The organism is Verrucosispora sp. WMMA2121, assembly GCF_027460185.1.
GTDB lineage: Bacteria > Actinomycetota > Actinomycetes > Mycobacteriales > Micromonosporaceae > Micromonospora > Micromonospora palythoicola.
Map to the genome: position 1 here is coordinate 1,495,515 of NZ_JAPZBH010000006.1, position 57,671 is coordinate 1,553,185.

52 protein-coding genes and 2 tRNA genes (2 of these 54 cut by a window edge) are annotated in these 57,671 nt (G+C 71.0%); 12 read left to right on the forward strand and 42 right to left on the reverse strand.

Annotation, left to right across the window (positions count from 1 at the left end; translation table 11 throughout):
* The 8 genes from O7605_RS15720 to O7605_RS15755 all read right to left on the reverse strand — a co-directional run.
* On the reverse strand, positions 1–1,193 hold the 5' portion of the coding sequence (locus tag O7605_RS15720) for a thymidine phosphorylase (protein ID WP_269739883.1). Its footprint begins 88 nt before the window's first position; the window shows 1,193 of its 1,281 coding nt (coding positions 1–1,193); it begins with the start codon at positions 1,191–1,193; its stop codon lies beyond the left edge, outside the window.
* 210 nt (positions 1,194–1,403) lie between these two features.
* On the reverse strand, positions 1,404–2,108 hold the full coding sequence (locus O7605_RS15725) for a cytidine deaminase (RefSeq protein WP_269739884.1): 705 nt from the start codon (positions 2,106–2,108) through the stop codon (positions 1,404–1,406).
* A 15-nt stretch (positions 2,109–2,123) separates the two neighbouring features.
* Positions 2,124–3,404, reverse strand: coding sequence for an ABC transporter permease (locus tag O7605_RS15730; protein ID WP_269739885.1), 1,281 nt, complete (start codon positions 3,402–3,404; stop codon positions 2,124–2,126).
* 3 nt (positions 3,405–3,407) lie between these two features.
* Complete coding sequence (locus O7605_RS15735; RefSeq protein WP_269739886.1) at positions 3,408–4,733, reverse strand: ABC transporter permease; 1,326 nt, start codon at positions 4,731–4,733, stop codon at positions 3,408–3,410.
* Between the two features lie 61 nt (positions 4,734–4,794).
* Positions 4,795–6,540: an ABC transporter ATP-binding protein gene (locus O7605_RS15740; protein WP_332317177.1), complete on the reverse strand. Its 1,746-nt coding sequence runs from the start codon at positions 6,538–6,540 to the stop codon at positions 4,795–4,797.
* A gap of 160 nt (positions 6,541–6,700) precedes the next feature.
* The gene (locus tag O7605_RS15745; RefSeq protein ID WP_269742649.1) at positions 6,701–7,765 is read right to left on the reverse strand and encodes a BMP family lipoprotein; all 1,065 of its coding nucleotides are present in this window, start codon (positions 7,763–7,765) and stop codon (positions 6,701–6,703) included.
* A 278-nt stretch (positions 7,766–8,043) separates the two neighbouring features.
* A complete protein-coding gene (locus tag O7605_RS15750; RefSeq protein ID WP_269739887.1) occupies positions 8,044–8,385 on the reverse strand; it encodes a hypothetical protein in 342 nt (113 codons plus the stop codon).
* Between the two features lie 18 nt (positions 8,386–8,403).
* Positions 8,404–9,375 carry a hypothetical protein gene (locus O7605_RS15755; protein ID WP_269739888.1) on the reverse strand — a complete coding sequence of 324 codons (972 nt, stop codon included), beginning with the start codon at positions 9,373–9,375 and terminating at the stop codon, positions 8,404–8,406.
* A 102-nt stretch (positions 9,376–9,477) separates the two neighbouring features.
* On the opposite strand from O7605_RS15755, the gene O7605_RS15760 reads away from it, so the two are divergent.
* The gene (locus O7605_RS15760) at positions 9,478–10,074 is read left to right on the forward strand and encodes a TetR/AcrR family transcriptional regulator (protein ID WP_269739889.1); all 597 of its coding nucleotides are present in this window, start codon (positions 9,478–9,480) and stop codon (positions 10,072–10,074) included.
* Between the two features lie 73 nt (positions 10,075–10,147).
* Here the strand turns inward: O7605_RS15760 and O7605_RS15765 are convergent, their stop codons facing one another.
* From O7605_RS15765 to O7605_RS15775, 3 genes are all read right to left on the reverse strand, one after another.
* A complete protein-coding gene (locus O7605_RS15765) occupies positions 10,148–11,002 on the reverse strand; it encodes a sugar ABC transporter permease (RefSeq protein ID WP_332317130.1) in 855 nt (284 codons plus the stop codon).
* Complete coding sequence (locus O7605_RS15770) at positions 11,002–12,018, reverse strand: carbohydrate ABC transporter permease (RefSeq protein ID WP_269739890.1); 1,017 nt, start codon at positions 12,016–12,018, stop codon at positions 11,002–11,004. Before O7605_RS15770 ends, O7605_RS15765 begins: the two co-directional genes overlap by 1 nt.
* Before the next feature lie 105 nt (positions 12,019–12,123).
* On the reverse strand, positions 12,124–13,428 hold the full coding sequence (locus tag O7605_RS15775) for an extracellular solute-binding protein (protein WP_269739891.1): 1,305 nt from the start codon (positions 13,426–13,428) through the stop codon (positions 12,124–12,126).
* A 329-nt stretch (positions 13,429–13,757) separates the two neighbouring features.
* On the opposite strand from O7605_RS15775, the gene O7605_RS15780 reads away from it, so the two are divergent.
* Together O7605_RS15780 and O7605_RS15785 are read left to right on the forward strand one after the other, a co-directional pair.
* Entirely contained in the window at positions 13,758–14,840 is a 1,083-nt protein-coding gene (locus O7605_RS15780) for a LacI family DNA-binding transcriptional regulator (RefSeq protein ID WP_269739892.1), read from the forward strand.
* Positions 14,841–15,008: 168 nt separating this feature from the next.
* Positions 15,009–16,649, forward strand: coding sequence for a glycoside hydrolase family 13 protein (locus O7605_RS15785; RefSeq protein ID WP_269739893.1), 1,641 nt, complete (start codon positions 15,009–15,011; stop codon positions 16,647–16,649).
* A gap of 150 nt (positions 16,650–16,799) precedes the next feature.
* Here the strand turns inward: O7605_RS15785 and O7605_RS15790 are convergent, their stop codons facing one another.
* From O7605_RS15790 to O7605_RS15810, 5 genes are all read right to left on the reverse strand, one after another.
* Positions 16,800–17,237, reverse strand: coding sequence for a hypothetical protein (locus tag O7605_RS15790; protein ID WP_164446178.1), 438 nt, complete (start codon positions 17,235–17,237; stop codon positions 16,800–16,802).
* A gap of 73 nt (positions 17,238–17,310) precedes the next feature.
* Complete coding sequence (locus O7605_RS15795; protein ID WP_164446179.1) at positions 17,311–18,234, reverse strand: YihY/virulence factor BrkB family protein; 924 nt, start codon at positions 18,232–18,234, stop codon at positions 17,311–17,313.
* Between the two features lie 63 nt (positions 18,235–18,297).
* Positions 18,298–18,867, reverse strand: coding sequence for a 2'-5' RNA ligase family protein (locus tag O7605_RS15800; protein ID WP_269739894.1), 570 nt, complete (start codon positions 18,865–18,867; stop codon positions 18,298–18,300).
* Between the two features lie 36 nt (positions 18,868–18,903).
* Positions 18,904–19,929, reverse strand: coding sequence for a tryptophan--tRNA ligase (gene trpS / locus O7605_RS15805; RefSeq protein ID WP_269739895.1), 1,026 nt, complete (start codon positions 19,927–19,929; stop codon positions 18,904–18,906).
* Between the two features lie 32 nt (positions 19,930–19,961).
* The gene (locus tag O7605_RS15810) at positions 19,962–20,960 is read right to left on the reverse strand and encodes a hemolysin family protein (protein WP_269739896.1); all 999 of its coding nucleotides are present in this window, start codon (positions 20,958–20,960) and stop codon (positions 19,962–19,964) included.
* An 81-nt stretch (positions 20,961–21,041) separates the two neighbouring features.
* On the opposite strand from O7605_RS15810, the gene galE reads away from it, so the two are divergent.
* Positions 21,042–22,025, forward strand: coding sequence for a UDP-glucose 4-epimerase GalE (gene galE / locus O7605_RS15815; protein WP_269739897.1), 984 nt, complete (start codon positions 21,042–21,044; stop codon positions 22,023–22,025).
* A complete protein-coding gene (gene galK / locus O7605_RS15820) occupies positions 22,022–23,191 on the forward strand; it encodes a galactokinase (RefSeq protein ID WP_269739898.1) in 1,170 nt (389 codons plus the stop codon). The genes galE and galK overlap by 4 nt, the downstream gene beginning before the upstream one ends.
* Positions 23,192–23,277: 86 nt before the next feature.
* On the opposite strand, the gene cysN is transcribed toward galK, so the two are convergent.
* From cysN to O7605_RS15865, 9 genes are all read right to left on the reverse strand, one after another.
* Positions 23,278–24,579, reverse strand: coding sequence for a sulfate adenylyltransferase subunit CysN (gene cysN / locus O7605_RS15825; protein ID WP_269739899.1), 1,302 nt, complete (start codon positions 24,577–24,579; stop codon positions 23,278–23,280).
* On the reverse strand, positions 24,579–25,487 hold the full coding sequence (gene cysD / locus O7605_RS15830; RefSeq protein WP_269739900.1) for a sulfate adenylyltransferase subunit CysD: 909 nt from the start codon (positions 25,485–25,487) through the stop codon (positions 24,579–24,581). The genes cysN and cysD overlap by 1 nt, the downstream gene beginning before the upstream one ends.
* 74 nt (positions 25,488–25,561) lie before the next feature.
* Entirely contained in the window at positions 25,562–26,395 is an 834-nt protein-coding gene (locus tag O7605_RS15835) for an inositol monophosphatase family protein (protein ID WP_269739901.1), read from the reverse strand.
* 180 nt (positions 26,396–26,575) lie between these two features.
* On the reverse strand, positions 26,576–27,166 hold the full coding sequence (gene pth / locus O7605_RS15840; RefSeq protein ID WP_269742650.1) for an aminoacyl-tRNA hydrolase: 591 nt from the start codon (positions 27,164–27,166) through the stop codon (positions 26,576–26,578).
* A 116-nt stretch (positions 27,167–27,282) separates the two neighbouring features.
* Positions 27,283–27,972 (reverse strand): 50S ribosomal protein L25/general stress protein Ctc, encoded by a 690-nt coding sequence (locus O7605_RS15845; protein WP_269739902.1) that lies wholly within the window; start codon positions 27,970–27,972, stop codon positions 27,283–27,285.
* Positions 27,973–28,229: 257 nt separating this feature from the next.
* A complete protein-coding gene (locus O7605_RS15850) occupies positions 28,230–29,210 on the reverse strand; it encodes a ribose-phosphate diphosphokinase (RefSeq protein WP_164446188.1) in 981 nt (326 codons plus the stop codon).
* A gap of 62 nt (positions 29,211–29,272) precedes the next feature.
* Positions 29,273–30,808 (reverse strand): bifunctional UDP-N-acetylglucosamine diphosphorylase/glucosamine-1-phosphate N-acetyltransferase GlmU, encoded by a 1,536-nt coding sequence (gene glmU / locus O7605_RS15855; protein ID WP_332317131.1) that lies wholly within the window; start codon positions 30,806–30,808, stop codon positions 29,273–29,275.
* Positions 30,809–30,881: 73 nt separating this feature from the next.
* A tRNA-Gln gene (locus O7605_RS15860) sits at positions 30,882–30,952 on the reverse strand.
* Positions 30,953–30,999: 47 nt separating this feature from the next.
* The gene (locus tag O7605_RS15865) at positions 31,000–31,890 is read right to left on the reverse strand and encodes a helix-turn-helix domain-containing protein (RefSeq protein ID WP_269739903.1); all 891 of its coding nucleotides are present in this window, start codon (positions 31,888–31,890) and stop codon (positions 31,000–31,002) included.
* 94 nt (positions 31,891–31,984) lie between these two features.
* On the opposite strand from O7605_RS15865, the gene O7605_RS15870 reads away from it, so the two are divergent.
* The gene (locus tag O7605_RS15870) at positions 31,985–32,944 is read left to right on the forward strand and encodes an acyl-CoA desaturase (RefSeq protein ID WP_269739904.1); all 960 of its coding nucleotides are present in this window, start codon (positions 31,985–31,987) and stop codon (positions 32,942–32,944) included.
* A gap of 106 nt (positions 32,945–33,050) precedes the next feature.
* The gene (locus O7605_RS15875) at positions 33,051–33,734 is read left to right on the forward strand and encodes a TetR/AcrR family transcriptional regulator (protein ID WP_269739905.1); all 684 of its coding nucleotides are present in this window, start codon (positions 33,051–33,053) and stop codon (positions 33,732–33,734) included.
* A 5-nt stretch (positions 33,735–33,739) separates the two neighbouring features.
* Here O7605_RS15875 and O7605_RS15880 read toward each other — a convergent pair whose 3' ends face one another.
* From O7605_RS15880 to O7605_RS15905, 6 genes are all read right to left on the reverse strand, one after another.
* Entirely contained in the window at positions 33,740–34,216 is a 477-nt protein-coding gene (locus O7605_RS15880; protein WP_269739906.1) for a DUF4383 domain-containing protein, read from the reverse strand.
* A gap of 313 nt (positions 34,217–34,529) precedes the next feature.
* Positions 34,530–34,985 (reverse strand): DUF4383 domain-containing protein, encoded by a 456-nt coding sequence (locus tag O7605_RS15885; protein ID WP_269739907.1) that lies wholly within the window; start codon positions 34,983–34,985, stop codon positions 34,530–34,532.
* Between the two features lie 125 nt (positions 34,986–35,110).
* Complete coding sequence (locus tag O7605_RS15890; RefSeq protein ID WP_269739908.1) at positions 35,111–36,913, reverse strand: ABC-F family ATP-binding cassette domain-containing protein; 1,803 nt, start codon at positions 36,911–36,913, stop codon at positions 35,111–35,113.
* A gap of 257 nt (positions 36,914–37,170) precedes the next feature.
* Positions 37,171–38,118 carry a 4-(cytidine 5'-diphospho)-2-C-methyl-D-erythritol kinase gene (locus O7605_RS15895; RefSeq protein WP_269739909.1) on the reverse strand — a complete coding sequence of 316 codons (948 nt, stop codon included), beginning with the start codon at positions 38,116–38,118 and terminating at the stop codon, positions 37,171–37,173.
* A gap of 77 nt (positions 38,119–38,195) precedes the next feature.
* Positions 38,196–39,068, reverse strand: coding sequence for a 16S rRNA (adenine(1518)-N(6)/adenine(1519)-N(6))-dimethyltransferase RsmA (rsmA, locus tag O7605_RS15900; protein WP_269739910.1), 873 nt, complete (start codon positions 39,066–39,068; stop codon positions 38,196–38,198).
* Positions 39,069–39,086: 18 nt separating this feature from the next.
* Complete coding sequence (locus O7605_RS15905) at positions 39,087–39,995, reverse strand: TatD family hydrolase (RefSeq protein ID WP_269739911.1); 909 nt, start codon at positions 39,993–39,995, stop codon at positions 39,087–39,089.
* Positions 39,996–40,084: 89 nt separating this feature from the next.
* On the opposite strand from O7605_RS15905, the gene O7605_RS15910 reads away from it, so the two are divergent.
* Both O7605_RS15910 and O7605_RS15915 read left to right on the forward strand, forming a co-directional pair.
* Positions 40,085–41,341, forward strand: a complete 1,257-nt coding sequence (locus O7605_RS15910; RefSeq protein ID WP_269739912.1) for a hypothetical protein — start codon at positions 40,085–40,087, stop codon at positions 41,339–41,341.
* Positions 41,342–41,424: 83 nt separating this feature from the next.
* A complete protein-coding gene (locus O7605_RS15915) occupies positions 41,425–42,276 on the forward strand; it encodes an alpha/beta fold hydrolase (RefSeq protein ID WP_269739914.1) in 852 nt (283 codons plus the stop codon).
* Between the two features lie 100 nt (positions 42,277–42,376).
* Here the strand turns inward: O7605_RS15915 and metG are convergent, their stop codons facing one another.
* Positions 42,377–44,179 (reverse strand): methionine--tRNA ligase, encoded by a 1,803-nt coding sequence (gene metG / locus O7605_RS15920; RefSeq protein WP_269739915.1) that lies wholly within the window; start codon positions 44,177–44,179, stop codon positions 42,377–42,379.
* 159 nt (positions 44,180–44,338) lie between these two features.
* On the opposite strand from metG, the gene O7605_RS15925 reads away from it, so the two are divergent.
* Complete coding sequence (locus O7605_RS15925) at positions 44,339–45,265, forward strand: hypothetical protein (RefSeq protein ID WP_269739916.1); 927 nt, start codon at positions 44,339–44,341, stop codon at positions 45,263–45,265.
* A gap of 9 nt (positions 45,266–45,274) precedes the next feature.
* Here the strand turns inward: O7605_RS15925 and rsmI are convergent, their stop codons facing one another.
* The gene (gene rsmI, locus O7605_RS15930; protein ID WP_443083931.1) at positions 45,275–46,141 is read right to left on the reverse strand and encodes a 16S rRNA (cytidine(1402)-2'-O)-methyltransferase; all 867 of its coding nucleotides are present in this window, start codon (positions 46,139–46,141) and stop codon (positions 45,275–45,277) included.
* A 66-nt stretch (positions 46,142–46,207) separates the two neighbouring features.
* On the opposite strand from rsmI, the gene O7605_RS15935 reads away from it, so the two are divergent.
* Positions 46,208–47,896 carry a dolichyl-phosphate-mannose--protein mannosyltransferase gene (locus O7605_RS15935; protein ID WP_443083932.1) on the forward strand — a complete coding sequence of 563 codons (1,689 nt, stop codon included), beginning with the start codon at positions 46,208–46,210 and terminating at the stop codon, positions 47,894–47,896.
* A gap of 267 nt (positions 47,897–48,163) precedes the next feature.
* Here O7605_RS15935 and O7605_RS15940 read toward each other — a convergent pair whose 3' ends face one another.
* Entirely contained in the window at positions 48,164–48,523 is a 360-nt protein-coding gene (locus tag O7605_RS15940; protein WP_443083933.1) for a hypothetical protein, read from the reverse strand.
* Between the two features lie 235 nt (positions 48,524–48,758).
* Here O7605_RS15940 and O7605_RS15945 point away from each other — a divergent pair, with 235 nt between their 5' ends.
* Positions 48,759–49,415 carry a 4'-phosphopantetheinyl transferase family protein gene (locus tag O7605_RS15945; RefSeq protein WP_269739918.1) on the forward strand — a complete coding sequence of 219 codons (657 nt, stop codon included), beginning with the start codon at positions 48,759–48,761 and terminating at the stop codon, positions 49,413–49,415.
* A 93-nt stretch (positions 49,416–49,508) separates the two neighbouring features.
* Here O7605_RS15945 and O7605_RS15950 read toward each other — a convergent pair whose 3' ends face one another.
* The 8 genes from O7605_RS15950 to O7605_RS15985 all read right to left on the reverse strand — a co-directional run.
* Positions 49,509–51,932, reverse strand: a complete 2,424-nt coding sequence (locus O7605_RS15950) for a DUF4132 domain-containing protein (protein ID WP_269739919.1) — start codon at positions 51,930–51,932, stop codon at positions 49,509–49,511.
* The gene (locus tag O7605_RS15955; protein ID WP_269739920.1) at positions 51,932–52,327 is read right to left on the reverse strand and encodes a hypothetical protein; all 396 of its coding nucleotides are present in this window, start codon (positions 52,325–52,327) and stop codon (positions 51,932–51,934) included. The genes O7605_RS15950 and O7605_RS15955 overlap by 1 nt, the downstream gene beginning before the upstream one ends.
* Positions 52,328–52,383: 56 nt before the next feature.
* Positions 52,384–53,832 (reverse strand): family 43 glycosylhydrolase, encoded by a 1,449-nt coding sequence (locus tag O7605_RS15960; RefSeq protein ID WP_269739921.1) that lies wholly within the window; start codon positions 53,830–53,832, stop codon positions 52,384–52,386.
* 230 nt (positions 53,833–54,062) lie between these two features.
* The gene (locus O7605_RS15965; RefSeq protein WP_269739922.1) at positions 54,063–54,770 is read right to left on the reverse strand and encodes a class I SAM-dependent methyltransferase; all 708 of its coding nucleotides are present in this window, start codon (positions 54,768–54,770) and stop codon (positions 54,063–54,065) included.
* 92 nt (positions 54,771–54,862) lie between these two features.
* A tRNA-Ala gene (locus tag O7605_RS15970) sits at positions 54,863–54,936 on the reverse strand.
* 240 nt (positions 54,937–55,176) lie between these two features.
* Positions 55,177–56,115: a hypothetical protein gene (locus tag O7605_RS15975; protein ID WP_443083934.1), complete on the reverse strand. Its 939-nt coding sequence runs from the start codon at positions 56,113–56,115 to the stop codon at positions 55,177–55,179.
* 178 nt (positions 56,116–56,293) lie between these two features.
* Positions 56,294–56,902, reverse strand: a complete 609-nt coding sequence (locus O7605_RS15980) for a GNAT family N-acetyltransferase (RefSeq protein WP_216592750.1) — start codon at positions 56,900–56,902, stop codon at positions 56,294–56,296.
* Positions 56,903–56,963: 61 nt separating this feature from the next.
* Positions 56,964–57,671, reverse strand: partial view of a molybdopterin molybdotransferase MoeA gene (locus tag O7605_RS15985; RefSeq protein ID WP_164446207.1) — the 3' portion only. 606 nt of this gene lie beyond the right edge of the window; the window shows 708 of its 1,314 coding nt (coding positions 607–1,314); its start codon lies beyond the right edge, outside the window — the gene reads right to left on this strand; its stop codon occupies positions 56,964–56,966.

Consider the following 57,671-nt stretch of genomic DNA (forward strand, 5'->3'; position numbering starts at 1 on the left):
GGGATCAGCTCCGACCGCTCGGCCCGCAGCTCGTAGAGGGGGTCACCGGCCCGCACCGGGTCGCCGGGGCGCTTGTGCAGCAGCACCCCGGCCGGCACGCTCACCGGGTCCTCCTTGCGCGCCCGACCCGCACCCAGCCGCCAGGCGGCCACCCCGATGGCGTACGCGTCGACCGCAGCGACGTGACCGTCCGTGTCGGCGCGGACCACCTCGACCTCGGTCGCCTCGGGCATCGGTGCGTCCGGGTCACCGCCCTGCGCCCGGATCATCGACCGCCAGACGTCCATCGCCCGCCCGTCGCGAAGCGCGGCGGCCGGGTCGGCATCGGGCAGCCCGGCCGCGTCGAGCATCTCCCGGGCCAGCGCCAGGGTCAGTTCCACCACGTCGGCCGGCCCGCCACCGGAGAGCACCTCCACCGACTCGGTCACCTCGATGCCGTTGCCGATCGCCCGGCCGAGCGGGGTGGACATGTCGGTGAGCAGGGCGACGGTCCGCACACCGTGCGCGCCGCCCAGCTCCACCATGGTCCGGGCCAGCTCCCGGGCGTCGTCGACCGACTTCATGAACGCACCGGAGCCCACCTTGACGTCGAGCACCAACGCCCCGGTTCCCTCGGCGATCTTCTTGCTCATGATCGAGCTGGCGATCAGCGGGATGGCCTCGACGGTGCCGGTCACGTCACGCAACGCGTACAGCTTGCGGTCGGCCGGAGCGAGCCCGGAGCCGGCCGCGCAGATCACCGCGCCGACGTCCCGCAGTTGGGCGGTGAACTCCTCGTTGCTCAGCGCCGCCCGCCAGCCCGGGATCGACTCCAGCTTGTCCAGCGTGCCGCCGGTGTGGCCGAGACCGCGCCCGGACAGTTGGGGAACCGCGGCTCCGCAGGCGGCCACCAGCGGGGTGAGCGGCAGAGTGATCTTGTCACCGACCCCACCCGTCGAGTGCTTGTCGACGGTCGGCCGCGCCACCGAGGAGAGGTCGAGCCGCTCGCCACTGGCGATCATCGCGGCCGTCCACCGGGCGATCTCCGGGCCGGTCATCCCGTTCAGCAGAATCGCCATGGCCAGCGCCGACATCTGCTCGTCGGCCACCACCCCCCGGGTGTACGCGTCCACCACCCAGTCGATCTGCCCGTCCGACAGCACCCCCCCGTCCCGCTTGACCCGAATAACGTCAACCGCCGCAAAACCACTCACCTTTGAGTCCAATCACTATTCACGCAGCCGGCAAGCCGCCCATCGATCGCAACGGACGCACGTAGCGCACGACGTGGAGGCGACACCCGCAGCAATGGACGCACGGACCGCACCACGCACGGGCCGGGGCCGACCGTGCCCGGCGGAGGGATCAAGCCTGACCGCCCGGAGCCGGGTACGGTCGGCCCCGGCCCCGGCCGCAACCAAAGATCAAGAAGACCACCGAACCGGAATCTCCGTAGGCGGCTCACCCTCACCGGCCCAGAAGATCGTGCCGGACGCGTCGACCACCACCACCCGAGGCGTACGCGCCAGCCCCCAGCCGATCGCCTCCGCCGGGTCGTCCCAGCTCGGGCCCTCCTCCAGCACCCCGGTCTCGGCGCCCGCGTCGTCACCGGCCGAGCGTTCCCAGTACGCCGTCCAGACCTGCTGGCCGGCGGAGAGGTCGGGGTGCACGAAGACGGTGCCCCGGCCGCGCCAGGCGGCCAGCCGGTCGGGTACCACCGGCACCGGCCGCTCCCCGGTGACCGCCTCGATGTCGGCCACGTCGAAGGCGTGCGGCAGCAGTTCGGCCATCCGCAGCGGCCCGCCGCTGGCCTCGATGAGACATTCCGGCCCGCCCTGTTCCCACAACAACTGCCGGCAGCGCCCGCACGGCATCAGTGGCTCGCCGGTCGCGTCGACGCAGGACAGCGCGACGATCCGGCCGCCGCCCGTGGCGTGCAGTGAGGAGACCACCCCGCACTCGGCACAGAGCACCACGCCGTACGCGGCGTTCTCGACGTTGCAGCCGACCACGACCCGGCCGTCGTCGACGAGCGCCGCGGCACCGACCGGAAACTTCGAGTACGGCACGTACGCGTGCCGCATCACCTCGGTCGCGGCGGCCCGCAGCCGCTCCCAGTCGATTTCCATGGTCCGCTCCCTGGGTCAGCCCTTGATGTACGGCTTGCCGTCGGCGGCCGGTGCCCGTACCCGGCCGACCAGCCCGGCCACGGCCAGGATCGTCGCGAGGTAGGGCAGCATGGCCAGGAACTGGCCCGGAATCACACTGTTGATCGCGCCGAGGTAGGTGGCCAACTGGTCGGCGAAGCCGAAGAAGAGCGCGGCGAGCAGCGCACCGGTCGGGCTCCACCGGCCGAAGATCAGTGCCGCCAGGGCGATGAAGCCCTTGCCACCGATCATGTTCTTGGTGAACGAGAAGAGGGCCAGTGTGTAGGAGGCGCCACCGATGCCGGCGACGGCGCCGGCCATGATCACGTTGCGGTAGCGCAGGCCGAGCACCCGCACACCCAGGGTGTCAGCCGCCGTCGGGTGCTCACCGACCGACCGGGTCCGCAGGCCCCACCGGGTCCGGAAGAGCGCGATGTGGATCACGAGCACCAGGAGCAGCGCCAGATAGAGGAAGATGTTGCCCCGGAACAGCGCCGGCCCGAGCAGCGGGATGTCCGACAGCAGCGGGATCTCCCAGTTGCTGAAGCGCGGTGCGCTGTTGTAGCGGGCGGCGTCGGTCTGCATCAGCCGCTCGTAGAGGAAGCCGGTGATGCCGACCGCCAGCAGGTTCAGCACGATGCCCATGACCACCTGGTCGACCAGGTAGCGGATGCTGAACACGGCGAGCAGCAGCGAGATGAGTGAGCCGCCGACGGCGGCGGCGAGCAGTCCCACCCAGACGCTGCCGGAGATGCTGCCGAAGAGTGCGCCGCTGAAGGCGCCCATCAGCAGCTGCCCCTCGATGGCGACGTTCACCACGCCGGAGCGCTCGCACAGCACACCGGCCAGCGATCCGAAGATCAGCGGCAGGGCGAGCAGGAAGGTGCCCCGCACGATGTTGACCAGCGGCATGAAGTTCTGCCCGGTCGGCGCGGCGGAGACCTGCCAGCACAGGAACGACAGCACGAACGCGACCAGGCCGACGGCGAGCACCGGCACGAACCAGCGTTTCGGCAGGCCGGCGAGCATCGAGCCGCCGGCGGCGAGGGCGATCAGGCCGAAGACGATCGCGCCGACGGTGCCGTTGACCTCCAGCGCGGCGCCTGCGGCGTCCTCGCTGAGCGTGAAGCGGGCCTGCTCGCCGGTGGCGAGCGCACCGAACAGCACGGTGGCCAGCAGACCGAGGGTCAGCAGCACCAGCCCGACCTTGCGGTTACGGGTCCAGAAGCCCTCGTCGACCGCCGCGACCGCGACGTCGGGAACAGCCGTGGTGGACATGCCTCACCAGCCCTTCGCGAGGCTCGTCTGCAACCGGGCGGTGCGCGCGGCCCGGAGCTGGAAGATCGCCTTCACCAGTGCCGGCGCGGCGATGAAGATGACGATCAGGGCCTGGAGCACGGTGACCAACTCCAGTGAGATCCCCGAGTACGACTGCATCCGGTTGCCGCCGGCCTGCAACGCACCGAACAGCAGCGCGGCCAGCGCCACCCCCCACGGTTTCACCCGGCCGAGCAGGGCGACCAGGATGCCGTCGAAGCCGATCTGGGCCACCACCAGTGGGGTCAGGGCCGCAGCGGTGGTGCCGAGCACCATCTGCGAGCCGCCGAGCCCGGCCAACGCCCCGGCGAAGACCATGACCAGGACGTACGTCCGGGTGACGCTGATACCGGCGGTACGGGCGGCGTCCGGGTTGGCGCCCACCGCCCGCAGCTCGAAGCCGAGCGTGGAGCGGTTGAGCAGCCAGGCGACCGCCCAGGTGGCCAGCACGGCCAGGATGATGCCGGCGTGGGCGCGTAGCCCGTCGCCGAAGAGTCGAGGCAGTTGGGCGGAGGCGTCCACCGGCCGGCTGATCGCGTCGGTGCGGCTCGGGTCCTGCACCCCGTTCTGCACGATCAGCCAGGTGAGGAAGTAGACCGCGATGTAGTTGAGCATGATCGTGTTGATCACCTCGTGGGCACCGGTACGCGCCTTCAGGATGCCCGGAATGAAGCCCCAGATCGCCCCGCCGAGCGCGCCGGCCAGGACGGCGACCAGCAGGTGCAGCCCGGGCGGCAGCGGCAGCAGGAAGCCGGCCAGCGCGGCCAGGATGACACCCATCGTCGCCTGCCCCTGCGCACCGATGTTGAACAGGCCGCCACGGAAGGCCAGCGCCACCGACAGACCGGTGAAGACCAGCGGTGCAGTGTAGGTGAGTGTCTCCGAGATCGGGCTCAACGCCGCGTTGACGGTGGTCGCGGCCGGATCGAAGACCGAACCCTTGAACAGGTTCGCGTACGCCTCACTGACCAGCGTCCAGCTGGCGTTCATCGCGTCCGACGGGCGGGCGGTGATGTAGCCGTAGGTGGCCAGCACCTCCGGATCGCTGATGATCATCAGGACGGCGCCCACGACCATCGCCAGGACCAGCGAGAGCAGGGTCACGGTGAAGGTGTTGGCGGCCCAGAGGTTCTCCAGGAACAGCCGCCCCAGCGTGGGGCGCGGCCCGGAATCGCCGGGGGTGGTGGCCGCCTCGGCGCGTTCGGTGTTGCCGACCGCGGTCCGCGCCGCCTGGTCCTCACTCGCCGGTTCCTTGTCCGGGGAACCCGGCTGGGCGTTGGGGTCACTCATGCCGGCAACTCCGCTCCGCTCCGTGCCGCCGCAGGGCCGCCGTGCCAGATGGTTCGCTCGCTCATCGGTCCTTCTCGTCTTCGCTGCCTGGCCCCTCGGCGGCCGGCGCCACGCCGTCGGTGGTGGCCGCGACGTCACGATCGGTGGTCGCCGGAGTGCCCGTACCGGAAACCGCGTCCGCGTCGGTGGTGGCGGGCGGGTCCGAATCGACGGTCGCCGTCGGTCCGGCCTCGGTGCCGGATCCGACGTCGGGGGAGCCACCCGTGGCGTCCGGGGTGATGCCGGCCATCAGCAGGCCGATCTCCTCGCGGGCAGTGTCCGGGCCGACCACGCCGATGATCCGGCCGCGGTACATCACCGCGATCCGGTCGGCCAGTCCGATCACCTCGTCGAGTTCGCTGGAGACCACCAGCACGGCGGTACCGGCGTCGCGCTCGTGGACGACCCGACTGTGGATGAACTCGATCGAGCCGACGTCCACCCCCCGGGTGGGCTGGGCGGCGATGAACAGCTTCAGCGGTCGGGACAGTTCCCGCGCCACGATCACTTTCTGTTGGTTACCGCCGGAAAGGGTGCCGACCGGCGCCTCCGCCGAGGAGGTGCGTACGTCGAACTGCTCGATCCGTTCCCGCGCGGCCCTGGCGATCTCGTCCGGCCGCAGCGACAGACCCCGACCGAAGGGTGGCCGGTCGTACACGTCCAGCACCAGGTTCTCCGCGACGGTGAACTCCTTGACCAGGCCGTCGACGCTGCGGTCCTCCGGCACGTAGCCGACGCCCGCCCGGAGCACCTTCTTGGTCGACCAGCCGTCGATCCGCTGCCCGTCAAGGGTGATCGTGCCGGCGAGCACCGGACGCAGACCCATGATCGCCTCGATCAGTTCGGTCTGTCCGTTGCCCTGCACACCCGCGACACCGAGCACCTCGCCCGCGCGTACGGTCAGGTCGACGCCGTCCACCGCACGGACCTGCCGGTCGTCGTCGACGATCAGGCCGGAGAGTTCCAGGACGGGCTCGCCCGGGGTGGCCGGGGCCTTGTCCACGGTGAGCCGGACGGTGCGGCCGACCATCAGCGCGGCCAGCTCGTCCCGGCTGGCCTCGGGCGAGGCGGTGCCCACGGTCTTCCCACGCCGGATCACCGTGATCCGGTCGGCGATCGCCTTGACCTCGCCGAGCTTGTGGGTGATGAAGACGATCGACTTGCCGGCGGCCTTGAGCGACCGCATCACCGTCAGCAGTTCCTCGGTCTCCTGTGGGGTGAGCACGGCGGTGGGCTCGTCCAGGATGAGCAGGTCGACGTCGCGGGTGAGCGCCTTGACGATCTCCACCCGCTGCTGGATGCCGACCGGCAGATCCTCGATCACCGCGTCCGGGTCGACCCGCAGGTTGTACCGCTCGGAGACCTCGGCGACCTCGCGCCGGGCGCGGCGCCGGTCCAGGAACCCGGCGATGCCGCCACGCACCTGCTCGGCGCCGAGCATGATGTTCTCGGTGACGCTGAAGACGGGCACCAGCATGAAGTGCTGGTGCACCATGCCGATGCCGGCGGCGATGGCGTCGGAGGGGCCGCGCAGCTTCAGTGGCTTGCCGTCGACCAGGATCTCACCCTCGTCGGGCTGGTAGAGCCCGTACAGCACGTTCATCAGGGTCGACTTGCCCGCGCCGTTCTCGCCGAGCAGGGCGTGGATCTCTCCAGGCTCCACCGTCAGGTCGATGTGGTCGTTGGCGACCAGATCACCGAACCGCTTGGTGATGCCGCGCAGTTCGAGTCTCAGCGCAACCTCCTGGAGTGTGAAGCGATGGTGCAGCGTAGCTGCTGGCGAGCGGGCGCGGCGTCGGCCGGACCGGTGGCGCGGACCGGCCGCTGCGGCACGGCGGGTCTCCCCCGCGCCGCAGCGGCCGGATCAGGTTTGCTCTGCTCGCCGGCCGCTCCTGGTGATCGTCTCACCGGGGGCGGCCGGCGACGGGTCACTTCGGCTGGGCGGCCGACTCGACCTTGACGGTGCCGGCGGCGATGTCCGCCTTCAGCTTCTCGACCTCGGCCTTGAGCTCGGCCGGGACCTTGTCGTCGAACTCGTGGTACGGGGCCAGCGAGACGCCGTCGTTGGCCAGGGTGCCGATGAAGCCCGGGTCCGCCTGGAGCTGCTCGCCACCGGCGGCCTTGAGTACGGCTTCCTTGACCGCGCCCGGGATGTTCTTCACCACGGTGGTGATGATCGCCGGGCAGTTCGGGGTGCTCTCGCAGCCGTCGACGTCCACCCAGATGGTGTTGTACTTGCCGCCGGAGGCCTGGGCCGCGCCGGTGGTGCCGAGGCCGGCGCCGCCGGCCACCGGCATGATGATGTCCGCGCCCTGGGCGACCAGCGCGTCGCTGACCTTCTTGCCCTCGTCCTGCTTGACGAAGTCGTTGGTGAAGGAGCCGTTCTGGGTCTCCTTGTTCCACCCGAGGACCTGGACGTCCTTGCCCTTGGCCTCGTTGTAGTAGGCGACCCCGTCGGCGTAGCCGTCCATGAAGATGGTCACCGGCGGGATCTTCAGGCCGCCGTAGGTGCCCACCTTGCCGCTCTCGCTCATGCCGGCGGCGACGTAGCCGGCGAGGAAGGCGGCCTGGGCGGTGTCGAACTGCATCGGGTAGACGTTGCCGACACCCGGGTCGGCGTCGACGATGCCGAACTGCTGGTCCGGGTTCGCCTCGGCGATCTTCTTGGTCGCGTCGCCCATCAGGCCACCGACGGCCAGGATGAAGTCGCAGTCCTGGTTGACGTACTGGGTCAGGTTCGGCTCGTAGTCCGCCTCGGCCTTGGACGCGACGTACTTGATCTCGATGTTGTCGTTCTCCGCCTTGGCGTTCTCCAGGCCCTGCCAGGCCGAGGCGTTGAACGACTTGTCGTCGATGCCGCCGACGTCGGTGACCATACAGGCGCTGTACGCCTCGCCGCCGGAGCCGGCGTTGTTGTCCTCATCCGGAGCCTCGCCACAGGCGGCGGCGCTCAGTACGAGCCCACCCGCCGCGATGATCGAGGCGATCCGCATCCCACGCACCGAGCGCAAGACGTCTCCTTCCCATTGCACACCGCGTGGTACGCGGTGGCAGCCCTTGAGCCGGCCTGCGCCTTGCCGCCGGCGTCCCACGTTACGGGAGCAGAGCGTACGCCCGCGCCCACCTGCCGACCGACAATCGTGCAGGACTGTTGGAGCCCTGTTACCCCTACGTAATGCTCGGGTGGGGGACATCACTCGTCAGTGCCGGCAGGCGGGCACCCACATGCCGAAAAAGTCCCTTTTCCCCGGCGCCGACCCGCCGGCTGCGACTATCGCCAGAAGACCGCCACGGCGGCGTTGACCAGGGTCAATCCCACGATGGCGAGGAAGTGCCCCCGGTTGACCTCGTCCCGCTTGCGGGAGAAGAAGACCATGACGAAGATCAGCAGGGCGAGCACCAGCTTCGTCACAAGCTTCGCGGGTGCCGGCTCGTCGCCGTCACGCAGCGGGGCGCTCAGGCCGATGCCGGTGAGTAGCTGGATCACCGAACCCCACAGCATGGCGGCGTTGACCCGGATCTTGCCGGTGAGGTATTGGGCGATCGCGCCACCGAGCAGCAGCGCGAACCCGATCAGGTGGACGTAGAGAAGGATGAGTCGAAGTGCTTCCACCCGACCCATCCTGCCCTATCAACGACCGTTTGTAGTAGAGGCATCCCGGTGCATCCGGGAGGCCACCAGCACCAGCGCCAGCCCGACCACCGAGTAGCCGGCCAGCACGGCAATCGGGCGACCGGCGCCGGCGCCGTCGAAGAACGCCACCGAGCGCAGCAGCGTGCCACCGGCACCTACCGGCAGCCACTGGCCGAGCGCACCCCACGGCTGCGGCAGCAGTTCCGGCGCGGCGCCGACCGCGGAGAGCGGATTGCCGAGCAGGAAGACCAGCAGCGCGCCCAGCCCGATGCCGGGTCGCCCGAGGAGGGCACCGAGTCCGGTCACGACGGCCGACGCGGCCAGGGCGAACAGGCCGATGGCGGCACCCTCGGCGAGCCAGTTCCCGGCGATGACGCCCAGCCAGCCGTGCAGGACGGTGACGCCGACCAGGCCCGCCAGCAGGCCGGTCGCCACCAGCCCGACCAGCCGTGCCAGGCCGCCGGCGACCAGCAGGACCAGCAGCGCACCGGCGAGCAGGCTGGTCATCGCCAGCGGCAGGAAGCCGGCGGCGAACCCGGCACCCCGGGGATCGTCGGTGGTGGTCGGCACCACCTCGACCACGGTGACCGGACGCCCTTCACCCACCTGGCCGACCGCCTCCGTCAGCAGCGCGGCAACCGTGGGACTGGCGGCCGACGCGGTGTGCAGGGCGAGGCCGTCGGTTCCGATCACGAACGCGCCGTAGACCTCCCGGTCCCGTAGCGCCCGGTCGGCCGCCGCCGCGTCCGGAAGCGTGGTCAGCGAGAAGGCGCCGGGACGCGCGGCCGCGAGCCGCCCGGCCAGCTCGGCCACGGCCGGCGCCGGGCCGGCGACGGCGACCGGCAGGTCGCGCGGGGCCAGGTTCGCCGCCGGAGCCGCGAACAGGGGTACGAGCAGCGCCTGCGCCATGACCGCGAGTGCGGCGACGAGGACGGCGAGCAGCAGGGGTGACCGGTTCCGGGTGGGCATGGCTCCACTCTCCTAAAACGAACACTCGTTCTTTTATGAAGCCAGACTCCGCTCGCTCATCGACTCCTGTCAAGAACGAACGCTCGTTCTACGATGTAACCCGTGCCACGTGTCTCGGAGGAACACCTCGCCGCCCGCCGCCGCCAGATCGTCGACGCGGCCCGCCGCTGCTTCCTGCGGGAGGGTTTCCACCGCACGACGATGCAGGACGTGATCGCCGAGGCAGGGCTCTCGGTCGGCGCGGTCTACCGTTACTTCCCCAGCAAGGCGTCCCTGATCAGCGCCATCGCCGAGGAGACCATCGGCGGCGCCGAGCAGGTCCTCGACGAGTTGGCCCGGCAGGATCCGCCGCTACCCCTGGACAAGGCGCTGGAGTACGCGCTGGCGTACATGGCGGAGCAGGCCGGCGACGAGGGGGTGCTGCGCATCGCGATCCAGGTGTGGGGAGAGGCGCAACGGGACCCGGCACTTGGCGAGTTCGCGGCGAGCAGGTACACCAAACTTCGCGGTTACTTCGAGGTGCTGGCCAGCAGGGCCCAGGAAGCCGGCGAGCTGCCCGCCGACGCCGACCCGGCGGCCGTGGCCGCTGCCCTGTTCGGCCTCTTGCCGGGCTGGTTCCTGCAACGCATCATCACCGGCGGCCCGGACGTGGCGACCTATCTCTCCGGCGTCCGCGTCCTGTTCGGCCGGCAGCGCTGACCACCACCGTCGGGGCGGGTGGGCGTGGTCGACACGCCCACCCGCTGACAGCGCCCACCCGCGCCCCGCCCGGTCAGCCCTTCGTGCCGCCGGCGGTCAGGCCGGAGACCAGATGCTTCTGGGCGAAGAAGAAGACCAGCCCGGCCGGCACGGTGACCAGCACGGCAGCGGCGGTCAGGTACTCCCACTGCGGGTTGAACTGCGGCACGAACTGCTGCAGCCCGTACGCGAGGGTGAACTTGTTGTCGGTCTGGATGAACGCCGACGCGTACGCCACCTCGCCCCACGCGGTGAGGAAGGTGTAGAAGGCGGTGACCGCCACGGCCGGGCGGGCCAGCGGCAGCACCACCCGCCAGAAGGTGGCGAACGGGCCGCACCCGTCCAGCGCCGCCGCCTCGTCCAGGGAGGTCGGGATGGAGTCGAAGTAGCCCTTCAACATCCAGGCGCAGAACGGCACCGCGATGGTCAGGTACGCGATGATCAGCGCGGGCATCGTGTTGATCAGCCCCACCCGGGCCATGATCGTGTAGATCGGCACGATCAGGATGGCCACCGGGAACATCTGGGTGACCAGGAAGACCATCATCAGCGGCCGGCGGCCCGGGAAGTTGAACCGGGACACCGCGTACCCGGTGGTGGCCGACAGGAAGATGCCGATACCCATGGTGAAGGCCGCGACGATCACCGAGTTCAGGAACCATCTGGGGAAGTTCGTCTCGGTCAACACGTAGCCGTAGTTGGCGAGCGTGGTGTCCCGGAACAGGGTCAGCTCGCTGCTCTGGATCGCGTACCCGGGCTTCAGCGAAGAGAGCAGCACCCAGACGATCGGGCCGATCGCGATCACCGAGGCCACCAGCAGCGTGCCGTGCAGCAGGACGGACCGCGCCGGGCTGCGCCGGCTACGCGCGGGCCGCTTCACCCGACTCATCACCACACCTCGCCTTGCTTGCGTAGCGCTCGGCGGTAGAACACCGAGAACACCAGCAGGATGGACAGGATCAGTACGCCGTAGGTCGAGGCCAGCGAGTAGTTGCGGATGCCCTCGAAGGCGGCCCGGTAGGCACCGGTCACCAGGATCTCGCTCTGCCCGGCCGGCTGTCCCTCGGTCACCAGGAAGATGATCGGGAACATGTTGAACGTCCAGATGGTGCCGAGCAGGATCACCGTCATGCTGACCGGCCGCAGGCCGGGCAGGGTGATGTTCCTGAACCGCTGCCAGGCGGAGGCACCGTCGATCTCGGCCGCCTCGTACAGCTCCGACGGGATGGTCTGCATGCCACCGAGCAGCGCCACCATCATGAACGGCACGCCGAGCCAGATGTTGGTGACGATGGCGGTGAGCAGCGCCGTCCACCGGTCGGCGAACCACGAGACCGGGTCGATGCCGACCGCGGAGAGCAGCGCGTTGGCCAGGCCGAAGCGCTCGTTGAAGATGAACTTCCAGGCGAACGCGCTGACGAAGGCGGGCACCGCCCAGGGCAGTACGAGCAGCACCCGGTAGAGGCTCCGGAACCGCATCGGGCGGTTGAGCATGGTGGCCAGGCCGAGGCCGAGGCCGAAGTGGAAGGCCACACAGACGAAGGTCCAGATCAGCGTGGTGCCGGTCCACTGCCAGAACTCACCGACCTCACCGGTGAGCACCCGGACGTAGTTGTCGAGGCCGACGAACTCCCACCGGTTGGGGTTCTCGGCACAGACCTCACTGCCGGTGATCGACTTGGTGCAGATCTCGGCGACCTGGTTCGCCTCGTTCAGGTTGGTGAAGGAGAGCCAGATCCCGCGGAACAGCGGGTAGAAGATCAGAACTGCCAGGACGATGACGACGGGCAGCACCATCGCCCAGGCGTACCAGTGCTTGTCCCAGCTGCGGCGCAGCCGGGACGGACGAGCGGATCGGCCGGACGGCGTCGCAGGAGGCGCCGGTTCGGCTGTCACGGTGGTCATCAGCTGCGCTCCATGATGGGAGGCCCGGCAGGGCCCCGCGACCGGGGACGGTCACGCGACCCTGCCGGGTGCCGAGAGGTCACCGGCTGAGCGCCGGCGGTGAGGTCAGTTCTCGTAGGAGGGGACGACCTCGGCCTTGTACTTCTTGGCGACGGTGTCCAGCGCGGCCTTCGGGTCCTTGTTCTGGATCAGAACCTCGGTGGCCATCTGGTCCAGCGGGCCGAAGAACTGACCGGCCTCGGGGATCCACGGGCGACCCACACCAGCCTCGACGACCGGCTGGAACGCGGCGACGACGGGGTTGTTCTTGACGGCGTCGAGCTCGTACGCCGAGGTGCGGGTCGGCAGCAGGCCAAGCTTCTCCGACAGGAACGCCTGCGACTCGGCGGAGCTCATGAACTTGACGAACGCGACGGCGGCGTCGACCTTCTCCTGCGGCATGCCGGACCAGATCACGTAGTTGTGGCCGCCGACCGGGCCACCGGCCTTCGCCGAGCCACCCGGCACCGGTGCGATGCCCAGGTTCTCCAGGCCGCCGAAGCCCGGCGCCTGCTGGACGTTGTTGACCTCCCACGGACCGTTGATGATCATGGCGACCTTCTTCTCCTTGAAGAGGGTCATCATGGTGCCGTAGGCGTCGTTGGCGGACGGCTTGACCGCCGCACCGCTGTCGATCAGGTCCTTGGCGATCGCCAGCCCGGCCGCGTTCTGCTCCGAGTCGATGACGATCTTCTTGCTCGCGGTGTCGACCAGATCGCCGCCCTCGCCGTACATGAAGGGCAGCAGGAAGTAGCCGGCCGGGTTGATGTAGACGCCCTCGGCGTCGGTCTTCTCCTGGACGGTCTGCGCCGCGGTCTTCAGCTCGGCCCAGGTCTTCGGGGGCGCGCTGATGCCGGCCTCGCTCAGCAGCTCCTTGTTGTACATCAGCGCGAGGCTGTCGGTGACCTGGGGAACGCCGTAGGTCTTGCCGTCGAACTTGTTGGACGCGAGCGGCGTCTCCAGGAAGTCCGACTCGTCGGCGAGCAGCTCGGAGCCGTCCAGCGCGTACAGGTAGCCCAGCGAGGCGAACTCGGGCACCCAGGCGACCTCGGCCCGCAGGATGTCCGGTGCGCCGGAATTCGCCTGTGCGGCGGTCTTGAACTTGTTCTGCGCCTCACCGAACGGAACCGACTGGTAGTTGACCTTGACGTTCGGGTAGGTCTGGTTGAACTTGGCGATCAGCTCCTGGAACGCCGGACCCTCGTTCTTCGGATCCGACGTGTCCCACCAGGTCAGTTCTGCGGTGAGGGAAGCGGGGTCGACCGCCGGCTGCTCCTCGGCCGCCTGGTCGTCCTCCCCGCCGCACGCGGCGACGGAAAGGGCGAGAGTGGCAGCGGCGAGTACGGCGATCCCCCTGGCTGTGCGGCGCATGTTCGCTCCTAAATTGCCTGCCGGGTAACGGCGGGGACAGTAGCAAGAACTTTCGAAACTAGAAACCCCTTGCGAACGCCCCGGCAACAACCGTGCTCCATCCGCAACGTCGACCGTCGACAAGTGGCGCTATCTGGGCGTTTTGCCCCCGACTGGGGTGACCGAACTCCTAACCAGCGTCACCGTACGCACATCTCAGGACCACTCATCGTCCCGACGAGGTCGGCTCTGGCCAGGCGTCGTGGGAACGCTCCCGACGACCGCTGCTCGATTCTGCAAGTTCTTGCCGGCTAATGCGCAAGAACTTGGCGGTGAGCTACAGTGCCGCCATGCGCGCTCGCCTGTCCGACATCGCCCAGCAGGCCGACGTCAGCGAGGCCACGGTGTCGCGGGTGCTCAACGACCGCCCCGGCGTGGCACCCGAGACTCGGCAGGCCGTCCTGACCGCTCTCGACGTGCTCGGGTACGAGCGCCCCGCGCGGCTGCGCAAGCGCAGCGCCGGACTGGTCGGCCTGGTGGTCCCGGAGCTGGACAATCCGATCTTCCCGGCGTTCGCCCAGATCATCGAGTCGGCCCTGGCTCCCACCGGCTACACCCCGGTGCTGTGCACCCAGACCCCCGGCGGCGTACGCGAGGACGAGTACGTCGAGATGCTGCTGGACCGGCAGGTCTCCGGCATCGTCTTCGTCTCCGGCCTGCACGCCGACACCGCCGCCGACCACGACCGGTACCGCACCCTGCTCGCCCGCCCGTTACCGATCGTGATGATCAACGGATACGCGCCGGGCATCCCGGCGCCCTTCGTCTCCTGTGACGATCGGGAGGCCGCCGAGCTGGCCGTGGCCCACCTGGTGGCCCTGGGTCACCGGCGGATCGGCCTGATCACCGGCCCGGACCGCTTCGTGCCGGTGCAGCGCAAGGTCAGTGGCTACAAGGCGGCGATGGAGCGCCTCGCCGGCGTCGACGCCGGCGAGTTGGCCGAGCTGACCGAGCTGTCGCTGTTCGGCGTCGAGGGCGGCGAGGCGGCGGCGGGTCGGCTGATCGAGCGCGGCGCCACCGGGATCGTCTGCGGCTCGGACCTGATGGCGCTCGGCGCCATCCGGGCCGCCCGGCAGCGGGGCATGTCCGTACCCGAGGACCTCTCGGTGGTCGGCTACGACGACTCGCCGCTGATGGCCTTCACCGATCCGCCGCTCACCACCATGCGCCAACCGGTGGCCGCGATGGCGGTCGCGGCGGTCCGGGCACTGGTCGACGAGATCAACGGACACGGCGCCCCGCACTCGGAGTACCTGTTCCGGCCGGAGTTGGTGGTGCGCGGGTCGACCGCCGTGGCGCGGCAGGACGACACGTCCGCACCGAGCGGCCCGCGGCAGCGACCGGCACCCTCCGCGCTCGCGGTTCCGGCGTGAGCGGTCCGGCGTGACGTAGCTCGCGCCTGAGGTGCGACCAGCCCTTCTTGCGCAAGAAATGCTTGACTCTTGCAGAGTCGGCGCGGCATTCTGCTCTGACACCCGTGCGCCCCCACCTAGCCAACGCCGGGTAGCCGCCGTACCGCGCCACAGAACGGGGAACACCCGATGACCGTCAGCATCCCGTCGCCGCTGACCTCCGACCTCGACTGGTGGCGATCAGCCGTCGTCTACCAGGTCTACGTCCGCAGCTTCGCCGACTCCGACGGCGACGGCGTCGGTGACCTCCAGGGCATCCGGGAGCGCCTGCCCTACCTGCGCGAGCTGGGGGTCGACGCGCTCTGGCTGACCCCGTTCTACACCTCGCCCATGGTCGACGGCGGCTACGACGTCGCCGACTACCGCGACGTCGACCCGATGTTCGGCAACCTCGCCGACTTCGAGGCGATGATCACCGACGCCCACGCGCTCGGCCTGCGGATCATCGTCGACATCGTGCCGAACCACACCTCCGACAAGCACCCCTGGTTCACCGCGGCGCTGGCCGCCGCCCCCGGCTCACCCGAACGGGCGCGCTACCTCTTCGCCGACGGCAAGGGCGACGACGGCGCGCAGCCGCCGAACGACTGGGAGAGCATCTTCGGCGGCCCGGCCTGGACCCGGGTCCCCGACGGCCAGTGGTACCTGCACCTGTTCGACCCCGCCCAGCCCGACCTGAACTGGCGGCACCCCGAGGTACGCAGCGAGTTCGAGGACATCCTCCGCTTCTGGCTGGACCGTGGCGTCGACGGATTCCGGATCGACGTGGCCCACGGCATGATCAAGGCCGCCGGGCTGCCGGACGTCGGTTTCAACTCGATGACCACCGGCCGGCGCCAGTCCGAGCTGCTCGGCAAGGGCCGGCTGCCCTACTTCGACCAGGACGAGGTGCACGACATCTACCGCGCCTGGCGGCCCATCCTGGACAGCTACCCGGGCGGTCGGATGGCCGTCGCCGAGGCGTGGGCCGAGACACCGCAGCGGCTGGCCCGCTACATCGGCCCGGACGAACTGCACCAGGCGTTCAGCTTCGACTTCCTCGACGCCACCTGGTCGGCCGACTCGTTCCGCAAGGTGATCGACACCGCGCTGGCCGAGTCCACGATCGTCGGCGCGCCGACCACCTGGGTGCTGTCCAACCACGACCGGCAGCGGCACGTCACCCGCTACGGCGACGGCGAGGTGGGGCTGCGTCGGGCCCGGGCCGCCGCGCTGCTGATGCTCGCCCTGCCCGGCTGCGCCTACCTGTACCAGGGTGAGGAACTGGGCCTGCCCGAGGTGCTCGACCTGCCCGACGAGCTGCGTCAAGATCCGGCCTTCCTGCGCACCGGCGAGAGCCGGGACGGCTGCCGGGTGCCGATCCCGTGGAGCGGCGAGCTGGCGCCGTACGGCTTCGGACCGGCCGGCAGCGAGCTGAGCTGGTTGCCGGCCCCGACGACCTGGCGGGCCCTCTCGGTGGCCGCACAGACCGGCACCCCCGGCTCCACCCTGGAGCTGTACCGGGCGGCGCTGCGGATCCGCCACACCCATCCGGCGCTGGCCGGCCTCGGCGGCATCACCTGGCTGGAGACCGGCCCGGGAGTGCTCGCCTTCCAGCGCGAGGCCGGTGACACCGTGCTGACCTGCGTGGTGAACATCAGCGACGCACCGGTGGTGATCGACGGGTACGGCACGCCGCTGGTCGCCAGCAGCACCCTCACCGAACGCGACGGCGGCCACCTGCTGCCGGTCGACGCGGCGGTCTGGTTCGAGCGGCACCTGAACGGGTAGCCCGCCATCGACTCGGCCGTCCGGCGTGCGACGCGCCGCCGGGCGGCTGGGCACGACCCCTTGTGGTGGGGGGTGCGACGGTGCCGGCGCAGCCGGGGTGATCCCCCGGGGCGCCGGCACCCGGTCTTTCTCGGCCGTCGGCGGGTTCGGTCAACCGCCGGTGAGCTGCGCGGCGATCCGGGCGAACCCGGCACGCAGCTCGGCCACGTCCGGCGCCGGCAGCGGGCCCGCCGCCCGGTCGTGCTCGGCCGCCTCCAGTTCCTCCTCGTCGATGGTGTCCTCGTAGTCGCCGTAGAGGTCGGCCTGGTCCACCCGGGCCACCTCGTCCTGCGCGGCGAGCTGCGCGGCGGCGATCTCCCCCCGGATCTGCTCCACCGACACCGCTGGCACCAGCGGTTCCACCACCGCCATCAGCTGTTCCTCGGCCACCACCGCCTCGGCCAACGCCAACGCGTGCGGTCGCTCGTACGGGCCGCACACCACCGGCTCCCACTCGTCGGCGTCACCGAGCGGAGCGAACGTGATGATCCACGGCAGCTCCAGCATCGGCGAATCGGCCGGCAGGTCCAACGTCACGAGTGCCCCCACGCGCCCATCATCGTCGGTGTTCCGGCAGGTGGGGGTGAGTTCGGCGGAAGGTACGACCGCCGGGAGCAGCGACTCAACCCGCCCCGCCCGGTGTACCGGGATCGGAGTCCACGTCCAGGTCGACAGGTGGGCGCCGGCCGGCCAGGTCCACCGTCCGTCCGCGCCGGCTCGTCGCCGCCAGCGCCGCGCCGAAGAGCACCAGCTGGTTGAGCAGGTAGAGGTAGACCAGCAGCCCGACGGCGGTGGCGACCACCGTGTACGCCGGGTTGTGTTCGACCCGCCCCACCCAGAACCGGCCGACGGTGTTGAGCAGGGTGATGCCGACCGCGACGATCAGCACCACCGGCCGCAACCGGGACCGACTCATCCGCACCCGAGGCACGGCGACCAGCAGCAGCGTGGCCAGTACCGCGTTGACCAGCACGCTGAGCAGCGCGCTGACCGTGGTGAGCGCGAACGAGCCGGTGCTGCGCAGCAGGAACCGCAGCAGCGTCTCCAGCGCGTCCACGGCCGCCACCGAGAGGCCGAGGAGCACGAAGACGACCACCAGCACACCCAGGTCGACCAGGCGGCGCACCACCAGGTTGCCCGGATGCTGGTTGAGCCCGTGGATCAGCCGCTGCGAGGAACGGATCGCCTCCACCCACCCGATCCCGGTCAACACCAGGATCAGCAGACCGACCACTCCGGCGGTGCCGCTGCTGTCGGCCACCTGGGCGGGATCGAGAAACGGCAGGTTCTCGCCGAGGAACTCCTCCGCCGCCGCGCTCACCTCGTCGTTGTCCTCCAGGATCGCGCCGAAGATCGCGTACGCGACCAGGGCCAGCGCGAAGACCGCGAAGAAGCCGTAGTAGGCGATGGCGGCGGCCAGCCGGCCGCCCTGGAGATCGGTGTAGAGCACCCCGGCACGCCACAGGTGACCGAAGGCCGGGGAGCGGCGGCGCGCGGCGGTCAGCCGGCGGTCGACGGCCGCCTCGACCCGACCCAGAACGTTCACGTCGTCATCCTCACCGATCCGTCGTCGCCGTGTCAGAGGTACCCGACGTGCCGGCCGGGGCGGTCAGCCACCCAGTCGGAAGTCCCGGCGTGGCTGCCACCGCGCCTGCCCGCTGTGCGAGAAGAGCGTGAAGTGGTCCACCTCGAACATCGCGGAGAAGTCCGCCAGGTCCTCGTACGCCTTGTCCAGCGCCTCCGGCGCGACGTCCTGGGCGACCGTCACGTGCGGATGGTAGGGAAAACGAAGCTCCCGGCGTAGCTGCGGGGCGGCATTGATCGCGGCGGCGAGCAGTTCGCACTCGCTGATGCCGGCGGCGACCGCGACGAAGACCACCTGGGTCACCGGCCGGAAGGTGCCCGTACCGCGCAGGTGCAGACTGAACGGCAGGTGGGCGGCGGCGACCCGGGCCAGGTGCCGCTCCACCGCCGGCAACGCGGTCACCGGAATCTCCGTCGGCCCGAGCAGGGTGACGTGCGCCGGCACCGCGTTCGGGTCACCGGCCGCCAGCCGCCGCCTTGTCAGCAGGCCGCCCCACGGCTCCGGGATGTCGACCGCGATGCCGATCTGGACACTGTCGCCGACCGCCGGCGCTCCGGTCCCCTGATCCACGCTGCACGCCACCCCTCCGGCCATCGGCCCCTGCCCGCACCGCCGCCCTCGCCCGGGCGGTCACTCACCGCGTACCGGAGGGAAGAAACCCACCCGCTCGTACGCGGTACGCAACGTCGGCGCCGCCACCGCACGGGCCTTCTCCGCGCCGGCGGCGAGGAGCTTGTCCAACTGGGCGGGGTCGTCGAGATACGAACGGGTGCGCTCCTGGATGGGGCTGACGAACTCCCGGACCACCTCGGCGAGGTCCTTCTTCAAGTCCCCGTATCCCTTACCGTCGTAGGCCGCGACCAGGTCGTCGACGCTGCGACCACTCAACGCCGAGAAGATGGTGAGCAGGTTGGAGATCCCCGGTTTGGTCGTCTCGTCGAAGACGATCTCCCGGCCGGTGTCGGTCACCGCCGACCGGATCTTCTTCGCCGAACGCGCCGGATCCTCGAGCAGGTCGACGATGCCGCCCGGCGACGAGGACGACTTCGACATCTTGGCCGTCGGGTCCTGCAGGTCGGTGATCTTCGCGGTGGCCTTGACGATGTGCGGCGCCGGGACCGTGAAGGTCCGGCCGAACAGCGAGTTGAACCGCTGCGCCAGGTCCCGGGAGAGCTCCAGGTGCTGGCGCTGGTCCTCACCGACCGGTACGGCGTTGGCCTGGTAGAGCAGGATGTCGGCGGCCTGCAGGATCGGATAGGTGAACAGGCCGACGCTGGACCGCTCGTTGCCCTGCTTCTGCGACTTGTCCTTGAACTGGGTCATCCGGCTGGCCTCGCCGAACCCGGTGAGGCAACCGAGCACCCACGCCAACTGGGCGTGCTCGGGCACCTGGGACTGCACGAACAGGGTGCAGCGTTCCGGGTCCAGACCGACCGCGAGCAACTGCGCGGCGGCCACCCGGGAACGCTGGTGCAGCACCTTCGGGTCGTGCCCGGCGGTGATGGCGTGCAGGTCGACCACGCAGTAGAACGCGTCGTGCGACTCCTGCAACGCCACCCAGTGCCGCACCGCGCCGAGATAGTTGCCGAGGTGGAACGAGTCGGCGGTCGGCTGGATGCCGGAGAAGACGCGGGGGCGGACGGGAACGTCGGACATGCCGGCAATTCTGTCAGCTAGCCCGGCGTACGTCATGACGGGCCGGCGGGTCGGGCCGGGTCGGCGGCCGAGAGCACCTCGCGCCGCTGCTCGGGCAGGCGCGCGGCGGTGACCGCCAGCCGGGCCACCCGCCGACCTTCCAGGGTCAGCACCCGCAGCAGCCAACCACCGCCCGGCGTCCCCGGCGATTCGGCGGGGACCGGCACCTCGTCGCCCGGCCCCGGCAGCCGCCCCAGCGCGGCCATCACGAACCCGCCCACCGTCTCGTACGGACCCGGCGGCAGCGACACACCGGTGCGTTCGGCGAAGTCGGCCAGATTGAGTCGACCGTCCACCATCGCCGGCAGCCCGGTGCACCCGGCCTCGGGGGTGTCCGCGTACTCGTCGTGGATCTCCCCGACCAGTTCCTCGATCAGGTCCTCGCAGGTGACGATGCCGGCGGTGCCCCCGTACTCGTCGACCACCACCGCCAGGTGATGCCCCTCCCGTCGCATCTCCGTCAACGCGGCGAGCACCCGTTTACTGGCCGGCAGCCGCTTGACCTCCCGGGCCAGCTGACCGACCGTGGTCCCCGGTTCCCGGTCCGGGCCGAGCAGCAGGTCACGCAGGTGCACGACGCCGACCACGTCGTCATGGGTGCCGTCCACCACCGGATAGCGGGTGTGCGGACCGGCCCGTACCAGCGGTTCCGCCTCGACCACCGGCAGCGTCGCGGAGAGGAACACCACCTCGGTGCGGGGCATCATCACCTCACGCACCAGGCTGGCACCGGCCACCAGCACGTCGTCGATGATGCGCCGCTCCACGGGATCGAGGACCGTGTTGACCGCGACCAGATCCCGCAGTTCCGCCTCACTTATCCGCTCCCGGCCGGCGGTCGGGCCGGCACCCAGCAGATCGGTGACGAGCCGCAGGGCACCGTCGGCGGCCCGGACCACGACCCGGGCGACCGCGCGAGCCAACGGACCTGGCTGGCGGCGGTGCAGGTCGTGGCCACGCCGTCGGGGTATGCGCCGACGCGAGGCCCGCATGGGAGTGATGGTAACCAGCCCAGGGCCGTAGGGTGACCACCACGAGGCCGCGACCGTGCCGGCCAGGCGGGAGGAACCGACGTGAAACTGCTCGTCACCGGCGGGGCCGGCTTCATCGGCAGCGTGGTGACCCGGATGCTGCTCGACGCCGGACACGAGGTGGTCGTGCTCGACGATCTGCGCACCGGCCATCGGGGCGCCCTGGCTCCCGACGCCACCCACATCGAGGCCGGCATCCACGACGCGGGCAAGGTACTCACCCCGCAGGCCGGCTTCGACGGCGTACTGCACTTCGCCGCGCTGATCGCCGCCGGCGAGTCGATGGTCGCCCCCGAGCGGTACTGGCACAACAACACCGTCGGCACCCTGGCGCTCATCGACGCGGTGCGGACCGCCGGCGTACCACGGCTGGTGTTCTCCTCGACCGCCGCCGTCTACGGCAACCCCACCGAGCTGCCCATCCCGGAGACCGCCGTCAAGGCACCCACCAACACGTACGGGGCGACGAAGCTCGCCGCCGACATGATGCTCACCGCCGAGGCGATCGGGCACGGCCTGGCCGCCGTGTCGCTGCGCTACTTCAACGTCGCCGGTGCCCACCTCGACGGTGACGTCGTCCTCGGCGAACGGCACGACCCCGAGACCCACCTCATCCCGATCGCCCTGGAGGTGGCCGCCGGCCGGCGGGACAAGCTGCAACTCTTCGGCGACGACTACCCCACCGTCGACGGCACCTGCGTCCGCGACTACATCCACGTCTCCGACCTGGCCCGGGCCCACCTGCTCGCGCTGGACGCGGCCACCGGCGGCCAGCACCGCATCTACAACCTCGGCAACGGCAACGGCTTCACCAACCGGCAGGTGGTCGAGGTCGTCCGCGAGGTCACCGGGCACCCGGTGCCGGTCGAGGTGGCACCGCGCCGGGAGGGCGACCCGGCCGAGCTGGTCGCCTCCGCCGCCCTGGCCCGCGCCGAGCTGGGCTGGGAACCGCGCAAGCCCACCCTGCACGACATCGTGGCCGACGCCTGGGCCTTCTACCAGGCACAGGTCCTGGACCGCCGGTGAACAGTCGCTCCGACGCGGTGGCCGACCGCGCCACCAACTGCTTCCAGCACGCGTACGGCCAGGCGCCCGCCGGCCGCTGGGCGGCTCCCGGGCGGGTCAACCTGATCGGTGAGCACACCGACTACAACGACGGGTTCGTGCTGCCGTTCGCGCTGCCGCTGCGTACCGTCGTGGCGGCCACGCCGCAGCCGACCGGCAGCTGGACGGTCTGCTCCGAGCTGACCGGCGAAACGGTCAGCTTCGGCACCGACGAAGTGACCCACCCCGGTCGGGTGACCGGTTGGGCGGCGTACGTGGCCGGGGTGGTGTGGGCGCTGCGGGAGGCCGGCCACACCGTGCCCGGTGCCCGGCTGGCCGTCGCCTCGGACGTGCCGCTCGGCGCGGGACTCTCTTCCTCCGCCGCGCTGGAGGCCGCCGTGCTCACCGCCCTCGTCGACCTGGGCGGGCTGGACCTGCCGGCCGAAGGACAACCCCGGCTGGCCCAGCACGCCGAGAACCGGTACGTCGGCGCGCCCACCGGCATCATGGACCAGTCCGCGGTGATCCGCTGCCGCGCCGGACACGCCCTCTTCCTCGACTGCCGCACGGAGCGGGTCGAACACATCCCGTTCGACCTCGACGGCGCCGACCTCGCGGTGCTGGTGATCGACAGTCGCGCCCCGCACCGGCATGCCGACGGCGAGTACGCGGCTCGCCGCGCCAGCTGTGAGAAGGCGGCCGACCTGCTCGGCGTGCCCGCCCTGCGTGACGTGCCGTCCGCCGGTCTCGACGAGACGCTGGCCCGGCTGCCCGACGACGAGACCCGCCGCCGGGTCCGCCACGTGGTCACCGAGGACCAGCGGGTGCTCGACACCGTCGCGCTGCTGCGCGCCGGGCAGGTCCGGCGGATCGGGCCGCTGCTCACCGCCTCGCACGCCTCCATGCGTGACGACTTCGCCATCACCGTCCCCGAGGTGGATCTCGCGGTCGAGGCCGCGCTGACCGCCGGGGCGCTCGGTGCGCGGATGACCGGTGGCGGCTTCGGCGGCTGCGTGCTGGCCCTGGTCGAGGCGGACCAGTCCGACCGGGTGGGGGCGGCCGTCACCGCCGCCTACGCCGACCGCGCCTTCACTCCACCCACCCTCACCACCGCCACCCCCGCCCCAGGCGCCGCCCGCCTGGACTGACCCCACACCGTCGATCAAAAAGTTCTGGTCGGGACCGCGGTGGGTCCCGACCAGAACTCTTTGTCCAACCAGCGGTACGGGTGAGGTCAGGGGGTTTCGACGATCATGCCGGCGCCGACCGTACGGTTGGTGGCCTCGTCGATGATGATGAACCCGCCGGTGGTGCGGTTGCGGCGGTACTCGTCGGCCAGCAGCGGAATGGTGGTCCGCAGCCGGACCCGACCGATCTCGTTGAGCCGCAGCTCGGTCGCCGACTCGTCGCGATGCAGGGAGTTGATGTCGAGGCGGTAGTGCAGGCCCCGGACGATGGCCCGCGCCGCACGGGTCGTGTGCTTGATCGAGTACTTGCCGCCGACCTGCAACGGACGGGTCTCGTCCATCCAGCAGATCATCGCCTCGATGTCCTGGGCCACCGCTGGCGCGTTGTTCGGCCGGCAGATCATGTCACCACGCGAGATGTCGATCTCGTTTTCCAGGCGTACCGTCACCGACATCGGCGGAAACGCCTCCGCGACCGGCCCGTCGGCGGTCTCCACCGCGGCGATCCGGCTGGTGAAGCCCGAGGGCAGCACCATCACCTCGTCACCCGGCTTGAGCACCCCCGAGGCCACCTGGCCGGCGTAGCCCCGGTAGTCGGTCACCGTGGTCGACTGGGGACGGATCACGTACTGCACCGGGAAGCGGACGTCGACCAGGTTACGGTCGCTGGCGATGTGCACCCGCTCCAGGTGGTGCAGCAACGCCGGGCCCTCGTACCAGGGCATGTTCTCCGAACGGCTGACGATGTTGTCGCCCCGCAACGCGGAGATCGGCACCACCGTCAGATCCGGCACGTCCAGCTTCGCGGCGAACGCGGTGAACTCGTCGGCGATCCGCTCGAAGACCTCCTGCGAGAAGTCGACCAGATCCATCTTGTTGACGCAGAGCACCAGGTGCGGCACCCGCAACAGCGAGCAGAGGAAGGCATGCCGGCGGGACTGCTCGACCAGACCCTTGCGGGCGTCCACCAGGATCAGCGCCAGGTCAGCGGTGGAGGCCCCGGTGACCATGTTCCGGGTGTACTGGATGTGGCCCGGGGTGTCGGCGATGATGAACTTGCGCCGGGGCGTGGCGAAGTAGCGGTACGCCACGTCGATCGTGATGCCCTGCTCCCGCTCCGCCCGCAACCCGTCGGTGAGCAGCGCCAGGTTCGTGTACTCGTCACCGCGGGCCGCGCTGACCGCCTCCACCGCCGCCAACTGGTCGGTGAACAGCGACTTCGTGTCGTAGAGCAGCCGACCGATCAGGGTCGACTTGCCGTCATCGACACTCCCGGCCGTGGCGAAACGCAACAGGTCCATCGGCCGGCCCTCGGCGACCGCGGCGGTCGCCAGAGTCTCGGTGCTCATCAGAAGTAGCCCTCCCGCTTGCGGTCCTCCATCGCGGCCTCACTGACCCGGTCGTCGCCCCGGGTCGCGCCACGCTCGGTGATCCGGGTCGCGGCGACCTCGTCGATGACCTTCTCGACCGTGTCCGCGTCGGAACGCACCGCCGCCGTGCAGGAGGCGTCGCCGACCGTGCGGTACCGCACCCGGGCCTTGAACCGCTCCTCACCCGCCCGCGCCGGCAGGAACTCGTTCACCGCGTAGAGCATCCCGTCCCGCTCGACCACCTCACGGTCGTGCGCGTAGTAGATCGACGGCAACTCGATCCGCTCCCGGGCGATGTAGTGCCACACGTCCAACTCGGTCCAGTTGGACAACGGGAACACCCGGATCGACTCGCCCGGATGATGCCGACCGTTGTAGAGCGCCCACAACTCCGGCCGCTGGTTCTTCGGATCCCACTGGCCGAACTCGTCCCGGAAGCTGAACATCCGTTCCTTCGCCCGAGCCTTCTCCTCGTCCCGCCGCGCCCCACCGAAGAGGGCGTTGAAACGGTGCTTCTCCACCGCCTCCAGCAGCACCGGCGTCTGGATCCGGTTACGCGTGCCGTCCGCCGGCTCCCGGACCAGACCGCTGGCCAGCGCCTCCGGCACGCTGGCCACCACCAGCTGCAGGCCCAGCTCGGCCACCCGCCGGTCGCGGTAGTCGAGCACCTCCGGGAAGTTGTGACCCGTGTCGACGTGCATCACCGGGAACGGAATGTGACCCGGTGCGAACGCCTTCTGCGCCAGCCGGAGCATGACGATCGAGTCCTTGCCACCGGAGAACAGCAGCACCGGCCGCTCCAACTCGGCGACCACCTCGCGCATCACGAAGATGCTCTCCGCCTCCAGCGCGTCGAGATGGGTGACCTGGTAGGCAGCACTGGTCATGACACCGGCTCGATTCGCTCGGTCATCCGCTTTCCAGACCTTTCCGGTCGGGGATGTCAGGAAGTAGCGACAGGCTACCCGCAATGCCGCTGCAACGCCGCAAGTAACCGGCTGGCGAGATCCTTGCGGCACACCAACAGGTCAGGCAGGCGCGGATCCGCCTCGTTGTATTTCAGCGCAGAACCATCGATCCGGGAAGCGTGCAGTCCGGTGGCCGTCGCCACAGCCACCGGCGCCGCCGAGTCCCACTCGTACTGCCCGCCGGCGTGGATGTACGCGTCCACCTCACCGGTGATCACCGCGGCGATCTTCGCCCCGGCCGAACCCATCGGCACCAACTGCGCCCCGACCTCCTCAGCGAGATCGGTCAGGAACACCGGCGGCCGGCTGCGACTCGCCGCCAACCGCAACCGCCCCGCGCCACCCACCGTCGCCGCCTCCGGCGTCATCGGCGGATAGGCCGGCGGCAGGTCCGTACCCAGCACCCGGTGCTGCGCCGGCAGCCCGACCGCACCGGCGACCAGACCGTGCGACGTGGCCGCGTTACGCGCCCAGAGCGCGACATGCACCGCCCAGTCCGCGCGCCCCTCCTCGCTGAACTCCCGGGTGCCGTCCAACGGGTCGATGATCCAGACCCGGTCGGCGGTCAACCGCGACACCGCACCGGCGTTGACCTCGGCCGCCCACGCCAGCCGGGAACCCTCGTCCTCCTCGGAGAGCACCGCGTCGCCCGGGCGCCACCTCGCCAGCTCGGTACGGATCAGGTCGTGCGAGACCTTGTCCCCCGCCGACTTCAACGCACCGGCATCGGCGAACCCCATCTCCGCCCGCAGGCCCAGCAGCGCCTGCCCGGCCCGATCCGCCAGCCAGCGCGCGAACGCCCCGTCGATCATCGGTGGACCGCTCATGCTTCCGCTCCCGTCGCCACGATCCGCGTACGCCGAGCGGCCGGCCCCGCCCCGACCGCCGAACCCGCACACTACCGGGCCACCGACGAACCCGACCGCCGCAGCCCGCCCCCGACGGGTGTGTCGACGTCACCGGCAGCACCGAGGCGAAGGTCAAACGGGGGCACTTCGGTACCCGCGCTAGGCCCCGTGGTAGAGGTTCTGGGTCGGCTCCACACCCCGGCTGACCACGGATTCCACCACGTCCGCGGCCCGATCCACCAGGAAGTCCAACTCCTTGCGTTCCACCGTGCCGAAATCCGACAGCACATAGTCCGCCGGATCCTGCCGCCCCGGCGGTCGACCGATCCCGAACCGCACCCGCACGTAGTCCTTCGTGCCGAACGACTTCGACATCGACCGCAGGCCGTTGTGCCCGCCCTCGCCGCCGCCGCACTTGACCCGCACCTGGCCGTAGCCGATGTCCAGCTCGTCGTGCACCGCGATCACCCGGCCCGGCGGCACCTTGTAGAACTGCGCCAGACTCACCACCGGCCCACCGGACAGATTCATGTAGGTCAGCGGCTTGGCCAACACCAGCTTCGGCCCGCCCAACCCCAGCCGACCCTCCGCGACCTCCGCCACCGCCCGCCGGTGCCGGCCGAACTTCGCGCCCAGCCGACCAGCCAACAGGTCGGCGACCATGAACCCGACGTTGTGCCGGTTGCCCGCGTACTCCCGGCCCGGGTTACCCAGACCCACCACGAGCCACGGCCCGGTCTCGTCCGTCACCGCCCGCCCCTCCCGCTCGTACCGGCGGTCAACCACCACCCGCGCCGCCGATCATCCGATACGCCGACAGGCGCCCCCGAAGAACCGGGGACGCCTGTCGCAAAACTGCGAGACTGTCAGGCCTCGGTACGACCCTCGGCGCCCGCCTCGCCCTCGGCGGCCGGCGCCTCGGCAGCACCCTCGGTGACCTCGCCGACCTCGGCCTCGGCCTCCTCGGTGGCCTCCTCGACCTCGGGCAGCGTCGACTCCAGCTGCTCGGCGGTCGGCGCGGCGGTGATCGAGGCGACCAGCATCTCCGGGTCGCCGGCCAGCTCCACACCCGCCGGCAACGTCACGTCAGCGGCGGTGACCTGGGAACCCGCCTCGGCGCCCTCGATCGAAGCCTCCAGGTGATCCGGCACCTTGGTCGCGTCGGCGGTCACCGAGAGGGTGTCGTGGTCGTGCACGATCAGCGTGTCGCGCGCGGCCTCACCCGTGAGCTGGACCGGGACGTCCACGGTGACCTTCTCGCCCCGCCGCACCAGCAGCAGGTCGACGTGCTCGAAGGTGTCCTTGATCGGATCCCGCTGGATCGCCTTCGGCAGCGCCAGCGCCTGCGTGCCGTCGCTGATGTCGAGCGCGAGGAGCTGGTTGGCCCCACCGTTACGGATTGCCGCCGCGAACTCGCGGGCCGGCAGCGCGATGTGCTTGGGCTTCTCGCCATGGCCGTACAGCACGGCGGGCACCTTGCCGGCCCGGCGGGTACGACGGGCACCACCCTTGCCGAACTCGGTGCGGGGCTCGGCGCTGATCTTTACCTCGGACACGGGGAAACTCCTGATGCTTCGCTGCGGCAGCTTGTCGTCTGGCGGTGCTGGGCGGGGGGCTCGCAGGGGCTCATGCGTCAGAAGACTGCCCGGAGCACCGCGTCGATCACGGTGCCTCCGTGCGGCGCTTCTCAGCGGCCCGCAGGGCACCCTCGCCGTGGCAACCGGACCAGTCTACCCGAGCGATTTCCCGGGTTTCCGGCAGTCCCCGTACCCGGCCGGACACCCCGCCCAGCCGACTCAGTCCCGCACCGCGCTCAGCTCAGCCCGCCGAAGAGAGTGGTCACCGAACCGTCGTCGAAGACCTCGCGGATGGCCCGGGCCAGCAGCGGCGCGATCGACAGCACGGTGAGCTTGTCGAGCTGCTTTTCGGGCGGCAACGGGAGCGTGTTGGTCACCACGACCTCGCTGATCGGGCTGTTCTTCAACCGCTCCGTCGCCGGATCGGACAGCAGCGCGTGGGTGGACGCCACGATCACGTCCGCCGCCCCCGACTCCTTCAGGATGTCCGCCGCGCGACAGATCGTGCCGCCCGTGTCGATCATGTCGTCGACGATCAGGCAGACCCGACCCTCGACCTCACCGACCACCCGGTTCGCCACCACCTGGTTCGGCTTCATCGGATCCCGGGTCTTGTGGATGAAGGCCAGCGGGCAACCACCCAGCCGGTCCGTCCACCGCTCGGCCACCCGTACCCGGCCCGAGTCCGGCGCGACGACGGTCATCGGGCGGCCTGCGTACTTGCGCTCCACGTACTCGGCCAGGATGTCCATCGCGAAGAGGTGGTCCACCGGGCCGTCGAAGAAACCCTGGATCTGCGCGGTGTGCAGGTCCACGGTGAGGATACGGTTCGCCCCGGCGGTCTTCAGCAGGTCGGCGACCAACCGCGCGGAGATCGGTTCCCGGCCGCGGTGCTTCTTGTCCTGCCGGGAGTACGGATAGAACGGCAGGACGACCGTGATCCGCTTGGCCGAACCACGCTTCAGCGCGTCGACCATGATCAAGGTCTCCATGACCCACGTGTTCACCCCGTGCGTGACCGACTGCACCACGAAGGCGTCCGAGCCACGTACCGAGTCCTTGAAGCGTACGAAGATCTCGCCGTTGGCGAACTCGTACGCGTCGGCCGGCGTCGGCGCGACGCCGAGCACCTCACCGATCTCCTTGGCCAACTCCGGAAAACCACGTCCGGAGAAGAGCATCAGGCTCTTGCGGTTTTCGGCGACGATGCTGCCCATGGGCCCGTCTGCTCCCGTATTCGGTCGGCGGTACCCGGCCTGCGGTGGTGGTCGGCCGGGGACTATTCGGTTGCAGTATCTCCCGGCTCGGGCGTACCGCCCACCGACTCGGCACCGCCGTGGATTGGCTCACCTTCACTTGCCGAGGACGGGCCGGCCGGAGGACCCTGCGTACCGCCCAGGGCACGCTCGGCCGCCTCGGCGGCGGCGGTACCGGCCCGACGCTTGAGTACCCAGCCCTCGATGTTGCGCTGCCGGGCCCGAGCCACACCCATCGCACCCGCCGGCACGTTCTCGATGATCACCGAACCGGCGGCGGTGTACGCCCCGTCACCCACCTCGACCGGCGCGACGAACATGTTGTCCGCGCCCGTCCGGGCATGACTGCCGATCACCGTGCGGTGCTTCCGCACCCCGTCGTAATTCACGAACACCGACGCCGCACCGATGTTGCTCTGCTCGCCGATCGTGGCGTCACCCACGTACGTCAGGTGCGGCACCTTCGAGCCGGCGCCGATCTCCGAGTTCTTCACCTCGACGAACGTGCCGACCTTCGCCCGCTCCGCCAGCCGGGCGTCCGGCCGCAGGTACGCGTACGGCCCGACGCTGGCGCCCGGCCCCACCTCCGCACCGACCGCGTGGCTGCGCACCACCGTCGCGCCGGGCCCCACCACCGTGTCGATCAACGTCACGTCCGGCCCGACCACCGCGTCGGCGCCCACCACCGAACCGCCCCGCAACTGGGTGTTCTGATCCACCACCGCGTCCCGGTCCAGGGCCACGGTCACGTCGATCCAGGTGGTCTCGGGGTCGAGCAGGCTGACGCCGGCCCGCATCCACCGCTCGTTGACCCGGTCACGCAGCAGCCGACGCAACGCCGCCAGCTCCACCCGGTCGTTGCAGCCAAGCGTCTCGGTGTGGTCGACGGCCAGGTGCACCCCCACCGGCTCGCCGGCGGACACCAGCATCTTGAAGACGTCGGTGAGGTACTCCTCGCCCTGGTCGTTGTCGGTCGACAGCTTGCCGAGCACGTCCCGCAACCGAGCCGCGTCGAACGCGTAGATGCCCGCGTTGATCTCCCGAAGCGCCAGCTGGGCGGCGCTCGCGTCACGCTGCTCGACGATCTGCTCCAGCCGGCCCGCGGCGTCCCGCACGATGCGTCCGAGCCCGGTCGGGTCCGGCACCTCCGCCGCGAGCACGGTCGCCGCGGCGCCCTCGCCCTCGTGCGCCGCCACCAGCTCACCGACCGTCTCCGGCCGCAGCAACGGCACGTCGCCGTTGAGCACCACCACCGTGCCGGTGACCTCCGGGGCGGCCTCCAGCGCGATCCGCACCGCGTGCCCGGTGCCGAGCTGTTCGGCCTGGTGAACCGCGGTGGCCTCGGGAGCGATCCCGGCGAGGTGGGCGCGGACCTGGTCGGCACCGTGCCCCACCACCACCAGGGTGCGCGCCGCGCCCAGCGGGTCGGCCGCGTTGAGGACGTGGCCCACCAGCGTCCGGCCGAGCAGTGGGTGCAGGACCTTGGGCAACGAGGACTTCATCCGCTTGCCCTCACCGGCGGCGAGCACGACGACGGTACGGGTGTGGGGCTCGGGCACGACGTGGCTCCCGTCGGAACGCGGACAGTCTCGCGGCCATGCTAACCAGACATCAGCCGCAGATCAGCGGAAGCTCCCGGGAGAGGATTCGAACCCCTATAATCAGGACCAAAACCTGACGTCCTGCCATTAGACGACCCGGGATGGGCTAAAGCGGACAAAACTCGCCACTAGCTGTACTCCACTACACCTTAGCGTTTCGTCGTTCCGATGCCATCGGCCACACCCTTCATGATCCCTTCGACCTTCCAGTACAACCGACGGGATCGCGGCACCTCGACACTCAGACAGCCGCGATAGGTCGTTCCCGTGTGGCGGCGAACGGTTGTCGGGCGATGCCGCTTCAACGTCGAGGGCTGGAACACCTCGGCCGGCACGCCGATCTGCCCAGCCCACCAGTTGACCGCCTCGGCAGCGTCGGCCGACTCGTGGATCGCGACCCGGTAACGCAGCGCTGCACGCCGCTCGCCCAACGCCTCCACGAACTCGATGAACAGGGCCACCAACGCTGGATCGCTGTTCACGAAACGGACCCGGCAGTCGTGTGGCCGCCAGGGCTTGGCCTTGGTGCCCTCAGCCCAGTAGAGGGCCGCCCCGACCAGTACGAGGTCGCGATAGCGAAGGCTCTTGACCCAGGCAGCTGCGGCGTCAACCGTCGCGACTCGCGCGGCATCACGGATCCGGCGATGCTCCTCCCACTGGGCGTCCGTCATCAACTTCGCGTGGGCACGCCGACGCTCCCGCACCTCCTCGGGGTCGCGCTCGAGCGGAATGTGCCGCACCCAGAGGTACGCCGTCGACCGGCTCACGCCGAGCCGTCGCGCGATCTCCGGCACCGGATGCCCCGTCGAGCGCAGCGCCACCGCCTCGGCGCGCAGGTCGTCCTTTGCCCGGGGGCGTCTGGTCCGGTCCGGCGCGGGGACGCCCCGCAGCAGCTCGTGGATGCGGTTCCGGCCGAGGCCCGTACGAGCGCGGATCTCGCGCACCGAGAGCTGCTCCTCGGTACGCAACCGGCGCACCTCGGTGGCGTCGAAAGCGGTCATGCGGTGCAGGTTAGGACACGCGTACGACACGTCGGGCATCCATTCAGGTCGCTGTCCGATGCGATCTTCCGGACCCTTAAGTTACGGTGACGTAGGCGTAGATTCGCGAACCGACCGTCCCCTGCGAGGTGCCATGTCCGCCACCGTGCTCGACCCGCAACCGGCCACTCCCAAGCCACTCACCCAGGGCACCCAGTCACGCGGCATCCTGATCGCGCTCTGGTCCTTCGTGGTGATCCCGTTCGCGGCGCTGATCGCCGCCGTGCCGGTGGCCTGGGGTGGCTGGCTCAGCTGGGTCGACGTGGGCATCGCCGCCTTCTGGTACGTGCTGTCGGGCCTGGGCATCACGGTCGGCTACCACCGTTACTTCACCCACGGATCGTTCAAGGCCAAGCGGTGGTTGCGCATCGCGATGGCCGCCTCGGGCTCCCTCGCCGTGCAGGGCGAGATCATCCAGTGGGTGGCCGATCACCGGCGGCACCACGCCTTCTCCGATCTGGAAGGGGACCCGCACTCGCCGTGGCGGTTCGGCACCACGGTGCGGGGTCTGACCAAGGGACTGTTCCACGCGCACATGGGCTGGCTGTTCGGCCGGGAACTGTCCAACCGGGAGCGCTTCGCGCCGGACCTGCTGGCCGACCGGGACATCCGGCGGATGGACCGGCTCTTCCCGGTGCTGGTTGTCGTCTCGGTGCTCGGGCCGGCGTTCATGGGCTGGCTGTTGACGTGGTCCTGGCAGGGCGCGTTGAGCGCACTGTTCTGGGCGGGACTGGTCCGCATCTCGTTGCTGCACCACGTCACCTGGTCGATCAACTCGGTGTGCCACGTGTACGGGGAGCGGCCGTTCATGATGCGTCACGGCGACCGGGCGGCGAACTTCTGGCCCTTGGCGTTGCTGTCCTTCGGCGAGAGCTGGCACAACCTGCACCACGCCGACCCGACGAGTGCCCGGCACGGGGTGCTGCGGGGGCAGATCGACATCTCGGCCCGGGTGATCTGGCTGTTCGAGAGGCTCGGCGCGGCGTGGGACGTGCGCTGGCCGAGGCCGGAACGGATCGCGGCGAAGCTGGCCAAGCCGGCAGCCCCGCGGTAACCGGGCGGCCAACCCGCAAGTTACCTGGCAGTATGTTCGGGTGACCGGGCGGAAGACAGGCAGCATCCCACGACAGGGCGTCACCGAGCGCCAGCGAGGTGACGAGATGGCCGAGACTCCCCGCGAGGAGGGTGGCAGGCGGCGGCGCGTGGTGCCGGCGCCGGGCAAGCCGCCGGCCCGGGTACGCATGTCCGCCGCTCAGCGCCGCGAGCAGTTGATCTCGATCGGTCGGCAGATCTTCGCCGAGCGCGGTTTCGACGCCACCTCGATCGAGGAGGTCGCGTCGCGGGCGAAGGTTTCCAAGCCGGTGGTCTACGAGCACTTCGGCGGCAAGGAAGGGCTCTACGCGGTGGTGGTGGACCGGGAGGTCCGGTCCCTGCTTGATCGGATCACCACGGCGTTGACCGCGGGTCATCCACGGGAGCTGCTGGAACAGGCCGCCCTGGCGCTGCTCGGCTACATCGAGGAGGAGACCAGCGGGTTCCGGGTGCTGGTGCGGGAGTCGCCGGTGCTCTCGGCGACCGGCAACTTCAGCAGCGTGATGAACGACGTGGCGCACCAGGTGGAGCACATCCTCGGCGCGGAGTTCTCCAGCCGAGGTTACGAACCGAAGTTGGCCGAGTTGTACGCGCAGGCGCTGGTGGGCATGGTCGCGTTGACCGGCCGCTGGTGGCTGGAGGTGCGTAAGCCGCGTAAGGAGACGGTAGCCGCGCACCTGGTGAACCTCTCCTGGAACGGGTTGTCGCACCTGGAGGCCAAGCCGGGGCTGATCACCGCAGCCGGACGCTGAGTGGCTCAGCGCCGGTGGATCTCGGCGACGGGGTGGTTCCGGCGGCTTCGCTCGGCCTCGGCGTCCTCGTGCGGACCGACTTTGTCATAGAGGCCGGTGCCGAGCAGGATCAGGCCGAAGAGCATTGAGACGATCACCGTGGACATGGAGAAGTTCAGGAAGTTGGCCTCGGTCTGCAGCACCGACATCATCAGGATGCTGGTGACCAGGAAGACCGCTCCGGCGGTGAGGTTCATGTAGTGGCCGAGGTTGGTTCGCCGGGACGCGCCGATGATGAGCACGATCCCGAAGCCGATGGAGGCCAGCGAGAAGGCCAGGTTGGTGCGGAGCCCGAGCGCCCAGTTGCCGTTCCGGCCGAACAGCGGGTCTCCCCAGGTGAGGGCGGTCCCCCAGACGCCGAAGATCAGGATGTAGAGCCCGACCAGACCGGACAGCGCCCGGTAGAACGGCCGCGCCGGGTGGTTCACCGGAAAGTGCGGCATCGACTCCTCCACGCAAAGCGGGACAACAAGAACATTGTCCCCCAGCCGCGCAGCCCACGTCCCCAGAACGCCAACTCAGCAGCAGCAACCCCCCGCGAGGCTGGCCGAGGCGCAACCAGCCTCTAGATCCCCGCCCTCCGGCCGGGCGCTCCGGCGGATGCGCAACCCCGACAGGTTTTCGCCGGAGCCCGACCCGCGCAGGGATCAAGCCTGACCGCCCGGAGCGGGTCGGGCTCCGGCGAAAACCCACAACCGGAAACCGAGACGGGTCAGGCTCCGACGAAAACCCACAACCGAAACCAGAAGCGAAACCTCAGAGCACGAGCCGAGCCTTCTGCCACGCCTCGTGCTCGTCGTCGCTGCCGACCTTTCCGTACATGCCAGCCATCAGCAGCACCAGGCTGAGCACCATCTGGACGACCACCGTGGCGACACTGAGGTTGAAGATGTTGGCCTCGGTACGGATGAAGGCGAGGCCCGCCAGGCTGACCACCATGATCAGATAGGCCGACCACTGGTTGATCAACACGTCGAGGTTGCGCCCGATGGCGGTGCCGGCCAGCACGATCGCACCGACCACGATGCTGAACAGCGAGAAGCCGAGGTTCGTCCCCTGCCCCAGGGCCTGGGTGTCGCCCTGGCTGAAGAAGGGCTCACCGGTGCTGGTCAGGAAGCCGATCACACCGAAGACCACCAGGTACAGACCGACGAGCCCGCCGATCGCCCGGTAGATCGGCCGCGCGGGGTGGTTGACGGGGGTGTGGGCCATGTCTGTTTCTCCAACGCCGTTGGGTGAGGGTCGACGGCGATTCTCCCGCATCCGGCGCTGTGACGCCGCACACGGGGTCCCGGAAACGGCACGTCAGGGCAGGGCGACCGGCCGGGTGGGCCGGGTCAGCTGGCGGGGATCTCGTCGGCCAGGGCCAGCCAGGCCTGCTCGGCCTCCTCACGCTCGCCGCGTACCTGGGTGAGCTGGGCGTCCAGCTCGGCCACCTTGCTGTAGTCGGTGGCGTTCGCGGCGAGTTGGTCCAGCAGGGTGGCCTCCTTCTGTTCCAGCTTGCCGACCTGCCGTTCGAGGCGGGCCAGTTCCTTGCGGGCCTGCCGGGCCTCGGCGGCGCTCATCCCGCCAGCGGCCGGGGCGGTGGTCGGTGCCGCGGGCGGCGGGGTTCGCCCGGGCCCTGGCCGGTCGTTGGCACGAGCGAGGTACTCGTCGACACCGCCGGGCAGGTGCACCAGCCGGCCGTCGCCGAACATGCCGTACGCGGTGTCGGTCACCCGCTCGATCAGGTAGCGGTCGTGGCTGGCCACCACGATCGTGCCGGGCCAGGAGTCGAGCAGGTCCTCCAACGCGGCGAGGGTGTCGGTGTCGAGGTCGTTCGTGGGTTCGTCGAGCAGCAGCACGTTCGGTTCGCCGGCCAGCAGTCGCAGCATCTGGAGTCGACGCCGCTCGCCGCCGGAGAGGTCGCCCACCGGGGTCCAGAGGCGCCGGTCGTCGAAACCGAACACCTCGGCGAGCTGCGCGGCGGAGATCTCCCGGTCGCCGAGGCGGACCCGCCGGGCGACCTCCTCGACGGCTTCGAGGACACGCAGGTCGCTTGGTAGTTCGGCGAGTTCCTGGGAGAGGAAGGCGGGCCGTACGGTGCTGCCGGTGATCAGCCGCCCGCTGTCGGGCCGGGTGACGCCGGCCAGCATCCGCAGCAGGGTGGTCTTGCCCGCGCCGTTGGCGCCGAGGATGGCGACCCGGTCGCCGGGGCCGACCTGCCAACTGACCTCGTCGAGGATGGTCTTGGGACCGGCGTGCAACCGGACGTGTTCCAGGTCGTACACCTGCTTGCCGAGCCGGGCGGTGGCCAGCCGTTGCAGCGACGTGGTGTCGCGCGGCGGCGGCACGTCGGCGATGAGCGCGTTGGCGGCGTCGATGCGGAACTTCGGCTTCGAGGTACGGGCCGGCGGGCCGCGGCGCAGCCAGGCGATCTCCTTGCGGAGCAGGTTCTGCCGGCGGGCCTCGGTGGCGGCGGCGATCCGTTCCCGCTCGGCGCGGGCGAGGATCCAGGCCGCGTAGCCACCCTCGTAGGCCCGCACGGTCTGGTCGGCGACCTCCCAGGTGGTGGTGCAGACGGCGTCGAGGAACCAGCGGTCGTGGGTGACCACGACCAGGGCACCCTTGCGGCTGAGCAGGTGCCGGGCCAGCCAGTCGACGCCGCTGACGTCGAGGTGGTTGGTGGGTTCGTCGAGGATGAGCAGGTCGGCGTCGCGGACCAGCAGGGCGGCCAGGGCCACCCGGCGGCGTTCGCCACCGGACATCGGCCCGACCGGGGCGTCGAGACCCAGGTGGGGCATGCCCAGCCCGTCGAGGATGGCGCGTACGCCGGCGTCGCCGGCCCATTCGTGCTCCGCGCCCATGCTCTCGGCGAGCCACTCGGTGCCGAGGACGACGTCGCGGACGGTGGCCTCGGGGCTGAGGGTGAGATTCTGTGGCAGCCAGGCGACTCGCAGGTCACGACGGTGGGTGACCCGGCCGTCGTCGGGTTCCTCGGTACGGGTCAACATTCGTAGCAGCGTGGACTTGCCGGCGCCGTTGAGCCCGACGACGCCGATCCGGTCGGCGTCGTCCAGGCCGAGCGAGACCTCGGTGAGCAGTGGCCCGGCCGCGCCGTAGCCCTTGGACACCCGGTCCAGGTTGACGATGTTGGCCACGTACCCACCTTTCATGATCAAGGCGTCCCGGTGCCGGCGGGCACCTGGGGACGCCTGTCGTTCCAGGGTACGCGGAGCACCCCGGTCTCCCGGCGACCGCCCGATCCCAGGCGCGATGCGTCGTCGCCGTCGGCTCGACACGCGACGTGCCGGCCACAGCGGTGTCCGGCGCGATCCGTTCGCCGGCGGCCGGTGGGGGCCGCACCCGACCCGCTCTGGCGCAGTAGGGCCAGCCCGGCCGGGCGGTCCGTCGACCGTCAGGTGATCCGGGCCCCGTGTACCGGGCCGTGGGCGACGCGGGCCTGCCGGCACACCCCGGCGGCCTCCAGTTCGGCGGCGACGCGTTCGGCGTCGGTGGCGTCGGCGGTGAGGAACACGCAGGTGGGACCCGAGCCGGAGACGATGCCGGCCAGCGCCCCGGCCGCCTCGCCGGCCTTCAGGGTGTTCGCCAGCGACGGCCGCATGGCCAGGGCGGCGTCCTGAAGGTCGTTGCCGAGGGTCGGGGCGAGCACCCGGGGGTCACGTTGTCGCAGCGCGGCGAGCAGACCGTCCGTGCTGCCCAGCGGCGGCCCGGCGGCGCCGGCCTCGCGGAGCCGGTCGAGTTCCCGGTACGCCTGCGGCGTGGACAGACCGCCGTCGGCGATGGCGACCACCCAGTGCCAGGAGGTGGGGCGGGCCAACACCGGGCTGACCGCCTCGCCTCGGCCGGTGCCCAGCGCGGTACCGCCGTGGATCAGGAAGGGCACGTCCGAGCCGAGGTCGGCGGCGATGCTCGCCAGCTCGTCACGGGACAGGCCGGTACCCCAGAGGGCGTCGCAGGCGACCAGGGCGGCCGCGGCGTCCGCGCTGCCGCCCGCGAGCCCGCCGGCCAGTGGGATCTGCTTGCGCAGGTGCAGCCGGGCGTGCGGCATGACGCCGGCGTACCCGGCGAGGGCGTGCGCCGCTCGGATGATCAGGTTGGAGTCGTCGAGGGCGAGTTCCCCGGTGCCCTCGCCCTCCATGGTGAGGGTGAGGGTGTCGCCGCGCCGCGCGGTCAACTCGTCGTAGATCGAGATCGCGTGGTAGACGGTGTTCAGCTCGTGGTAGCCGTCCCGGCGCAGCGGGCCGACCCCCAGATGCAGGTTGACCTTGGCGGGCACCCGTACCCGGACCGGCCCGCTCGCCCCGCGCGGCTCGTCGTCGTCCGGTCGCCAGGCCTCGGTCACGGGGTGATGTCCCGGACGGGCAACCGCACGTCGAACGGCTTGGTCACGATCAGCTCCTCGGCAGGCACGGGCTCAGCCTACTGGGCTGCCGGCGTACGGCTCGGGGCCGACGCGGCCACGGCGGCGAACTGATCGACGGTGAGTGACTCGCCGCGTGCGCCGGGGTCCACGCCGGCGGCGGTGAGCGCCGCGGCGGCCCGGTCGGCACCGCCGGCCCAGCCGGCCAGGGCGGCCCGCAGCGTCTTGCGCCGCTGCGCGAAGGCGGCGTCCACCACTGAGAAGACCTGGTGGCGGGGTACGTCGGCGCGGGGTGGCTCGCGGCGGGTGAAGGCGACCAGGCCGGAGTCGACGTTGGGCACCGGCCAGAACACGTTCGGCGGCACCTTTCCGGCGGCCCGGGCGTGGGCGTACCAGGCGAGCTTGACCGACGGTATGCCGTACACCTTGGAGCCGGGACCGGCGACGAGCCGGTCGGCGACCTCCTTCTGCACCATCACCAGCCCGTGCCGGAGGCTCGGCAACTCGGCGAGCAGGTGCAGCACCACGGGCACGGCGACGTTGTAGGGCAGGTTCGCCACCAGTGCGGTGGGCGCCGGATCGCCCAGGTCGGCGGCGCTGATCCGCAGGGCGTCGGCGTGGTGCACGCTGAGCCGGGCGGCGGCCGGGCCGGCGTGCCGGGCGGCGGTGCCGGGGAGCGCGCCGGCCAGCGTGGCGTCGATCTCGACGGCGTGCACGTGGGCGGCGACGGGGAGCAGGGCGAGGGTGAGCGAGCCGAGCCCGGGGCCGACCTCCACCGCCACGTCGTCGGCGGTGAGCCCGGCGGTGGCGACGATCCGGCGGACCGTGTTGGGGTCGTGCACGAAGTTCTGGCCGAGTTTCTTGGTGGGCGCGACGCCGAGCCGGGCGGCGAGGTCCCGGATCTCCGCCGGGCCGAGCAGGTCTGCGGCCATAACCCGACAGCGTACGGGTCAGCCCCCGACGTCGACCGGCTGCCAGGGGCCGAAGGCGCGTTCCCCGGTAGCCGAGATGGCGGCGCAGAGCACGTCGAGGTCGGAGCCGGTGGCGGCGGCCAGCGCCCGGACGGTCAGCGGGATGAGGTAGGAGGCGTTGGGCCGGCCACGGTGCGGCACGGGGGTGAGGTACGGCGCGTCGGTCTCCACCAGGATCTGGTCCAGGGGGGTCAACGCGGCGGCCTCGCGCAGCGCGCCGGCGCTGGCGAAGGTGACCGTGCCGGCGAAGCTGAGCAGGTAGCCCCGGCGGACACACTCGGCGGCGAACTCGGCGTCGCCGGAGAAGCAGTGCATCACCACCGTGTCCGGTGCGCCTTCGTCGTCGAGGATGCGCAGCACGTCGGCGTGCGCGTCCCGGTCATGGATCACCAGCGTCCGGCCGTACCGCTTGGCGATGGCGATGTGTGCCCGGAAGCTCTCCTCCTGCGCGGCGCGGCCCTCGTCACCGGTGCGGTAGCGGTCCATCCCCGTCTCGCCGACACCGCGGACCCGGTCCTGCCCGGCCAGTGCCTCGATCTCGCGCAGGGCCTCGTCGAGGTCGGCGAGCCGGGGCGCCTCGTTGGGATGCAGCGCGACCGTGGCCAGCACCGCCGGGTACCTGGCGGCCACCTCGACACCCCAGCGGGAGGAGGTGACGTCCACCCCGACCTGGACCAGTCGGTCCACCCCCACGGCGGCGGCGACGTCGATGGCCGCCGCGACCGGGTCGGCGACGTCGCCGCCACCGGGCACGCCGGCCTCGCTGACGGTGATGTCGAGGTGGGTGTGGCTGTCCAGCACCGGGCGGGGCAGCGGCTCGGGTGCGGGTGGGAACTCTCCGGCGCGGCGGGCCGCGCGCTGGCTACGGGACTCGGTGGGCTCGCTCATCTCCTCGACAGGATCACACACCGCACGAGTCCACCCGGAAGCCACCCGGAGTTCACCTCGGCTACGCCCCGCACCCCTACCGTCGCGGAGTGGACGCGCGAAGCGAGCTCTTTCGGCCCGGCGGGACGGTGCCGGAGCGGACCGGTCTGCGGGTGGCGTTCGGCGGCGCGGTGTACCCGGCCGAGGAGATCGCCCGGGGCGCGGCGTACGAGTTGTTCAGCGCCGACGAGGTGGCCGGTTTCGAATGGGCACCCCGACCCAACTCAGGGCTGCCGTGGCGACGGTTCGTGCACGTCACCGAGGTCGGCGCCGTGCACGGGGGGACCGAGCAGGCCGAGGACCCGGAGCCGCCGCTGCTGGTGCCGCTGCACCGGGAGCGGGGTTGGTCGGAGGTGCACCGACTCGCGCAGCAGCCGGCCGCCGCGGACGACCCGTTGGTCACCGCGGTACGCGCCTCGGCGGGCGTACGGCGTGGCACCCGGATGATGAAGATCCTCTCGGCCCGGCAGCTCGCCGGATACGTCCGGGGCTGGCTCCCGCACGGGTTCTGCTACCGGGAACACGACGTGGCGCACCTGCGCACCCCGGCGACGACAAGTGTGCTGCGCACCGACGGCGAGGACAGCCGCGACGGTGCGGACGTGACGTACGCGTTGCGCTGGCGGGCCGCCGACCCGGGCGACTACGACGTGCCGGCGGGTGCGGCGTACCGGGGCCTGACGGCGCTGGGTGCCCGGGACCGGTTGGGTCCGGCGGTGCTGGGTACCGGCTTCACGCCCAGCAGTCACCACCTGATCCCCGAGTTCGTCACCCGGGACTTCGCCGACCTGCCGATGCCGGCGAACGCCACCCTGCTGGCCTATCCGGCGCAGGGCGTGGAGGTGGTGCTCTACGCCTACCAGGCCGAGCAGCGGGGCTGGCTGCGGATGGCCGGGCCACAGTGGCGACACCTGCTCGCCGCCGTGCCGGGTCTGTCGCCGGACCAGGAGTACGTGCCGACCGGGGAGGCGCCGCGGTCGACCCGCCTGGTGGGCACGTACGCGGGCGGGGAGTACGAGGCGGTCGCCGACCTGCCCGGCGATTTCCGGGTGCTGGCGTTGACCCGGGCCGCCCGGTACCCGGTCGACGGGGTGAGCCGACGGGTGCGCCTGGCCGCCTGGCGGGGGGTGCCGTGCCTGGTGTTGCGTGAGGAGGCGGGCTGGCTGCGGTTGCGGCTGCGACGTCCGGATCCGGACGCGGTCGCCGCGATCGGCGCACAGTGTCACGAACGGGGCGTCTACGAGACGTGGGCCCCGGGCGGTGAGGTCACCGACGATCAGGTGGTGGACCACCCGTACCTTCTCTGACCTGGCCCGTCAGGTCGAGCGGCGCAGGAATATCGGATGCCCGCCGGGGAAGCCTCGGTTTCCCACCCTGACAGGAGGACGAGATGCCCTTCATCACCGTCGGCACGGAGAACTCCGCGCCCATCGACCTGTACTACGAGGATCACGGGTCGGGTCAGCCGATCGTGCTCATCCACGGCTTCCCGTTCAACGGGGCGACCTGGGAGAAGGTCTCCGGACCGCTGCTCGACGCCGGATACCGGGTGATCACCTACGACCGGCGCGGCTTCGGTAACTCGGCGCAGCCGGCGTTCGGGTACGACTACGACACCTTCGCCGCCGACCTCGACGTGCTGATGACCGAGCTGGATCTGCGCAACGCGATCCTGGTCGGCCACTCGATGGGTACCGGCGAGGTGACCCGCTACCTGGGCGCGTACGGCTCCGACCGGGTGGAGCGGGCGGTGCTGCTGGCGCCGCTGGCGCCGTACCTGCGGCAGGCGCCGGACAACCCCGAGGGTGTCGAGCCGAGTCTTTTCGAGGGGTTCAAGCAGGCGATCACGCAGGACCGGTTCGCCTACCTCACGCAGTTCTGCAACAACTTCTTCAACTACGACGAGAACAAGGGCAAGCTGGTCAGCGAAGAGGCGTACCGGGCGCACTGGAACATCGGGGCGATGGCCTCCGCCACGGCCACGCACGACAGCGTGGACGCCTGGGGCACCGACTTCCGGGCCGACGTGTCCCGGATCGACGTGCCGGTGCTGATCGTGCAGGGCGACAAGGACAACGTGCTGCCGTACCCGAAGACCGGTCAGCGGTTGCAGCCGATGCTCGCCGACAGCCGGCTGGTCACCCTCAAGGGCGCGCCGCACGGCACGCCGTGGACCAACGCCGCCGAGGTGAACAAGGCGATCATGGAGTTCATCGGTTCGCCGGCCATGGCCCGCGCCTGATCCGGGCCGGGCCGCCGTCCGGCGCGGATCGCACCGCGCTGGGCCACGCGGACGACACGATGGGCGCGACCCGGTGCGGGACGCGCCCATCACTGCGCGGTCAGCCCTCGAGCCGGGCCAGTTCCTCGTCCACGATCGAGGGATCGAGCTTGCGGAAGACCGGCTTGGGTGCGGCGAGCGCCCGGCCCACCACGAGCGGTACGGACTCCCACCGCGCGCCCTGGGTGTAGTCACCGGTCAGCACCGGGTACCCGGGCCCGACGTCGAGGTCGGCGACCTCCTCGATCACCGGCATCGGTGCGTGCACGCCGGTGCCGCCGAGCAGCTCGTGGATCTTCTGCGCCGAGTGCGGCAGGAACGGGGTGAGCAGCGTGTTGGCGTCGCTGACCACCTGGAGGGCGACGTGCAGGATGGTGCCCATCCGGGGCTTGGCGGACGGGTCCTTGAGCTTCCACGGCGCCTGCTCGGAGAGGTACCTGTTGGCCTCGGCGACCACCTTCATCGCCTCACCGATGGCCTGCTTCTGCCGGTGCCGGGCGATCAGGTCGCCGACCGTGTCGAAGCCGGCGCGCGCCACGGCCAGCAGCGCCTCGTCGGCCTCGGTGAGCCCGTCCGGGCCGATGGGTGGGATCTCGCCGAAGTTCTTCGCCGCCATCGAGACCGACCGGTTGACCAGGTTGCCCCAGCCGGCGACCAGTTCGTCGTTGTTGCGGCGCAGGAACTCGGCCCAGGTGAAGTCGGTGTCGTTGTTCTCCGGTCCGGCCACCGCGATGAAGTAGCGCAACGCGTCGGCGTCGTAGCGCTGGAGGAAGTCGCGGACGTAGATGACCACCCGGCGCGAGGAGGAGAACTTGCGTCCCTCCATGGTCAGGAACTCGCTGGAGACCACCTCGGTGGGCAGGTTGAGCCGGCCGAGCCGGCCCGGCTCGCCGTCACGACCGCCCTCACCGGAGTAGCCGGCCAGCAGCGCGGGCCAGATCACCGAGTGGAAGACGATGTTGTCCTTGCCCATGAAGTAGTACGCCTGCGAGTCCTTCCCCTCACCATCGGTGGACCACCACTTCCGCCAGGCCTCGGGGTCACCGGTGCGGCGGGCCCATTCGATGGACGCGGACAGGTAGCCGATGACCGCGTCGAACCACACGTAGATCCGCTTGTCGGTGCGCTCACGCCAGCCGTCGAGCGGGATCGGCACCCCCCACTCCAGGTCCCGGGTGATGGCCCGGGGGTGCAGGTCGTCCAGCAGGTTCCTGGAGAAGCGCAGGACGTTCGGACGCCAGCCCTCCCGGGTGTCCAGCCACTGCCGCAGCACGTCGGCCAGGGCGGGCAGGTCGAGGAAGAAGTGCTCGGTCTCGACGAACTCCGGCGTCTCCCCGTTGATCTTCGACCGGGGGTTGACCAGGTCGATCGGGTCGAGCTGGTTGCCGCAGTTGTCGCACTGGTCGCCCCGGGCACTGTCGTAGCCGCAGATCGGGCAGGTGCCCTCGATGTACCGGTCGGGCAGGGTGCGCCCGGTGGACGGCGAGATGGCGCCCATCGTGGTCTTCGGCACGATGTACCCGTTGCGGTACATCCCCTCGAACAGCTCCTGCACCACGGCGTAGTGGTTGCCGGTGGTGGTACGGGTGAACAGGTCGTAGGAGAGGCCGAGCCCGTGCAGGTCCTCGACGATCACCCGGTTGTACCGGTCGGCCAGTTCCCGTGGCTTCAACCCCTCGGCGTCGGCCTGCACCTGGATCGGGGTGCCGTGCTCGTCGGTGCCGGAGACCATGAGCACGTCGTGGCCGGCCATCCGCATGTACCGGGCGAAGACGTCGGAGGGAACGCCGAAACCGGAGACGTGGCCGATGTGGCGCGGGCCGTTGGCGTACGGCCAGGCCACTGCCGCGAGAACGTGACTCATGGACAGAAAGCCTAGTGACCCCCGCGAGGTGGCCGCGAACCAATAGGGGTCCCTGGTCGGCAGGATGGCCCAACCACCCTCGACAAATAGTCCGAATTGTCATCGACACGCTGCTTGAGCTGCCCGATCAACCACCGTCAGCGGTGTCAAATGAAACGCGTGACTGGCAGCCGAGCCGCCCGAGACCACTCCGACGGCCCTTCTCCCGACGCCGGGCCGAACTCCGCCGCGTCGCGTACCCAGGTGGTGGCGCCCCAGCCCCGCGCGGTGCCCTCGCCGGCACCGGACGGTGCGGCCGGGCCGGACCGGGCCGACTCCGCGACGGTCGAGTCACCCACCGGAGTCGAGGTGGAGCCGACGACCGGCGCACCGGCGGACACGCTGCCACGGCGGGTTCCGGTCCGGCCGGTCGGGCGTCGCGGCCGCCGGCATCGGTCGCGTGACGACGGTACGCCGGACGAGGACACCTTCTGGGCACCGATCGAGCAGGTCCACTGGGACGGCACGCCGGTGCGGCAGGACACGCCCGGCGGCACCGATCCGTGGTGGCAGCGGTTTCGACCGGCACGTCGACGCCGGGAGCGGAGCAGCCATCCGCCGGATCCCCTGGCGGGGTTGTCCGCGTTGATCGGGTTGAGCCTCGCGGCGGCCTTCTTCGCCTGGGTCAGCGCCGGCCCGCTCTGGCTCGCGGTCGGGCACGCCACCTCCGGCGCCGTGGTCGTCACCAGGTGCTCCGGCGACGGGCTGACCCAGCGGTGCCGGGGCATCTTCACGGCGACGGAGGAGGAGTTCCGGATCCACGGCGTACGGGTCAGCGGGGTGCCCCGGGACCGTGCGGTGCCCGGTTCGGTCCTGCCCGCCCGGGTGACCGGCCCGGACGGTCACGTCGCGTACGCCGACCGTGGGGTGGGCGCCCAACTGCGCTGGCTGCTCGGGATGCTCGCGGTGCTCGGCTGCGCGCTGGGCATCGCCCGCTGGACCGGCGCGACCCGGCTGCCCGATCCGACCGAGCGACGCTGGGCGGTCGCCGCCTCGCTGGCCGGCCCGCCGCTGACCGCCCTCGGCTTCCTGATCGCCGCCTGGTGACGTCCGGCTTCACCGATGCACGAGCGTGTAGACGTCACGCCGGCGCAACCCGTACTCGGCCGCGACGTCGGTGATCGCGTCCCGGCGACTACGACCCGCCGCCTCGCGCTCGGCCACCTCCGCGCGCAGCGCGTCGTCGTCGGGGCGGACGGCGGGTGCGGCGGGGGCGCCCGCCACCACGAGGGTGATCTCGCCGCGCGGATCGCCGTCGGCCGCCCATCGGGCCAGCTCACCGAGGGGGCCACGCCGCACCTCCTCGTACGTCTTGGTCAGCTCGCGGCAGAGGGCGGCGGGCCGGTCGGCACCGAACGCGTCGGCCAGGTCGGCGAGCGCGGCGGTGATGCGGTGCGGGGCCTCGAAGAGGACGAGCGTCCGTTCCTCGGCGGCCAGGGCCCGCAGGCGGGCCCGCCGGGCGCCCGGGGCGCGCGGTAGGAAACCCTCGAAGCAGAACCGGTCGCAGGGCAGCCCGGACAGGGCGAGGGCGGTGGTGACGGCACTGGGACCGGGGGCGGCGGTGACCGGCACCCCGGCCTCCAGCGCGGCACGGACCAACCGGTAGCCGGGATCGGAGACGCTCGGCATGCCGCCGTCGGTGACCAGCGCGACCACGTATCCCTCGGTGAGCACGTCGACAAGCTCCGGGGTACGCCGCTCCTCGTTGCCCTCGAAGTACGAGACGATCCGGCCGGCGATGGTCACGTCGAGGTCGCGGGCGAGCCGGTTCAGCCGGCGGGTGTCCTCGGCGGCGACCACGTCGGCGGCGGCGAGCGTGTCCCGCAGTCGGCTGGAGGCGTCGGCCGGGTTGCCGAGCGGCGCGCCGAGCAGAATCAGGCGACCGGTTTCGGACATTCCACCCACAGCAGCGCACTCCTTCATCGACGGGCGTACCGGATATGGGGACGACGGGCGCCAGCGGCCCCCTTGGCAGCCTACGATCGCCGGGTGACGAGTGCGTCGACAGCACAGAGCGCGAGCCCCGACCAGCCCTCGGAGCCGGCGGCGAGCCCAGCCACCGCCCCCGGACCGGCGGAAAGTGGCGTACCGGCGACGATCCGCCGCCGGCTGGCCACCGTCGAGGCCGGGCTGGACGGTCGTTCGTGGCTGGCCACGGCGGTGATCGTGGTCATCGCGGCGGTTCTCCGGTTCGCGAATCTGAGCCATCCGCCGGGCAAGATCTTCGACGAGGTCTACTACGCCCGGGACGGCTGGGGGCTGATCGACAAGGCCGTGGAGTGGAACTACACGAACAACGCGCCGTCGTACGTGGTCCACCCGCCGCTGGGCAAATGGTTGATCGGGTTCGGCGAGTGGGCCTTCGGCTACAGCGACGCCGAGCACGGCATCTCGGTGCCGGGCCACCTGTTCACCACCGCCCCGGAGTTCGGCTGGCGTTTCTCCGCGGCGCTGCTCGGCACCCTGTCGGTGCTGCTCATGGTCCGCATCGGTCGCCGGATGTTCCGTTCCACGGTGCTCGGTTGCGCCGCCGGCCTGCTGCTCGCGGTCGACGGATTCCACCTGGTGCTGTCCCGCACCGCGCTGCTCGACATCTTCCTGCTCTTCTTCGTCCTGGCCGCCTTCGGCGCGCTGGTGCTGGACCGGGACGCGACGCGACGCCGGTGGGCCCGGGCCCTGGAGTCCGGGCTGGATCCGACCGCCCGGGGGCGGGCCGGCCGGCCACCCGGCGGCTGGCGGAACTGGCCCTGGTGGCGGCTGGCCACCGGGGTGCTGCTCGGCTGCGCCTTCGGGGTGAAGTGGAGCGCACTGTTCTTCGTACCGGTCTTCGCGCTGCTGATGTTCCTCTGGGACGTCGGCGCCCGGCGGTCGGCCGGCGTACCCCGGCCGTGGCGGGACACCCTGCTCGACGGCGTGCCCTGGATGGTGCTCGCCGGTCTGCTGATGGCGGTCACCTACGTCACGACGTGGTCCGGTTGGCTGTTCAGCCAGGAGGGCTACTACCGGCTCGCCGAGCGGTACCCGGACGCCGGGCTCAGCGACGCACCGATCGTCGGCCCGCTGTGGAACCTGATCCAGTACCACCAGGCCGCGCTCGGCTTCCACGGCCAGCTCGACGATCCGCACAAGTACCAGTCGTGGCCGTGGCAGTGGCTGCTGCTGGGTCGGCCGGTGGCGTTCCACTGGACCGGCGAGGGCCCCTGCGGTGCGGCGACCTGCGCCGAGGAGGTGCTGCTGCTGGGCACCCCGCTGCTGTGGTGGTCGTTCCTGCCCGCGCTGGTGGCGCTGGTCTGGCTCGGCCTGGCCCGGCGGGACTGGCGGGCCGGAGCGCTCCTGCTCACCGTGGCGGCGGGGCTGCTGCCCTGGTTCTGGTTCGCCCTCGACGGCCGGACGATGTTCTCCTTCTATGCCGCGCCCGCGCTGCCGTTCCTGGTGTTCGCCGTGGTCTACGTGCTGGGTGCCATCGCCTCGCCGGCGGGACCGAGCGGCAGCCTGGCCGTGACCGGCGCCGACGAGGAGGCCAGCCGCGACCGCCGGCTGGTCGGCGGGGTGATCGCCGGGGCGTACGTGGCGCTCGTCGTCCTATGCTTCGCGTACTTCTATCCGATCTTCGTGGGCTGGACGCTGCCGTACGACGACTGGTCGGCGCGCATGTGGCTGGGCGGCCGCTGGATCTGACCGCGGAAGGGCCCGTACGCCTCGGCGTACGGGCCCTTCTCGGGGAAAAAGGACGCGCCCCGATCGCCTGCCACGGGGGAAGCGGGCGATTGGGGCGCGCACCTGCAGCTTAACCACCCGCGACCGAGGGCACAACGGGGCGGCGTGGGTCAGATTTCCGACGATCGCTGAATGCGACAAGAATTCGGGGTCACTGTCGCCGTTGCGTGACGTCTCGCGGACGCTGCGCCCACCAGGCACCGCCCAGGGCACTGCTGAACCGATCCGTCATGCCGGTCCACTTCCCGCGGCATCGCCTGTCGTGGAACTGTCGTGCGGGCGGGACGACCCGCCGGACAGCGGGCGGCGCGGCAACCAGCCGAAGAACCGGTCCCGCAACGACGTCGCCCCGGCGACGTGCAGGTCCTCGGCGGCGGCGGCGAGACAGGCGCCCAGGTAGACGCTCAGCATCGCCCGATCCACGCCGTACTCGGCGAGCAACTGTTCGCGTCTGGGCGCACAGGGCCATTCGGCGGCGCAGGTGCCACACGTCCATTCGGGGGTCACCGGAGCGTGCGCGCCCGCCCATTCCGGGGCGGCCCCGTTCGCCGCCCTCGTGACACCCGAGCGATCCGTAACACCCGTCATCGCGCTCCTTCCCCGCCTCCACCGGTGGCGGCGGGCGTGCCCGCCCACCGCCGGGCCGAACATGCCCGTGCGCACCTACAGCGTCCGGGGACGCTGCGCCGTTACGTCGTTGCGGTACGTTGACCAACCATGGCCGCCGCGACCTGCCCCAGGCACCGCATCACCCGGAGGCATCCATCGTCGCCGGTCATTGTTGACGCCACCAGTGACCGAACGCACGACCCCGGAGCCGCAGGTGCGTGACCTGCTTCCGCCCGCCGTCGCGGTGGCCGTGGCGGGTCCGGACGACTGGTCCGGGCAGTTGCACCCGGCCGAGGCGACCTGCCTCGGGGACCGCGCGGTGGACAGCCGACGCCGCGACTTCACCGCCGGGCGGGTGTGTGCTCGCCGGGCGATGGCCGCGCTCGGTCTGCCGCCGGCGGCCGTACCGGCCGCCGCCGACCGTTCACCCGTCTGGCCGGCGGGCCTGGTCGGCACCATCACCCACACCCGCGGCTACTGCGCCGCGGCCGTCGCGCGCAGCGACGAGATCCGCGCGGTCGGCATGGACGCCGAGCAGAACCGCGAACTCGGTCCGGGAGTACGCCGACTGATCTGCCTGCCCGAGGAGGACGATCAGGTGGAGCGGCTGCCGCCGGGCATCTGCTGGCCCGCGGTGTTCTTCAGCGCGAAGGAGACCGTCTACAAGGTGTGGCATCCGGTCGTCGGCAGCTGGCTGGACTTCCACGACGCACTTGTGCACCTCGATCCCGATGCCGGGACCTTCACCGCGCGGATCTCACCCACCCGGGTCACCGACGCGGCGGCAGCCCGGCCACCCGCGCTGATCAACGGACGCTTCACGGTCGACGCCACGCTCGTCCGCACCGCGGCCGTACTCACCCCGCCGTAGAGAACGGGTGCCACCGACGGACGCCGGCACCGCCCTGGACGCCGAGCCGACGGCAGCACCTCGTGCCGAGGTGTCCACACGGCCTGCCGGCGGCTACCGGGTGGAGCTGATCTGACGGGTGATCGACGCGTCGGTGATCTCGGTGTCCCTGGCCAGCAGGATCGCCTTGCTGAGGATGACCGCGAGCAAACCGTCACCCTCGAACGGCAGAAACTGCGGCTCTCCGGTCCGGCCCGCGCCCCGGTCCGGCACGATGCAGAGGTACTCGTCGTTCGGGCTCATCAGGATGTTGCCCGAACCCAGGTGGATCCGGTACGTGCGCAGGTCACCGTCGACCACCAGGAAGCGGCCGTCGATGCGGGCCCGCCGGCCCACCGCCAGTCGGGGCAGCAGCCGGGTCAGCAACTCCCGTCGGGTCTCGGCGGTAGCGGACAACTCCCCGAAGCTGTACGACGACCAGTAGTCCCGGAACCGGCCCTGCGGGCCGCCGTCCGACCAGGTCGGATCGTTGCCGACGCTGGCCACCCCGACGAAGAGGTCGACGTCCCGCATGATCTCGCTGAAGACCAGCGGCGGGATCCGGTCCAGCGGCAACGGATCCCCCGGCCGGGCGTCCGTCCACCGTGCTGCCGCGTAGCCGCCACCGGAGGCGTGCGACCAGTTCTGCGCGGCGGCGATCGGGTAGAAACGCACCTGGTCGGTGACCAGCCGCAGGTACGACCCGCTGTCGGTGGTGTCGGTGTCCCACTCGTCGCCGATCCCCTCCACCCAGTACTCGGCGCGCAGCCCCCAACCGGGCAGTTCGCGGAAGGTCGGCGGATAGGAGTCGTCGACCATCAACCGCAACCGGTCCGTCCAGCCCCGGGCCGCGGCCAGGGCATGGAACTGGTGCTGACGCAGGATGTGCCCGGCGAACCGGTTCGAGTACGTGCCGGTGGTCTCCTCGGCCGGCGTGAGCAGGTAGACCTCCCGATGCGCCTGCTTGAACGGCTGGACGATCCGGTGCCGCGCCAACCACTCCCGCCAACCGACCACCTCCGGCACCGGCCGACCGATCGGATGCCAGATCCGCACCTCGGCGTCGTCGCCGACCACCACCGCGGTGTCGTCCACGGTGCGCAACGCGCCGTCGGCCCAACCGCAGGGCACCCCGTCGACCAGCCACAGCAACCGACGGGCCAGCGTGCCGACCAGCGGATGATCCAGGTAGCGCTGCCGCCACTGGGCCAAGGTCCAGGTGCGCTGAGCCAGGAAGAGCCGGTCCAGCCGGGCCACCTGGGCGGTGAGCATGCCGCTGATCTCCTTGGCCAGGCTCTTCAGGTTGGCCAACTCCGCGGCGTGGTCCCGGCGTACCGACGCCGGTGGGCTCTTCACCTGCCGGCCGGCCTCGGTGAACCAGGTCAGCGTGGCACCTGTGGACACGATCGACAGCTCGGCCCGGCAACCGCCGAGAGGTACCTCGTGCCGCCCCACCCCGGTCAGGCCGTAGTCCGGGACGGCCAGTTCCTCGATCTCGTCCCGGCCGATGCCGAGGGCGGCGGCACGAGCGTCGAGCGCCTTGTCGATCTCCTTGCGGGTGCCCTTGAAGGTGACCCGGGCCGACAGCCGGGCAAGTTGCGCCAGCGCCGGCCCGCCGTCCAGTCGCCCGAGCACCCCGACCGCCGCGTTGGCCACCTTGGGACAGGCCGGTCCGACGCCGGGAAGTCGACGCAGCATCGCCTCGACCAGGCCACCGATCCGGCGTACCTGCTCCGGTGCCGGTCCGGTCCGCTCGACCAGCCAGAGCAGGCCACGCAGCAGGTCGGCGTTCACCGAGCTCGGCGGCGCGTGCGGGACGCGGGAGGCGCTGGCCAACCACCTGTCGACGAGCTGCCCCACCTCGCGCGGGTCCACCTCGGCGAGTAGTCGGGCCGCCTCGGCCGACCAGCCGGCGCTCGGGCGGGGCATGGTGGCGGTGCTGGCGTGGCCGACGAGCCGCCGCCACGCCGGGTCGAGGGTGGGCAGCTCGGTGAGGATCTGCCGGGCCCACGGGTCGTCCGGGTCGAGCTGCGGCCCGGCCACCTCGGCGATGAACTGCCGCAACCGCTGGCTCTCGTCGGACCGGTCGACGAGCGCCTCCATCAGGTCGGCCGGAATCGGGCCGGTGGCGGCCAGGCCGCGGGCCACCGTCTCCAGCGCGGTCGGTGACAAAGCGTACGGCTCGTCGACGGCGAACGCGGCGAACTCCCGGAGCTGCTCCGGTGCCAACTCGGTGGGCAACCGGCGGGACAGCTGGCCGATCAGGTCGCGTGGCGGCCAGGCGTGGACCCGGTCCTGCCGCACGACGGCGGCCATGGCCAGCACGAGACGCGTCACGTCCGGACGGGACAGTGCGCGCAGTGCGGCGCGCACCTCGGGGTGGTCGCGGCAGAGCCGGGCGTGCGTGTGCAGGTGAGCTGCCAACTTGTCCAGGTCGTTCGCGGCAATCAGCTCGCGGGCCCGGTCGGCGTACCAGACGGGTTCGGTGGTGGTGGTCATCAGCCGCCGACCAGCGCGACGAGCTTGAGGAAGGTGACCTCGGTGTCGCGCCGCAGGTCGACCTCGTCGTCCAACTCCTCGACCTGGCGGTCGCCGACCAGCACCACGAAACCGTTGCTGCGGAACGCCTGCTCGGCGAGGGCGATCTGCCGCTGCGGGTCGACCCGGCGCCGGGGTCGTTCACCCGGGTCACCGTTGAGTGCCCGCTCGGTCGAGGTCGGCTGCACCAGCGACGGGCGTGGCCGCGGGCTGGCCGCGTTGTGCTCGGCGACCTCCTGGTGGATCCGCCGGCGGATCAGCTCACGAAGCGTCAACCGCTCCTCGAAGATCTGCAAGGCCCACGCGGGAGTCCGGGCTCCCGCGGTGCTCTCGTCCACAAAGGTCACCGTCGCCATGTCGCGTGAGTCTAGGTACGCCCTCCGACAGTCCGGCCCGACGCGGTTGGGACGGGCTACTCCAGGGCGAAGGTGGCCGACGCACGTGCGGTCGCGTCCGGTACCGGCTCCAGGTAGAGCAGTCCGTCCCGGTGACGGACGTACTGGCCGGGGAAGTTGACCGACTCCAGGGACACCTTCGTCGGGTCGGCGAGCCCGGAGCGGCGGGTGAAGGTGGCGTCCTGCCGGAAGAGGTTCGAGCCGTCGTTGCGTTCCACCCAGATCTGGTGGTTGCGGTGCCGCAGGAAGTAGCCGGGGTAGTTCGTCGACTCCAGCGAGATCGCCGCGGAGTTCGACAGGCCGGCGACGATCCGGAACTGCGAGTCGGCCAGGTTCGTCACGTTCGGCTCCAGCCGGACCCGGAACTCCCAGTGCCGCAGGTAGCGATCGGGCAGATCGTGGGCGCGCAGCCGGACCGGGGTCAGGCCGTCCGGCACCGGTACGCCGAAGTTCGGGGTGCCGTCGGCGTTCCAGTAGACCCGCTGGATCCGGGTCCGCCGGTTCGGGTCGTTGAGCGGGTCGTAGCCGTTGCCGAGGTACCGCTCGTAGTTGCGGGAGTGGTAGACGATCACATCGCTGCCGTCCTCGGCGACGGTGAACGAGTTGTGCCCCGGGCCGTACTGGCCGGTCCGGCTGTCGCTGGCCAGCACCGGTGTGGCGCGCTTGCTCCAGGACGCCGGGTTCAGCAGGTCGCTGTTCGCCGAGGCGGTGAGCAGCCCGACGGCGTAACTGGCGTCGGTGGCGCTCGCCGAATAGGTCATGAAGACCCGGCCGTTGCGGATCAGCACCGCCGGCCCCTCGTTCACCCGGTAACCCCGGGTCTCCCAGGCGTACGACGGGGTGGCGATCAGGGTCGGGGTGCCCGCGTACGTCCAGGGGTTGACCGCTCGGGCGAGGTAGATGTTCGAGTTGTTGCCGGCGTACTCCGCCCAGGCCAGGTAGCGCTGACCGTGGTGCACGAAGGTGGTGGCGTCGAGGGAGAAGCTGCTGCGCGCCGGCTGGAGTTGGCCACGCTCCATCCACGGGCCGTCGAGCGGGTTCGCGGCGCCGCTCTCCAGCACGTACGGCCGGATGGCCCAGATGTCGTCGGTGCGGCCGGCGGCGAAGTACACGTACCACCGGCCGTCGATGAAGTGGATCTCCGGGGCCCAGATGTGCGCGCCCATCTCGCCGCTGCCGTGCCGGCGCCAGATCACCCGCTCGGCGGCGGTGGCAAGCCCCTGGAGAGTGGTGGCGCGGCGCAGCACGATCCGGTCGTACTCGGGCACCGTGGCGGTGAAGTAGTAGTAGCCGTCGGTGTGCCGGTAGATGTGCGGGTCGGCGCGCTGCTCGGCCAACGGGTTGGTGAACGTGACGGCGGCGGCCCGCGCCGGAGCGGCCGGCCCCACCAGGGAGCTGATCGCCGCCATCACCAGGGCGGCGGTCAGCGCTACCCAACTGCGGTACGTGAGCTTCCGACGCGCCATCGCCCTCGCCCTCCCGCCACCGCGAGCCGGTCGTCCGGGACGGGCACGGTCCCCGTCCGACCGTGCCCGCCGTGCCCGCTCCCTCATTGATAGCGTTAACATTCATCGCCGTCAAGACAATGACATCTATCCGAATCTCGGCCGTAACGCGTCGGCCGCTACAACACGGCCGCACCGCAGCCAGGCCAACCTGATCGCCCACTCAGGACAGACGTGACGTGGGGTGCTGTTCAGGAGGGGTGAAACTGTTCGAAGGGCGGCTCGGCCATCGACTCGGGCAGCCGGATCGCCCGGCAACGGGGCACCAGTTCCGCCGCCGGGTCGTCGCCGATGTTGCGGAGCGTGCCGCCCGTGAAGGCGTCGGGGATCGCCGCCCAGCCCAGGTTCCTCTCGTAGTACCGCACCGCGGTACGCACCGACGGCGTCCAGTCGTCGTCCATCACGATCAACCCGCATGGCCGAACGATCTTGCGCAGAAAGTAGAGGTCCACGAAGACCTCGTGAAAGCGATGACTACCGTCCACGAACGCCGCGTCGGCGATCAGACCATCGGTGACGAGTGCTGGAAGCGCGATCGAGGACCACGCGCACATCAGCCTGGCGGTGGAGTCCAGGCCGGCGGTGCGTAACAGGTCCCAGCCGACGTTCGCGTACGCCCGCTGCTGGAAAGGGTCGACAATGATGTGCCGGGGATGCGGCGGGTCGATCGTGACCAACGCCTCCCCGATCGCCAACGCGGAGCTGCCGTACGCGAGCCCGACCTCGACCACGGTCTCGACCCGGTCCGAGATCAACAGGTCCCGCAGCAGATCACAATCCCGTTCCGGCAGAGTGACCGTCTCGAAGTCCCGTTCGTGCTCCCGCGTCCACGGCGGGCCACTCTGCGCCAGCCTGCGGCGTACCTCCCGAACCCGCGCCTGCCGTTCGTCACCCCGCATCCGGCCAGTCTGCACCAACCGCCGCGCCGGCATTGCCGGTCAAACGATCAAAGCGGATTCTCGATCATTCGAGAACCCGCCTTTGAACTGGGTGGAGCTGAGGGGATTTGAACCCCTGACCCCCTCGATGCGAACGAGGTGCGCTACCGGTCTGCGCCACAGCCCCTCCGCCGGCCAACCGGCGTCGGTCCCACCCGGCTGTCACCGGGCGGGCCGGCGACAAGGCTAACAGGTCGAGCACTCCCGCCGCGAATCACCCCGCCCACCCGGCCCGGCCCACCTCGACCGGGCCGGGTGGGCGAGATCCGCGCAGTTTCCCCGATAGTGCGGCCTTCGGCCGGCCCGAGCCAGCACTTTCCCCGAACCTGTCGCCTCGCCCGCCGACGGGCGCGAGCGAAGGGCGGGGTCAGGCGCTGTTTGAGCCGGGGCCGGCCTCGTAGGGGCGGCCACGCAGGCCGCCGGCACGGCGGTAGGAGACCGAGCCGCCGTTGGCCGCCTGCGGCAGGTCTGCCGGGCGGTCCAGGCCCATCGCGCTGCGCCGGACGGATTCCCGCTGGGCCGCCAGGCGGCGCTGCGCCTCCCGGCGGGCAGCCGCCCGGCGCGCCTGCTCCCGGCGTACCTCGGCCTGGCGGGCGGCCAGCCACGCGGCCTCGCGGGCCAGGGCCCGGCGTCGGCGACGGTCGGCCACCGCGCGGGCGCGCAGGTGTACGACGTACACGATCAGCAGGGTGGCGGTGACCGCGAAGCTGATCCAGAAGCCGGGGCCCACCACCAGCACGCCAACCAGCTCGACCGCGTTGAGCAGCACCAGCGCGGCCAGCACCCGGCGACGGCGGTAGATGGCGGGGGTGTGGTGGCGACGGCGGTCGGGGCGACGGCGGGGACGGTTCCCGCCGGCCGGCACGGCGCGCAGCCGGCTGGGCCTTCCGGAACGTCGCGGCAGTGCCCGCCCGGCGTTCCCACCGTTCGCTGCCGCGTCGCCGACGGAGGCGTCACCTGGCCGACCGGCGGCACGCGAGCGCGGTACCCGGCCGGGTGCCTCGCCCGAGCGCGACGGGGCGGGAACCGCACGCCGCAGGGCGGGCGGACCGGAGACCGGAGTGGCGAGTTCCCCCGAGTCGGGATCTTCGCTGAGAGTGATGACCAGGGCGCGGGACGGGTTGACCGGCCGCCGCCCGGGGACAGTACGGCGACGTCGGCGGCGCTGGAGCACCCGCGCCGTCGACTGCGCCCGCTCCGCCACCAGCCGCTCGGCGGCGTCGTACCGGCGAACCAGCGCCGGCGCGAGGGCGAGCAGCCCGGCGGCGGCGAGGACGGCGAGGAGCACCGAGGTCGGCACCCTCACCCCTCCCGTCACCAGATTCGGAGCAAGCGCGAGCCGGCCGCAGGATCTTCCACCGATCGGCGTCGGCGACGTGAATCGTGCGGAGCGGACAGCGCCTGCCGCAGCTTGCAGTTACCTGAGGTTACGGGTCACCGTCGCGGGAACCGCCGCGCCGCGCCGATCCCGCACGTGGGACGGCTCACGGGGTACGGGCGCGCAGCCGGTGCCAGCGGGCCAGCAGGCCACCCTCGGCGGCGATCTCCTCGCTGGTCATCGCGTAGCCGATGTGGTCGCGCCAGGCACCGTCGATGTGCATGTAGCGCGCGTGGTACGCCTCCTCGCGGAAGCCCAGCTTCTCCACCACCCGACGGGACGGCCGGTTCTCCGGGCGGATGTTGACCTCGATCCGGTGCAGACCGCCGGGGCCGAAGGCGTGGTCGACGGCCAGGGCCAGCGCGGTGGGGATGACGCCTCGGCCGGCCACCCGCCGGTCCACCCAGTAGCCGACGTATCCGGAGCAGAAGGCTCGGCGCACGATGTTGCCCACGTTTATGTGACCGACCAGCCGCTCCACACCGTCGGAGTGCAGACAGACCGCGAACGGCATCCCCTCGCCGGTGCGGGCCGAGCGTCGCTGGTCGCGGTAGACCCAGCGGAACGTCGCCGGGGAGTTCAGGTCGTCCCAGTCGCCGGGTAGCGATGACTCCCAGGGGGCCAGCCACTCCCGGTTGGCTCGGCGCACCTGCGACCAGGCCGCCGCGTCCGACCGCCGGTACGGCCGTAGGAGTACCGGGCCGTCGGAGAGCACCGCCGGCCAGCCAGGCGCCCGTCGGAACACCGAACCTCCACTCCCGAACGTCACCGGTGGGTCACCGGCGGCGGTCCAGCAGCAACACGTCGACGGTGGAGCCGGCGGCCGCGGCGGTCACCCGCTCGCCGAGAACGAGAAGTCCGTTCGCCTCTGCCAGGCCGGAGAGCGTGAACGGGCCGCCGTTGAGCGGCTGGACAGTGTAACCCCCGCCCCGCCGCTCGGCGACGTGCGCGGGCCGGAACTCGCGCAGCCCGGCCGGCGAGGCGACGGTCTCCAGCAGGTGCGCCCGTACGCTGGGCCGGAACACCGGCTCCGCGCCGGCCAGCAGGTTGATCGCGGGCCGGGCCAGCACCTCGAAGCCGATCATCGCGGCCCCCGGGTCGCCGGGCAGACACACCACCGGCACCTCCTCGGCGCCGACCGTGCCGAAGCCGAGGGCGGTGCCCGGGTAGAGCGCCACGTCCGTGAAGGTGACCGGACCGGCGCGGCTGCCCTCTCGACGGGACAGGATCCGGCGGACCATGTCGCCCGGCCCGGTGCCGGTGCCACCGGTCGTGATGATCAGATCGGCCCGCAGGGTCTGGTCCTCCAGCAGCCCACGCAGCCCCTCCGGATCGTCGTCACAGATACCCACCCGGTAGGCCAACGCCCCCACCTCCGCCGCCGCGGCGGTCAGGGCGTGCGAGTTGGCGTCCACCACCTGACCCGGCTGGCTGCCCCGCCCCACGTCGACGAGTTCGTCGCCGGTGGCCACGATCACCACCCG

Coding starts and splice junctions, on each gene's coding strand:
- O7605_RS15835 (WP_269739901.1), bottom strand. CDS start 26,395: ATGAGCGGTCCACCGATGATCGACGGGGCGTTCGCGCGCTGGCTGGCG.
- rsmA (WP_269739910.1), bottom strand. CDS start 39,068: ATGGCCGCAGACCTGCTCGGCCCGGCGGAGATCCGGGACCTCGCCGCC.
- O7605_RS15850 (WP_164446188.1), bottom strand. CDS start 29,210: ATGGGCAGCATCGTCGCCGAAAACCGCAAGAGCCTGATGCTCTTCTCC.
- O7605_RS15770 (WP_269739890.1), bottom strand. CDS start 12,018: ATGACCACCGTGACAGCCGAACCGGCGCCTCCTGCGACGCCGTCCGGC.
- metG (WP_269739915.1), bottom strand. CDS start 44,179: ATGAGTCACGTTCTCGCGGCAGTGGCCTGGCCGTACGCCAACGGCCCG.
- O7605_RS15915 (WP_269739914.1), top strand. CDS start 41,425: ATGCCCTTCATCACCGTCGGCACGGAGAACTCCGCGCCCATCGACCTG.
- O7605_RS15785 (WP_269739893.1), top strand. CDS start 15,009: ATGACCGTCAGCATCCCGTCGCCGCTGACCTCCGACCTCGACTGGTGG.
- O7605_RS15950 (WP_269739919.1), bottom strand. CDS start 51,932: ATGACCACCACCACCGAACCCGTCTGGTACGCCGACCGGGCCCGCGAG.
- O7605_RS15765 (WP_332317130.1), bottom strand. CDS start 11,002: ATGAGTCGGGTGAAGCGGCCCGCGCGTAGCCGGCGCAGCCCGGCGCGG.
- O7605_RS15875 (WP_269739905.1), top strand. CDS start 33,051: ATGGCCGAGACTCCCCGCGAGGAGGGTGGCAGGCGGCGGCGCGTGGTG.
- O7605_RS15885 (WP_269739907.1), bottom strand. CDS start 34,985: ATGGCCCACACCCCCGTCAACCACCCCGCGCGGCCGATCTACCGGGCG.
- O7605_RS15955 (WP_269739920.1), bottom strand. CDS start 52,327: ATGGCGACGGTGACCTTTGTGGACGAGAGCACCGCGGGAGCCCGGACT.
- rsmI (WP_443083931.1), bottom strand. CDS start 46,141: ATGAAGGAGTGCGCTGCTGTGGGTGGAATGTCCGAAACCGGTCGCCTG.
- O7605_RS15725 (WP_269739884.1), bottom strand. CDS start 2,108: ATGGAAATCGACTGGGAGCGGCTGCGGGCCGCCGCGACCGAGGTGATG.
- O7605_RS15745 (WP_269742649.1), bottom strand. CDS start 7,765: ATGCGGATCGCCTCGATCATCGCGGCGGGTGGGCTCGTACTGAGCGCC.
- O7605_RS15775 (WP_269739891.1), bottom strand. CDS start 13,428: ATGCGCCGCACAGCCAGGGGGATCGCCGTACTCGCCGCTGCCACTCTC.
- O7605_RS15800 (WP_269739894.1), bottom strand. CDS start 18,867: ATGGCCGGAGGGGTGGCGTGCAGCGTGGATCAGGGGACCGGAGCGCCG.
- O7605_RS15965 (WP_269739922.1), bottom strand. CDS start 54,770: ATGCGGGGTGACGAACGGCAGGCGCGGGTTCGGGAGGTACGCCGCAGG.
- O7605_RS15780 (WP_269739892.1), top strand. CDS start 13,758: ATGCGCGCTCGCCTGTCCGACATCGCCCAGCAGGCCGACGTCAGCGAG.
- O7605_RS15865 (WP_269739903.1), bottom strand. CDS start 31,890: ATGCCCGACGTGTCGTACGCGTGTCCTAACCTGCACCGCATGACCGCT.
- O7605_RS15960 (WP_269739921.1), bottom strand. CDS start 53,832: ATGGCGCGTCGGAAGCTCACGTACCGCAGTTGGGTAGCGCTGACCGCC.
- O7605_RS15880 (WP_269739906.1), bottom strand. CDS start 34,216: ATGCCGCACTTTCCGGTGAACCACCCGGCGCGGCCGTTCTACCGGGCG.
- cysD (WP_269739900.1), bottom strand. CDS start 25,487: ATGACCAGTGCTGCCTACCAGGTCACCCATCTCGACGCGCTGGAGGCG.
- O7605_RS15810 (WP_269739896.1), bottom strand. CDS start 20,960: ATGCGGGCCTCGCGTCGGCGCATACCCCGACGGCGTGGCCACGACCTG.
- O7605_RS15755 (WP_269739888.1), bottom strand. CDS start 9,375: ATGCCCACCCGGAACCGGTCACCCCTGCTGCTCGCCGTCCTCGTCGCC.
- O7605_RS15735 (WP_269739886.1), bottom strand. CDS start 4,733: ATGAGTGACCCCAACGCCCAGCCGGGTTCCCCGGACAAGGAACCGGCG.
- O7605_RS15940 (WP_443083933.1), bottom strand. CDS start 48,523: ATGACGGGTGTTACGGATCGCTCGGGTGTCACGAGGGCGGCGAACGGG.
- O7605_RS15730 (WP_269739885.1), bottom strand. CDS start 3,404: ATGTCCACCACGGCTGTTCCCGACGTCGCGGTCGCGGCGGTCGACGAG.
- O7605_RS15905 (WP_269739911.1), bottom strand. CDS start 39,995: ATGAGCGAGCCCACCGAGTCCCGTAGCCAGCGCGCGGCCCGCCGCGCC.
- cysN (WP_269739899.1), bottom strand. CDS start 24,579: ATGAGCACCGAGACTCTGGCGACCGCCGCGGTCGCCGAGGGCCGGCCG.
- trpS (WP_269739895.1), bottom strand. CDS start 19,929: ATGTCCGACGTTCCCGTCCGCCCCCGCGTCTTCTCCGGCATCCAGCCG.
- O7605_RS15870 (WP_269739904.1), top strand. CDS start 31,985: ATGTCCGCCACCGTGCTCGACCCGCAACCGGCCACTCCCAAGCCACTC.